Annotated in this window: 44 protein-coding genes (2 of these 44 running past the window's edge); 26 read left to right on the plus strand and 18 right to left on the minus strand. The window is 60.2% G+C overall.

Features of this window, described 5'->3' with window-relative positions:
- The 3 genes from HZ99_RS02860 to pgm form a co-directional block, all read left to right on the plus strand.
- Window positions 1-948: the 3' portion of a hypothetical protein gene (locus tag HZ99_RS02860; protein ID WP_051903010.1), read on the plus strand. It extends 462 nt beyond the left edge of the window; 948 of the gene's 1410 nt are visible here — the last part of the coding sequence; the start codon falls outside the window, past its left edge; it ends in the stop codon at window positions 946-948.
- Window positions 949-991: 43 nt separating this feature from the next.
- Window positions 992-2392 carry a PLP-dependent aminotransferase family protein gene (locus tag HZ99_RS02865; RefSeq protein WP_038441231.1) on the plus strand — a complete coding sequence of 467 codons (1401 nt, stop codon included), beginning with the start codon at window positions 992-994 and terminating at the stop codon, window positions 2390-2392.
- Between the two features lie 114 nt (window positions 2393-2506).
- On the plus strand, window positions 2507-4147 hold the full coding sequence (gene pgm / locus HZ99_RS02870) for a phosphoglucomutase (alpha-D-glucose-1,6-bisphosphate-dependent) (protein ID WP_038441232.1): 1641 nt from the start codon (window positions 2507-2509) through the stop codon (window positions 4145-4147).
- A gap of 51 nt (window positions 4148-4198) precedes the next feature.
- On the opposite strand, the gene HZ99_RS02875 is transcribed toward pgm, so the two are convergent.
- On the minus strand, window positions 4199-4894 hold the full coding sequence (locus tag HZ99_RS02875; RefSeq protein WP_038441234.1) for a pirin family protein: 696 nt from the start codon (window positions 4892-4894) through the stop codon (window positions 4199-4201).
- Window positions 4895-5120: 226 nt separating this feature from the next.
- Between HZ99_RS02875 and HZ99_RS02880 the strand changes: the two genes are divergently transcribed.
- Entirely contained in the window at window positions 5121-7586 is a 2466-nt protein-coding gene (locus HZ99_RS02880; RefSeq protein ID WP_038441235.1) for a UvrD-helicase domain-containing protein, read from the plus strand.
- A 105-nt stretch (window positions 7587-7691) separates the two neighbouring features.
- On the opposite strand, the gene HZ99_RS02885 is transcribed toward HZ99_RS02880, so the two are convergent.
- On the minus strand, window positions 7692-7964 hold the full coding sequence (locus tag HZ99_RS02885; RefSeq protein ID WP_038441236.1) for a DUF1652 domain-containing protein: 273 nt from the start codon (window positions 7962-7964) through the stop codon (window positions 7692-7694).
- Window positions 7965-8221: 257 nt separating this feature from the next.
- On the opposite strand from HZ99_RS02885, the gene HZ99_RS02890 reads away from it, so the two are divergent.
- The 4 genes from HZ99_RS02890 to HZ99_RS02905 are packed head-to-tail and all read left to right on the plus strand — an operon-like array spanning window position 8222 to window position 12011.
- A complete protein-coding gene (locus HZ99_RS02890) occupies window positions 8222-9046 on the plus strand; it encodes a helix-turn-helix transcriptional regulator (protein ID WP_038441237.1) in 825 nt (274 codons plus the stop codon).
- 49 nt (window positions 9047-9095) lie between these two features.
- Window positions 9096-10502, plus strand: coding sequence for an NAD(P)/FAD-dependent oxidoreductase (locus HZ99_RS02895; protein ID WP_038441238.1), 1407 nt, complete (start codon window positions 9096-9098; stop codon window positions 10500-10502).
- A gap of 27 nt (window positions 10503-10529) precedes the next feature.
- The gene (locus HZ99_RS02900) at window positions 10530-10871 is read left to right on the plus strand and encodes a cupin domain-containing protein (protein WP_038441239.1); all 342 of its coding nucleotides are present in this window, start codon (window positions 10530-10532) and stop codon (window positions 10869-10871) included.
- Window positions 10872-10931: 60 nt separating this feature from the next.
- Window positions 10932-12011 carry a polyamine ABC transporter substrate-binding protein gene (locus HZ99_RS02905; protein WP_038441240.1) on the plus strand — a complete coding sequence of 360 codons (1080 nt, stop codon included), beginning with the start codon at window positions 10932-10934 and terminating at the stop codon, window positions 12009-12011.
- A gap of 226 nt (window positions 12012-12237) precedes the next feature.
- Here HZ99_RS02905 and HZ99_RS02910 read toward each other — a convergent pair whose 3' ends face one another.
- Window positions 12238-13032 carry a helix-turn-helix transcriptional regulator gene (locus tag HZ99_RS02910; RefSeq protein ID WP_038441241.1) on the minus strand — a complete coding sequence of 265 codons (795 nt, stop codon included), beginning with the start codon at window positions 13030-13032 and terminating at the stop codon, window positions 12238-12240.
- A 200-nt stretch (window positions 13033-13232) separates the two neighbouring features.
- Between HZ99_RS02910 and HZ99_RS02915 the strand changes: the two genes are divergently transcribed.
- From HZ99_RS02915 to HZ99_RS02960, 10 genes are all read left to right on the plus strand, one after another.
- Window positions 13233-14597, plus strand: coding sequence for an APC family permease (locus HZ99_RS02915; RefSeq protein WP_038441243.1), 1365 nt, complete (start codon window positions 13233-13235; stop codon window positions 14595-14597).
- A 9-nt stretch (window positions 14598-14606) separates the two neighbouring features.
- The gene (locus HZ99_RS02920; RefSeq protein WP_038441245.1) at window positions 14607-15707 is read left to right on the plus strand and encodes a P1 family peptidase; all 1101 of its coding nucleotides are present in this window, start codon (window positions 14607-14609) and stop codon (window positions 15705-15707) included.
- A gap of 457 nt (window positions 15708-16164) precedes the next feature.
- Window positions 16165-17613, plus strand: a complete 1449-nt coding sequence (locus HZ99_RS02925) for a serralysin family metalloprotease (protein ID WP_038441247.1) — start codon at window positions 16165-16167, stop codon at window positions 17611-17613.
- Window positions 17614-17685: 72 nt separating this feature from the next.
- Window positions 17686-18051, plus strand: coding sequence for an AprI/Inh family metalloprotease inhibitor (locus HZ99_RS02930; RefSeq protein WP_080727768.1), 366 nt, complete (start codon window positions 17686-17688; stop codon window positions 18049-18051).
- 175 nt (window positions 18052-18226) lie between these two features.
- On the plus strand, window positions 18227-19972 hold the full coding sequence (locus HZ99_RS02935; RefSeq protein WP_051903012.1) for a type I secretion system permease/ATPase: 1746 nt from the start codon (window positions 18227-18229) through the stop codon (window positions 19970-19972).
- A gap of 71 nt (window positions 19973-20043) precedes the next feature.
- Window positions 20044-21351, plus strand: a complete 1308-nt coding sequence (locus HZ99_RS02940; protein WP_038441249.1) for an HlyD family type I secretion periplasmic adaptor subunit — start codon at window positions 20044-20046, stop codon at window positions 21349-21351.
- Window positions 21352-21353: 2 nt separating this feature from the next.
- Window positions 21354-22691: a TolC family outer membrane protein gene (locus HZ99_RS02945; RefSeq protein ID WP_038441251.1), complete on the plus strand. Its 1338-nt coding sequence runs from the start codon at window positions 21354-21356 to the stop codon at window positions 22689-22691.
- A 134-nt stretch (window positions 22692-22825) separates the two neighbouring features.
- Window positions 22826-25750, plus strand: coding sequence for an autotransporter serine protease (locus HZ99_RS02950; RefSeq protein WP_051903273.1), 2925 nt, complete (start codon window positions 22826-22828; stop codon window positions 25748-25750).
- 174 nt (window positions 25751-25924) lie between these two features.
- Window positions 25925-29002: an autotransporter outer membrane beta-barrel domain-containing protein gene (locus tag HZ99_RS02955; protein WP_404942448.1), complete on the plus strand. Its 3078-nt coding sequence runs from the start codon at window positions 25925-25927 to the stop codon at window positions 29000-29002.
- Between the two features lie 157 nt (window positions 29003-29159).
- Entirely contained in the window at window positions 29160-31007 is a 1848-nt protein-coding gene (locus tag HZ99_RS02960) for a polyurethanase (protein ID WP_038441257.1), read from the plus strand.
- 94 nt (window positions 31008-31101) lie between these two features.
- Here the strand turns inward: HZ99_RS02960 and HZ99_RS02965 are convergent, their stop codons facing one another.
- Complete coding sequence (locus HZ99_RS02965) at window positions 31102-31326, minus strand: YgdI/YgdR family lipoprotein (protein WP_038441259.1); 225 nt, start codon at window positions 31324-31326, stop codon at window positions 31102-31104.
- 188 nt (window positions 31327-31514) lie between these two features.
- Here HZ99_RS02965 and HZ99_RS02970 point away from each other — a divergent pair, with 188 nt between their 5' ends.
- The 3 genes from HZ99_RS02970 (at window position 31515) to HZ99_RS02980 (ending at window position 36428) form a co-directional block, all read left to right on the plus strand.
- On the plus strand, window positions 31515-33164 hold the full coding sequence (locus HZ99_RS02970; RefSeq protein ID WP_038441261.1) for a VRR-NUC domain-containing protein: 1650 nt from the start codon (window positions 31515-31517) through the stop codon (window positions 33162-33164).
- A complete protein-coding gene (locus tag HZ99_RS02975; RefSeq protein WP_038441264.1) occupies window positions 33161-35413 on the plus strand; it encodes an ATP-dependent DNA helicase in 2253 nt (750 codons plus the stop codon). Before HZ99_RS02970 ends, HZ99_RS02975 begins: the two co-directional genes overlap by 4 nt.
- A 79-nt stretch (window positions 35414-35492) precedes the next feature.
- Window positions 35493-36428, plus strand: a complete 936-nt coding sequence (locus HZ99_RS02980) for an alpha/beta fold hydrolase (RefSeq protein ID WP_038441266.1) — start codon at window positions 35493-35495, stop codon at window positions 36426-36428.
- A gap of 3 nt (window positions 36429-36431) precedes the next feature.
- Here HZ99_RS02980 and HZ99_RS02985 read toward each other — a convergent pair whose 3' ends face one another.
- The 3 genes from HZ99_RS02985 to HZ99_RS02995 all read right to left on the minus strand — a co-directional run bounded on the left by HZ99_RS02985 (window position 36432) and on the right by HZ99_RS02995 (window position 39372).
- Window positions 36432-36863 carry a nuclear transport factor 2 family protein gene (locus HZ99_RS02985; RefSeq protein WP_038441268.1) on the minus strand — a complete coding sequence of 144 codons (432 nt, stop codon included), beginning with the start codon at window positions 36861-36863 and terminating at the stop codon, window positions 36432-36434.
- Between the two features lie 146 nt (window positions 36864-37009).
- A complete protein-coding gene (locus HZ99_RS02990) occupies window positions 37010-37960 on the minus strand; it encodes an alpha-E domain-containing protein (protein WP_038441273.1) in 951 nt (316 codons plus the stop codon).
- 2 nt (window positions 37961-37962) lie between these two features.
- On the minus strand, window positions 37963-39372 hold the full coding sequence (locus tag HZ99_RS02995) for a circularly permuted type 2 ATP-grasp protein (protein ID WP_038441275.1): 1410 nt from the start codon (window positions 39370-39372) through the stop codon (window positions 37963-37965).
- A gap of 464 nt (window positions 39373-39836) precedes the next feature.
- Between HZ99_RS02995 and HZ99_RS27345 the strand changes: the two genes are divergently transcribed.
- Window positions 39837-41999: a dermonecrotic toxin domain-containing protein gene (locus HZ99_RS27345; protein WP_144243146.1), complete on the plus strand. Its 2163-nt coding sequence runs from the start codon at window positions 39837-39839 to the stop codon at window positions 41997-41999.
- An 84-nt stretch (window positions 42000-42083) separates the two neighbouring features.
- On the opposite strand, the gene HZ99_RS03005 is transcribed toward HZ99_RS27345, so the two are convergent.
- A complete protein-coding gene (locus HZ99_RS03005; RefSeq protein ID WP_038441276.1) occupies window positions 42084-42530 on the minus strand; it encodes an Lrp/AsnC family transcriptional regulator in 447 nt (148 codons plus the stop codon).
- Between the two features lie 131 nt (window positions 42531-42661).
- Here HZ99_RS03005 and HZ99_RS03010 point away from each other — a divergent pair, with 131 nt between their 5' ends.
- A complete protein-coding gene (locus HZ99_RS03010) occupies window positions 42662-43564 on the plus strand; it encodes a DMT family transporter (protein ID WP_038441277.1) in 903 nt (300 codons plus the stop codon).
- A 59-nt stretch (window positions 43565-43623) separates the two neighbouring features.
- Here the strand turns inward: HZ99_RS03010 and HZ99_RS03015 are convergent, their stop codons facing one another.
- The 10 genes from HZ99_RS03015 to HZ99_RS03060 all read right to left on the minus strand — a co-directional run bounded on the left by HZ99_RS03015 (window position 43624) and on the right by HZ99_RS03060 (window position 54721).
- A complete protein-coding gene (locus HZ99_RS03015; RefSeq protein ID WP_038441279.1) occupies window positions 43624-45627 on the minus strand; it encodes a peptidase U32 family protein in 2004 nt (667 codons plus the stop codon).
- A 72-nt stretch (window positions 45628-45699) separates the two neighbouring features.
- Window positions 45700-46080 (minus strand): RidA family protein, encoded by a 381-nt coding sequence (locus tag HZ99_RS03020; RefSeq protein ID WP_038441285.1) that lies wholly within the window; start codon window positions 46078-46080, stop codon window positions 45700-45702.
- 115 nt (window positions 46081-46195) lie between these two features.
- The gene (locus tag HZ99_RS03025; protein ID WP_038441287.1) at window positions 46196-47602 is read right to left on the minus strand and encodes an amino acid permease; all 1407 of its coding nucleotides are present in this window, start codon (window positions 47600-47602) and stop codon (window positions 46196-46198) included.
- Window positions 47603-47689: 87 nt separating this feature from the next.
- Window positions 47690-48448 (minus strand): Asp/Glu racemase, encoded by a 759-nt coding sequence (locus HZ99_RS03030; RefSeq protein WP_038441288.1) that lies wholly within the window; start codon window positions 48446-48448, stop codon window positions 47690-47692.
- A 5-nt stretch (window positions 48449-48453) separates the two neighbouring features.
- Window positions 48454-49470 carry a carbon-nitrogen hydrolase family protein gene (locus HZ99_RS03035; protein WP_038441289.1) on the minus strand — a complete coding sequence of 339 codons (1017 nt, stop codon included), beginning with the start codon at window positions 49468-49470 and terminating at the stop codon, window positions 48454-48456.
- Between the two features lie 40 nt (window positions 49471-49510).
- Window positions 49511-50452, minus strand: coding sequence for a fumarylacetoacetate hydrolase family protein (locus HZ99_RS03040; RefSeq protein ID WP_038441290.1), 942 nt, complete (start codon window positions 50450-50452; stop codon window positions 49511-49513).
- Window positions 50453-50481: 29 nt separating this feature from the next.
- Window positions 50482-51606, minus strand: a complete 1125-nt coding sequence (locus tag HZ99_RS03045; RefSeq protein WP_038441291.1) for a cupin domain-containing protein — start codon at window positions 51604-51606, stop codon at window positions 50482-50484.
- A gap of 120 nt (window positions 51607-51726) precedes the next feature.
- The gene (gene kynU, locus HZ99_RS03050) at window positions 51727-52920 is read right to left on the minus strand and encodes a kynureninase (protein ID WP_051903016.1); all 1194 of its coding nucleotides are present in this window, start codon (window positions 52918-52920) and stop codon (window positions 51727-51729) included.
- A 26-nt stretch (window positions 52921-52946) separates the two neighbouring features.
- A complete protein-coding gene (locus HZ99_RS03055; RefSeq protein ID WP_051903019.1) occupies window positions 52947-53888 on the minus strand; it encodes a tryptophan 2,3-dioxygenase in 942 nt (313 codons plus the stop codon).
- Between the two features lie 5 nt (window positions 53889-53893).
- A complete protein-coding gene (locus HZ99_RS03060; protein WP_051903020.1) occupies window positions 53894-54721 on the minus strand; it encodes an alpha/beta hydrolase in 828 nt (275 codons plus the stop codon).
- Between the two features lie 167 nt (window positions 54722-54888).
- Here HZ99_RS03060 and HZ99_RS03065 point away from each other — a divergent pair, with 167 nt between their 5' ends.
- The 3 genes from HZ99_RS03065 to HZ99_RS27350 form a co-directional block, all read left to right on the plus strand.
- Complete coding sequence (locus HZ99_RS03065; RefSeq protein WP_038441294.1) at window positions 54889-55362, plus strand: Lrp/AsnC family transcriptional regulator; 474 nt, start codon at window positions 54889-54891, stop codon at window positions 55360-55362.
- Between the two features lie 232 nt (window positions 55363-55594).
- Window positions 55595-57412, plus strand: coding sequence for a Mu transposase C-terminal domain-containing protein (locus HZ99_RS27540; RefSeq protein WP_024075432.1), 1818 nt, complete (start codon window positions 55595-55597; stop codon window positions 57410-57412).
- Window positions 57409-57671, plus strand: partial view of a TniB family NTP-binding protein gene (locus HZ99_RS27350; RefSeq protein WP_024075431.1) — the 5' end (the start) only. Its footprint extends 598 nt past the window's final position; only the first 263 of its 861 coding nucleotides appear in the window; it begins with the start codon at window positions 57409-57411; its stop codon lies beyond the right edge, outside the window. The genes HZ99_RS27540 and HZ99_RS27350 overlap by 4 nt, the downstream gene beginning before the upstream one ends.

Consider the following 57671-nt stretch of genomic DNA (forward strand, 5'->3'; position numbering starts at 1 on the left):
GTCGGGCACATGAGCTCGGGGGATATCCGCGCCAGTTTGTGCAACGACGGCTATTTGTCCCTGGGGGATTTCTATCGTCGTATCACGGCATGGGACGGCGGGGTGCACGCTCTGGTCAGCAGTGATTCGCCGCGCAAGCAGAATCAATATCTGGCGTGGCTGGCCAGGACCACGCGAACAGCGGGCATGAAAGGTCATTCCGGACGGCCATTGGCGCTCAACGCCTTGTTCGCCCGCATGGATGATTGCAGCACCGATTACTACCGCAAGGTTTATGGTGAGCATTACGCGGCACAGGATGCTTCCTCCAAGGAGGTGCATCGTCATCTGGCCTACATCGGTGTGGCCGACCTGTTTCGCGCAACGGGGCAGGACTGTACGGTATTGCTCAATGAATTCATGGGCTACAGGCAGGATGAGCTCGCCTTTCAGTTCAGCGCCCCGGCCTACGCCAACCCGCTATTGATGGCCCACTTGCATGGCTTGCATGCGCAGATGCTGCTGGGCCTGGATTATCAGCAGGGTGTCGCACAGTTCCTTGACCAGGCCATCGGCTTTATGCGCCGTAAAAATATCCCGGAATTGCTGATTGCCCAGGCCGGCACCAGGGACGGGCGCATGTTAGCGGCGACCTATGCCCGTGAGTTCTTTGGCCTGGAAGAAAACCAACTGGTCTGTCTGTTGTTTTCACCGTTTATTCGGCAAGGACAGCGCCTGGAGGCTTTCTTGCGCCGTTGCCACCCCGGCATGCTGGTGGCACTGCCCGAACTGCATAAGGCCCTTCAGGGCAAACCCTCGGCAGAACTGGTCCAGCATTGGATTGTCGACACCAGCGGTTTACCCCTGGTGCTTTTGCAGCATCTGTATGGCACCGACGTCGCAGCCAATGCCGCTTCTATCAACAGCGAGGAGCCGACCACCGAGCCGTACGGCGTGTCAGGACGCTGAGGATGGTTGCGCTACAGCAGCCACTGTCAGGGCAGGCAGCATCATGAAGGGGGACAAGCAGGCAGGCTTCGCCTATCAGGCCGTGTATCGCTACATGATCAACCTGATCAATGAAGTGGGCACCGAGGCCAGGGTCAAGCTGCCGTCCTTGCGACATCTGGCGGAGCGTTTGAATGTATCGATTTCCACGATTCAATACGCCTACTCGCTCTTGGAAAAGGAAGGCAGGGTGTACTCGGTGGCCAAGTCCGGTTACTACGCCTTGCCCATTGCCAGAAACACGCCGTGCTGCACCGCTGAGGATTTGCTGGAGCGCCTGTATGTCGGGGCACGCAGGCCGGGGATGTTGGTGCTCAGTGCCGATGAACCGGCGCAACTGCTTTCCCTCGACGGCCCATTGCTGCAACTGGAACGTGAACTGGTGCGCCAGCACCCACGCCAGTTGCAGCCCTATTCCCAGCCGTGTGGAATCTGGGAACTGCGGGCGGCGCTGGCGGCGCGCTACACCCGTTCACCCACGCGCTGCTGGCAGGCAGATGACGTCTATATCGGCGCTGACCTGCGGGGCGTCCTGGCCATCCTGATCGACGTGCTGGCGCTCAAGGACGCCGCGGTGCTGGTGGAGTCGCCGTGTGACTGGCTTGTCCTGCGGCTGCTGCAAGACGCCGGCGTGCGCGTAATCGAGTGGCCGTGCAATGAGCCGGGCAGGCTCGACCTGGCCTATCTGGAGCAGCAACTGCGTACCGAAGGTGTGCAGTTGGCATTGCTATCCTCGACCCCGGGCCTGGCCACGGGCAACGCCTTGACGCTGGTGGATCAGGCGCAGGTGGCAAGGTTGCTGGAGCAACACGGCTGTTGGTTGCTGGAGAACGACATCCATGGTGGGTTGGAATTCGAGGCGAGCACCAGCTACCTGCGCGACGTGGTGAACCCTGAGCGGCTCATGGTGTTTTCCACCCTCGAAAAAGTCATGGGCCCGGAAGCTCCCTACGGGTATTTGCTGTCGCGGCACTTGAGCACGCAATTGCAGCGCCAGTTCCTGTTGCGCACGTTTCGTTTGTCGTCCATTCGCCAGCGGGCGATTGCCCGGCTGTACCACAATGGACGCCTCGACCAGCACCTGCATGACTTGCGCGCATTGCTCAAGGAGCAGGCTGGAGCGATGCACAAACGTCTGGAGCTGCATCTGGGCGAGCGCGTGACATACCGGCTGCCCCAGGCAGGCGCTACCTACTGGTTACGCTCGACCGAGGCCGTGGACATGCGCCGGGTATTCCAGAACATGCTGGCGCGCCAGGTGGTGATTGCCCCGGGGGAATTGTTCAGCGTGAGCGGCCTGTACCAGCAGCACTTTCGCTTGAGCCATGGGGGCAGCACTCATCACAGCCTGGACCTGGTGCTGGAGGAGTTGGCATGGGCACTCAGGCAGGGGCAGAGCGGATGAACGGGGCACATAGGAAACATCCCTGATTACTGTGGGATAGATACCGTCGCGTGGCGGTCAAACACCCAGTAAACTGTCTTCCTTTTCCGAATCCTTCTTTTCAGAGGTTTTTGCATGACTCTCAGTCCTTTTGCGGGCAAACCGGCGCCAGCTCAATTGCTGGTGGACATCCCGCGACTGGTAACGGCCTATTACACCGGCCAACCTGATGCAGCGATCTCCACTCAACGCGTGGCTTTTGGTACCTCCGGGCACCGTGGCAGCTCTTTTGACTTGAGTTTCAATGAATGGCATGTGCTGGCGATCAGCCAAGCCATTTGCCTGTACCGTGAGGCGCAAGGTATCGATGGCCCATTGTTTGTCGGCCTTGACACCCATGCGCTGTCCACTCCGGCGGGCGCCAGTGCGCTGGAAGTGCTGGCGGCCAACGGCGTGCATGTGATGCTCGCCGAAGGCGACGAATACACACCGACCCCGGCGATTTCCCACGCCATCATCTGCTACAACCGTGGCCGCACCAGCGGGCTGGCCGATGGCATTGTCATCACCCCGTCCCACAACCCGCCCCAGAGTGGTGGCTATAAGTACAACCCGCCCAACGGCGGCCCGGCCGATACCCATGTCACCAAATGGATCGAGGCCAAGGCCAATGAACTGCTGGCCGCCAAGCTGGCCGGGGTCAAACGCATGACCCACGCACAAGCCTTGAAAGCCGACACCACCCATCGCCATGACTACCTCAATACCTATGTGGCCGATCTGATCAATGTGATTGACATGGACGCCATCCGCAGTGCCGGCCTGCGCCTGGGCGTGGACCCATTGGGCGGAGCAGGGGTGCGCTACTGGTCAGCCATTGCCGAGCATTACCGTTTGAACCTGGAGGTAGTGAACACCGAGGTCGACCCGACCTTCCGCTTCATGAGCGTGGACTGGGACGGCCAGATTCGCATGGACCCGTCCTCCAGCTACGCGATGCAAGGCCTGATCGGCCTCAAGGAACGCTTCGACGTGGCGTTTGCCTGCGACCCGGACCACGACCGCCACGGCATCGTTACCCCGTCCGGCGGGCTGTTGGCGCCGAACAACTACCTGGCAGTGTCCATCGACTACCTGTTCCAGAACCGCCCCCAGTGGCGCGCTGATGCGGCCGTGGGGAAAACCGTGGTCAGCAGTGGCTTGATCGACCGCGTCGCCGCACGCATTGGCCGGCGCCTGTATGAAGTGCCGGTGGGGTTCAAGTGGTTTGCCGACGGGCTGTTCGAAGGCTCATTGGGCTTTGGCGGCGAAGAAAGTGCGGGCGCTTCGTTCCTGCGCAAGGATGGCCGCGTCTGGAGTACCGACAAGGACGGCCTGATCCCGGCCTTGCTGGCCGCCGAAATGACCTCGCGCAAAGGCCAGGACCCCAGCCAGATCTACCGAGGCCTGACCGACGCCCTGGGTGAGCCATTCGCGATTCGTGTGGACGCCAAGGCCACCCCGGCGCAGAAGGCACTGCTGGGCAAGCTGGCGCCGGAGCAGGTCACGTCGAAACAATTGGCCGGGGAAAGTATCCAGCAGATCCTCAGCCATGCGCCGGGCAACGATCAGGCGATTGGCGGGCTGAAAGTCATGACCGAAAACGGCTGGTTTGCTGCGCGGCCGTCGGGCACCGAGGATATCTACAAGATCTACGCCGAGAGCTTTATTGGCGAAGATCACCTCAAACACCTGGTGGAAGAGGCGCAGGTGTTGGTGGACGGTGCCATTTCCTGACCAAATGTGGGAGCGGGCAACCCCGCTCCCACATTGAGCTTAGAGTCCGGCTCAGGCCAGATCCACCAGCACCACTTCGCTGTCTTCGATCGCCGTCACCCGCAGCACGCGCTCATCCTCTACCGCAACGCCGTCCCGCGCCTGCGCTCGCAAGCCGTTCACATCGATGACCCCGGTCGCCGGCACCAGGTAGGCCCGACGCCCTGCATCCAGGTGATACTCGGTACTTTCCCCGGCCTTCAGGTTGGCCGCCACCAGGCGTGCATCGGCGCGGATCCGCAGGCTCTCATTGTCGCCATGCTTGCCGCTGGCCAAGGTCACGAACCCTTCGCGCTCGCCCTTGGGAAAAGGCTTGGCGCCCCAGGACGGTGGCAGGCCTGCCTCGTTGGGGATGATCCAGATCTGGAAGATCTTGGTCGCCGTGGCTTCCAGGTTGTATTCGCTGTGGGCGATCCCGGTGCCGGCACTCATCACCTGCACGTCGCCCGCTTCAGTACGCCCCTTGTTACCGAGGTTGTCCGCATGGCTGATGGCGCCTTCACGCACATAGGTGATGATCTCCATGTCCCGGTGCGGATGCTGTGGGAAGCCTGTGCCTGGAGCGATGATGTCGTCGTTCCACACCCGCAGGTTGCCCCAGTGCATGCGCCGGGCATCATGGTACTCAGCGAACGAAAAGTGGTGATGGGCATCCAGCCAACCGTGATTGGCGCCGCCCAGGGAGGTAAAAGGTCGAAGTTCAAGCATGATCGTCTCCTGTTGATGGGCCTATCATCCGTCGGGTCATCATCGATAAAAAGCGTAAAAAATGCCTAATTCCAATCTAATTATTCGATTTATTTTTTGGTCCAAAAACTAGAGCCGGGCTTCAGTTCATCGCCTAACTGCATGAAGCCAAAGCAATTGGCTGGAACTGTCGAAGGTTTCCAGCGACCATAGGGCCTCTGTTTGCCCAAGCCCCGCAGGAGTCCGCGTGCCGCGACACACCCCCGATCTGCCCCCCGAACTGCGCCCGCTGGCGCAAATGCCACTGTTCAAGCGCCTGGCTGCCCGGCTGTTTGGCCATGGCCTGACGCGTTTGCGGGCCCAGCATCGTTTTTCCTGGTTGCATGGCCAGGCCGATGGCTTTCGCAGCGGGCATGAGGCGGGCGTGGAGTACGGCTACCAGGAGGGCAAGCGGGATGGCATTGAAGAAGGGCGCCAGGTCCTGCTGATTCGTGACTTTCGTAGCGATGAGCACCGTGCCCCGGGCGTCGACGACAGCCTGTTCGACGATTGGCGCGTGCCGCTGACCGCCGAGCTGAAAAAACGCATCAAGGCCGATGTGGCACGCCTGCTGCCGGCCCATGCGCAGCCCAGCACGGCCCAATGGAAGATGATCTTCAGCGATACTCCGTCGACCTCGGTGGTTGCTGGCGCCGGGGCGGGTAAATCCACGTCGTTGGTCCTGCGGATCCTGCTGTTGACCCATTACCTGGGCTTTGAGCTGAGCTCCATGACGGTGGTGACCTTCACCCGTGAGTCGCGCAAGGACTTCATCAGCAAGCTCATGGAAATTCTCAACCTGTGGGGCCAACCCCTTGGTTTCAAAGAAGCCCAGGCCGTGGTGCGCACCTTTCACTCACGCATCCTGCCCATGGTGCGCAGCCTGCCGGGTTTTGAGCGTTTGCAGGCCTTCGAGAACCTGCGCAGCGGTACCTACGATGAGGATGCCGATAGCAACCCCTTCGACCTGCGCATCAACGATGCCCAGCGCCAACAGCTCAATGCCTGTTATCACGGGCTCTATGCCCGGCATCCGCGCTTTCGCGAGCTAATTGCGCCGATGGTTCGCCACGCCTTGCAACTCAAGGAGCTGGAGCGCGACCACCCGGATGTGCAAAAGCGCGTGGCGGTCACCGAGTTGGCGGCCAAGCGTGACGAAGAACTGTGTGATGTGATCGAGGACCTGTGGCTGCGTGCCGGCGCGTGGCCGATCAAGGGGATCGAGCCCAATCGCCAAAGTGTTGAAATCAATGGTGCTGCCTTCCATTGCCATGGCTACAGTGCCGAGTTGGATGCCTGGGTGGTGCTGGGCTTCGACGCCAGGGAACACCCTCAGATCGCGCGTCCCGGCGCCAAGCTGTCAGTGCGGGCTGAATGGGCGGTAAAGCGCACCCTTTTTCAAGCTTTTTGCCGTAAACCATTGATTTGGATAGATAGTTATGAGTCATCCAAGCGTCTGTTGAGCAGCCTGGCCGGTGATACCACCTCAGGTCCGGGGTTTGATTACAAGGTCAAGGGTGAGCTGGCTTCGGCCCCCTTGCTGGATGGTTTCGTCACCGCCGCCGGGTTTATCGAGAACCTCGGCCTGGACGTGCCCACGGCGGTTGGCCAGATGAGTTTTGCCAAGGATGACCCGGATCGTGGTTTCTTCGAGGCATTGAGTATTTTCTGGAAGGCCCTGGAAGACCACCTGCTCGATCAGTCGCCGCCGATCATGACGTACAACCGCATGTTTTCGCTGTTTGGCGAGAACACGCCGGAAAACCTCAAGTTGCTCAGCGATGGGCTGTTGCGCCCGCTGTCGCACTTGATGATCGACGAGTTCCAGGATGTTTCGCCACAGATCGTGTCGTGGATCCGCGCCAGCCTGCGCGAGATACGCCGCCGCGGGCCGGCAATGCATGTGGGGCGTGGTGCGCAGCATTCTTCGCTGTTATGCGTCGGTGACGACTGGCAGTCGATCTACGGTTGGCGCGGCAGTTCGCCCAAGTACTTCATGGCGTTCAACCAAGAGTTCCCGTCACCGGCCACCACCCGGGTGATGCTCGGGGAGAATTTTCGCAGCCACCAGTACATCATCGACGCCGCCGAGCATATCGTTAAAGCCGCACCGGCGATCGCGGGCAAGAAGGCCAAGGCCAGCGGGGCAACCAGGGCGCTGGTCCCGGTACAGGTGCTGGATCGAGACGAGGCGGCCCTGGCGCAGCAGTTGCTCGCCCACTACCAACGGGGCGAATCAATATTAATGCTGTATCGAAAAAGTAGCGATAAGCTATTGATTCAAGATCATATTCAATCGGCAGTTAATCTTGATTCCAGCTTGCCGCCCGCCATGCGCCGCCTCAAACAACTGACCTATCACAGCGCCAAGGGGCTGCAGGCGGATGCGGTGTTTTTGCTGGGCGATTGCCAGCACCTGACCCGCTCGCCGTACAAGAACCAGGTGTATCGCATGGCTGGGCTTGGCAAGGACGGTGATACCGAGCCTTACGACAATGCGCAAAAAGACGAGGTGCTGCGCCTGGCCTATGTGGGGATTACCCGGGCGGTGAGCCATTGCTATTGGTATGTCGAAGGGCAGGATGGCCAGGGCGCGAATGCGCCGAGGGCGTCGGATCGAGTCATGGGGGGCAAAGTGTTCTTTGATGACCGGCGCAAAGCCAAGGTGTTGTAGGGGCGAGCTTGCCTGCGAAAGATCGTCAGCGATAACGCGGGTACCTGATGCCCTGCGGTGGCCTCGGTTTTTTCGCCGGCAAGCCGGCTCCTGCAAGGGTATCTGTCAGGCCTGCAGCAGCTGTGGCCGTACAAACGACTCCAACTCAGCCTCGATCGCCTCGATGATTCGCTCCACATCCGTGGCGTTCATTACCGTGGCACAGGGAATGCCGGCTATGGCAATCAGGGTTTCGCCGTTCACTCGATCAAACAATCGCGCGATCATGCTGCCGGGCGCGTCCATGCTGCCTTCAAAACCGAGCGGGTGAAAATGCCAGCGCATCAGTTGGCATGCATTGGGGAACGTCACTTTGTTCATACTGCCCACCTTGTTCATTGAGCACTTCCTTTAGCTCGCGGCAAGGGCGTCAGGCCCATCAATGGTCCTGACCGTGAAGCTTAAAAAATAGCACTCACTCGCAATTAGCGTCGGGGTTTTTTCTATCCGTTCGGCAGGTCCTTGCAAGAAGTTTGACGTGGGTCATGTCTTACAAATGCTTAGGCAAAAGGCCATTACTTAAAACTGTCACTTGGCCATTGAAGCACTCGGTAAAGTTGTGCAAGCTCCAGGCTTTAGCCGTTTTCGAGTGTTGTATGCCACAGACCGTCCTGGCCGATAGCCCACAACAGACGCAAGCGACTGCCGACGTGGTACTACGCCATCACCTGTGCTGGAAGCGTCGCGACCTGGACGGGGTCATGGCGCACTATCACCCGGATATCCAGTACCACGACTTCTTCCAGAACCGCGTGATGGGCTTCGATCAGTTGCGTGAGTATCTGCAAGCCAGCATGCCGCGGGACCCGGACGAGGCCATTGAGCACACGGATCGCATCCGCACCGATGGGGATACCGCATTTATCCAGTACCGCGTGACTTTGCGTGGTGGCCAGGGGCTGGTGTCGTTTCGTACCAGTGAGGCCATCACCGTGCGCGACGGGTTGATCTGGCGCGTCAACGAATACGCGTCCCTGGTGCACGAGCCCGCCACCAGCCGTTCCCAGTCCCAGGGCACGCGGCCGACTGTCAGCCGCCTGGGCCTGTCGCCCCAGCAACTGAGCTACCTGGCCAACGATTTGCTGCAGTATTTCCAACGCCAGCAACCCTATCTCGACCCCGAACTGGACCTGCAGCGGGTGGCCAAGGAATGTGGCTACAGCCGCAACCAGATTTCCTACCTGCTCAATCAGGTGCTGGGGCAGAGCTTCTACCGCTACGTCAACCAGGCCCGCCTGCAGCACTTGCTGGTGGCACTGGAGGGCGCCACGCCGCCGATCCGTATCGATGAACTGGCGTTTGCCGCCGGGTTCAATTCGCTGTCGGCGTTCTACAGCTGTTTCCGCCAGCACACAGGCATGTCGCCCAAGGCCTATGTCAAACACATTTCCCTGCGTGCACGCGCGCAAGACGACGGCTGAAGCCAGGCACTAGGATCACGCCATCGACGTTTGGTGGTGGAGTTTCGGCATGCCGGCATGGCGCAAGATCAGTTTATGGATGGACCAGTTGCAAGAGCCGCTGCAAGCGCGTGCGCCCCTCGGCCAGGACCTGGATGTCGATGTGGCCATTATTGGCGCCGGCTACACCGGGTTATGGACGGCCTATTACCTCAAGTGTCACGCGCCGCATCTCAACGTGGTGATCGTCGAGGCGCAGACTGCCGGTTTTGGGGCGTCCGGGCGCAACGGGGGCTGGTTGATGGGCAACCTGCTGGGCGAAGACCGCTTGCTCGCGGGGTTGCCTGCCGAGCAGCGCCGGGCCTCATTTGATCTGCTGCACGGCATCCCCGACGAGGTCGGGCAGGTCCTGCAGCGCGAGGGCATCGACTGCGACTACCGCAAGGGCGGGGCGCTGCACTGCGCCGCCCGTTACCCCGAGCAGGAAGCGAGCCTGCGCGAATACCTGGCCAAGCTCCACGACCAGGGCCTGACCGACGACGACTACCGCTGGCTCAACCCCGAGCAACTGGCCGGGCAGATCCGCATTGCTTCGGCCTATGGCGCGGTCTATACCCCCCACGTTGCGACGATTCACCCGGCCAAACTGGTGCGCGGCCTGGCGCGGGTGGTCGAGTCCATGGGGGTGGCGATCTACGAGAACAGCCCGGTCACCCACTGGCAATCCGGCAGTTTGCGCACCGACAAGGCCCAGGTCCGGGCGTCCTGGATCGTGCCAGCAGTAGAGGGCTATGCACCGACGCTCAAGCCCCTGGGCCGCTATCAACTGCCGGTGCAGAGCCTGATCGTGGCGACCGAACCGTTGCCGGCCAGTACCTGGGAGGAAATCGGCCTGAGCCAGGGCCAGGCCTTCGGCGAAAGCAGCCGCCAGGTCACCTATGGCCAGCGCACCGCCGATAACCGCCTGGTCTTCGGTGCCCGTGGCGGTTATCAGTTCGCCGGCAAGCTGCGCCATAACTTCGAGCTCACTGACAGCGAAGTGCAACTGCGCCGCTATCTGTTCTGCGAGCTGTTCCCGCAACTCAAGCATGTGCGTGTGACCCACTCCTGGGGCGGCAACCTCGGCATGTCCCGGCGGTTCAGGCCACACATGCTGTGCGATAAGCAGAGCGGCATTGCCCTGTCCGGTGGCTATGGCGGGGAGGGTGTCGGTGCCAGCAACCTCGGTGGTCGGACCCTGGCCGACCTGATCCTGGCGCGTGACACCCCCCTGGTCCAGCAACCTTGGGTGCTGCGTGAAGGCGGGCTCAATGCCCTCAAGGGGTGGGAGCCGGAACCATGCCGCTGGTTGGGCTACAACGCGATCATCCGCAGTTTTGTCCATGAGGACCAGACCCTGGCCAACCCGAATACCGCGCCCTGGCGGCGCAAGCTGGCCAGCACGATTGCCGGCTTCATGGAAGGTTTCATGCACTAAGTCGCTTCAATCACCACAGGTATGACTATGAGTATTACCCAGTTCAAAGACACCCTTAACCGCCATTTGCCGGACTCAAGCCCGGTGGCCGTGCCCCTGGGCGCCCCGGTTGCCGTGGCCTCCACCCTTAGCGTGGCACGCAACGACGGCGTCGAAACCGGCATCTGGGAATGCACCCCGGGCCGCTGGCGGCGCCAGATCGTTGCCCAGGAGTTCTGCCACTTTATCCAGGGCCGCTGCACCTTCACCCCCGATAGCGGCGAAACCCTGCATATCGAAGCCGGCGATGCACTGATGCTACCGGCCAACAGCACCGGCATCTGGGATATCCAGGAGACCGTGCGCAAGACCTATGTGTTGATCCTTTAATCTTTTGATCCTTGATCGCCTGCCATAAAAACAGCCCTATAATCGCCAGGAAATCGAACCATGAGACCCATTGCCCTGTTGCCCTTGATGTTGGTGGCGTCCCTGACGCAGGCCGCCGAAACGGTGAAAATCTACAACTGGTCGAGTTATATCGCGCCGGACACCACCAAGAATTTCCAGAAGGAAACCGGGATTGGTTTCAGTTACGACGTGTACGACAGCAACGAGACCCTGGACGGCAAGTTGATGACGGGTCATTCAGGCTACGACGTGGTTTTCCCGTCCAACCACTTCATGGCCCGGCAGATCCAGGGCGGGGCCCTGAAAAAACTCGACAAGCGTCAGTTGCCCAACTGGAAAAACCTCAATCCGGTGTTGCTCAAGGCCCTGGAAACCAACGACCCGGGCAATGCACACGGCTTCCCGTACCTGTGGGGCAGCACCGGCATCGGCTACAACATCGACAAGGTCAAGGCGGTGCTGGGCGACGATGCGCCGGTCGACTCCTGGGATTTGATTTTCAAGCCTGAGTACATGGAAAAACTCAGCAAATGCGGGGTGGCGATCCTCGATAACGGCCCGGAACTGCTGCCGATCGCCCTCAATTACCTGGGCCTGCCGCACCACAGCAAGAACCCCGAGGACTACAAGAAAGCTGAAGCGCTGCTGATCAAAGTGCGGCCCTACATCGCCTACTTCCACTCCTCGAAATACACCGGTGACCTGGCCAATGGCGATATCTGCGTGGCCGTGGGCTTCTCGGGTGACGTGCTGCAGGCCGAAACTCGCGCCAAGGAAGCCAAGAATGGCGTGAATATCGGCTACAACATCCCCAAGGAAGGCGCGGCGATCTGGTTCGACATGGTTGCCATGCCCGCCGACGCCCCGGATGAAAAGGCCGGCTACGCCTTCATGAACTACCTGCTGCGCCCGGAGGTGATGGCCGATATCACTAACTTCGTGCACTACGCCAACGGCAACAGCGCTGCCGACAGCCTGGTCGACCCGCTGATCAAGAGCGACACCAAGGTGTATCCGAGCGAGGAAATGATGGGCAAACTCTTCGCCCTCGAAGCCATGCCGATGAAGATCGACCGCATCCGCACACGGATCTGGAACACCATCCGTACCGGGCGCTAAGGCCTGCACCCAACAGAGATCCCCTGTGGGAGCCGGCTTGCCGGCGATGGCGATAGCCCAGTCACTGTTTCTGGCGGCTGATACACCGCCGCCAGCTCCCACATTTGAATTGCGACGTGGCACCAAATCCTGCACCCAACGCAGATCCCCTGTGGGAGCGGGCTTGCCCGCGATGGCGATAGTCCAGCCAGCCTCTTTGGTGGGGGGACACCGTCATCGCCGGCAATCAGGGGTTTTCCAGGTCATGCCCCAACGACTGGATAAACAACGAAAACAACTCCGGTTGCGACGAGATATCCAGCTTGGCGTACAGGTGCCGCCGATGCACCTTGACCGTGTCCGGCGAGATGCCCAGGCGTTCGGCCATGGCCTTGGACGAGAACCCACGCAGTACCAGGCGGGCGATTTCCAGTTCGCGTTCAGACAACACACCACTGCCAAAATGGCTCAATGCATCACGAATCTGGCTGGCCATGGCCGCACCGGCCGGTGCGCGCTGGGTGCTTTGTTGCCAGTGCTGCTGCATCAGCGGCAGCACCCACGCTGCCAGCAGCGTCAACAGCCCGGTTTGCGCCGCGCTAAACACACGCTGCATGCCCAACGACAACGACAAGGTGCCCACGCCCGGCAGTTGCAGGATGAATTGCACTTCATCCTCCAGCACATTGTCGTGGAAGTAATTGAGGAAGTACTCGCTCTGGCGGAAATGGTCCGGCGCCACCTCTTCCAGACGATAGACGCCACTGGCATAGCCTTCGCGGCACGCCTGGAAGAACGGGTCGAGCAAGTACAAGCCATTGAGGTACACCAGCATCGACGCCGGCTTGCTGGTGGGCTGTGCGTCGTACTCTTCCAAGGCCTGGGGTGGGCCCTCCAGCGGATAGAAGATCGCCAGGGCGTTATCGAAAGCCAGGTTCTGGTGCAGCAGCAACACCAGCTGTTTCCAGAAACGCTCGGTGCCAATTTGCGACACGGTGCGCCCCAGGCCCGCATGCATGCCGATTTCCCTGAACAGGCTCATGTGAAGGGCTCCACTAGCTGAAAGATCGCCAAGGGTTCGGTTTTTGCACGAACACGTCAAGGGGAGTACTCCAATAGGGGGATTGGCGGGTGCCGGCACAGCGCCTAGATTCCCTGGCATTCAACGGGAAACATATCCCGCATCGGCTTTTTCTTTTTTCGTTTCTGCCTCAAACCAAGAATAAACAAGAGGATAACGATATGAGCACAACCCCCGCGCCCGATGGCGTGCTGAAACCTACCTTGAGTGTGTTCGATGTGGTGGCCATTACCGTTTCGGCGGTGACTCCGGCCAGTTCCGTGTTTGTTATTGCCCCGTTTGCGATCCAGCAGGCTGGCAGCGGGGTGTTCCTGGCGTTTGTAATGGCCGGGTTGCTGGCGCTGATGTTTGCCTTTTGCTACGCCGAGCTGGGGCGCGCCCATAACAGCGCTGGCGGCGAGTATGTGTACGCCAAGCGTGTGTTTGGTGGCATGGCCGGTTACGCGACCTTCCTCACGGTACTGGTGATGCTGCTGTTTATCCCGCCGGTGCTGGCGACCGGCGCGGCGACTTACCTCAACAATGCCCTGGGCACCACATTCGACTCACAAACCGTGGCCCTGGTGATTGTGGTGTGCAGCTACGCCCTGGGCATTCTCAATATCAAACTCAATGCCTGGATCACCGGCACCTGTCTGCTGCTGGAAGTGGCAGCGTTGCTGGTGATTGTGTTTATCGGCTTTGGCAACCCGGTGCAGCCGGCCAGTGTGCTGTTCCAACCGCAGATCGTCGAGAACGGCGTGCTGCACCTGGCGCCCTGGGCGCTGGTGATCGGCGCGGTGGGCATCGGCCTGTTCTCGTTCAATGGCTACGGCCCTGCGGTGCTGCTGGCCGAGGACATGAAATGCGGCGGCAAGGGCGTACACAAGGCGGTGCTGTGGTCCCTGGGCCTGGTGGTGGTGATTGAACTGGTGCCGATCACCGCGCTGTTGATCGGCGCGCCGTCCCTGCAAGAGATGATCAGCAGCCCGGACCCCATCGGCTACCTCTTGACCAGCCACGGCAATGAAACCCTGTCACGCCTGGTCAGCGCCGGGATCTTCCTATCGGTGTTCAACGCCATCGTCGCCATCGTGATCCAGATTGGCCGGGTGGTGTTCAGCAGCGGCCGCGATGTCCTGTGGACGCCGACCGTCAACAAACTCTTCACCCGTATCCACCCGCGCTGGGATTCGCCATGGCTGGCCACGCTGTTCCTGGCGATTCCTTCGGCGCTGCTCAGTTTCAGCTCCAATCTGGCAGACCTGACGTCCTTCAGTGTGTTGTTGATCATGCTGGTGTACCTGATCGTCGCGTTGAGCGCGCTGCTGAGCCGGGTGCTGTTGCGCGATCGCTTGCACCCGTATCGCATGCCCCTGTGGCCGGCGCCGGCATTGCTGGCCGTGGCGGGCGCGGGGTATCTGTTGTTTACCTTGTTTATCGCGGCGTCCATGCGCGACATCATGGTTATCATCGGCCTGCTGGCGTTGTCGGTGATCCTGTATTGCATCAGCGGCCGGTCGAGTCCGGCGTTTCAGAAACTGTAAGGAGTGGTTATGCGCGCACGTCAATTGGGCATTACGTTGGGGCTGGGTATGCCCGGCAAATTGAATGCGATTACTGATGTCCCCGGCGTTCGGGTCGGTCACAGCACGCTCAAGGAGCAGATCAACGGCAAGCAGGTGCGCACCGGGGTCACGCTGATCCAGCCACGGGCCGGGGCTGCACGTCTGCAGCCGTGTTTTGCCGGGTATCACGTGCTCAATGGCAACGGCGACGCCACCGGCCTGGAATGGATCGGTGAAGCCGGGCTGTTGACCACCCCCCTGGCGATTACCAACACCCACAGTATCGGCATTGTGCGCGACACCCTGATTGCCCTGGAGCGCGACAGCCTGGCGGACCCCGCGGTGTACTGGTGCATGCCGGTGGTGATGGAGACCTATGACGGTCTGCTCAACGATATCTGGGGCCAGCATATCGGTGCGGAGCACGTGCTCCAGGCCATGGCCGCTGCGGAATCCGGCCCGGTGCAGGAGGGGGCCGTGGGCGGTGGCACCGGGATGATCTGCCATGAGTTCAAGGGTGGCATCGGCAGTGCCTCGCGCCAGTTGCCGGCGCAGCAGGGCGGCTGGACTGTGGGCGTGCTGGTGCAGGCCAACCATGGCAAGCGCCAGGAACTGCGGGTAGATGGCTATCCGGTGGGGCGGCACTTGATGGAAATTGCCTCGCCGTTTGCCGACCGCGGCACGCCGGGCATGGGCTCCATTGTGGTGATTATCGCCACCGATGCGCCGCTGCTGCCGCACCAGTGCCAACGCCTGGCACAACGCGCGTCCATTGGTATTGCCCGCACCGGCGGTGGCACCGAGGACTCCAGCGGCGATCTGTTCCTGGCGTTTGCCACCGGCAACCATGACCTGCCGGCGGCCGATTACGGGCGCAAGGACCTGCCTCTCAGCACGGCGTTGAGCATGGTCAATAACGATCATATTTCGCCCTTGTTCAGCGCAGCGGCGGAGGCAGTGGAGGAGGCCATCATCAACGCGATACTGGCCGGGGAAGACATGACCACCGCCGATGGCGTGCTGGTACCGGGGCTGGAGGGGCAGACGCTGCTTGAAGCGCTGCGTCAGGCGGGGTGGCGGCGGCCTTGAGAGGGCTATCGCTGGCAAGTCGGCTCCTACAGGGGCCGGCATAACCCTATGCCAACCACTGCGCCAATAACAACCTGTCAATAATAATAAAACAATAGCTACTTAATCATTCCTAATGACACGGTGGCACTTTTAAAGTGCACCCCATTCAATATATTGGATCCATTCAATATTGAAATGTGACCTGTCTGGCATTTAGCTGTTTAGCACTATTTAATATTTAAATAGTCCGCTCCCCGCCAATCCGCCTATAAAAAGAATATAAACACCGCTTTCCCAGTGTTTGCAGGCATTATTCGTTCGGTGTAATTTTTCCGCAAAAAAAATACTGGACGTGTGATTTCGAAGTGTGTCAGCTTTCTTTCGCCTTCATAAGAGGCGAGTGATAGGACGATCTCGCCAGAGCGCGTCGCTATCGGACAAAAACTGTTCCACTTGCAAACAAGGAAGTACGTTTATGTCGAAAGTAAAAGACAAAGCTATTGTATCGGCAGCTCAAACAAGTAGCGCCTATTCACAAATCGATAGCTTTAGCCATTTGTATGACCGTGGCGGTAACCTCACGGTCAATGGCAAACCATCGTTCTCTGTCGACCAGGCAGCCGACCATTTGCTACGCGAAAACGCGGCATACCGGGACGTTGACGGCAACGGCAGGATCGATCTGACCTACACCTTCCTGACGTCGGCCTCCTCGTCGACCATGAACAAGCATGGCATCTCCGGGTTCAGCCAGTTCAGCAACCTGCAAAAAGGCCAAGCGGTACTGGCCATGCAATCCTGGGCCGATGTGGCCAATGTCACCTTCACCGAGAAAGCCTCGGGCGGCGACTTCCACATGACCTTCGGCAACTACAGCGCGGGCCAGGATGGCGCCGCTGCCTTTGCCTATCTGCCGGGCACCAATGAGAAGTACCACACGAGCGGCACGGATGGCACCTCCTGGTACCTGATCAATAACAGCTACACCGCCAACATCAACCCTGGCCTGAACAACTACGGACGCCAGACCCTGACCCACGAGATCGGCCATACCCTGGGCCTGGATCACCCTGGCGACTACAACGCCGGGACCGGTAACCCGTCTTACCGAGACGCGGACTACGGCCAGGACACGCGTGGCTACAGCGTCATGAGTTACTGGGGCGAGAACAACACCAACCAGAACTTCACCAAAGGCGGCGTGGAGGCCTACGCGTCCGGCCCGTTGATCGACGATATCGCAGCGATCCAGAAGCTCTATGGTGCCAACTACGACACCCGTGCCGGCGATACCACCTACGGCTTCAACTCCAACACCGGGCGCGATCACCTCAGTGCCACTTCCAATGCCGACAAGCTGGTGTTCTCGGTATGGGACGGCGGCGGCAACGACACCCTGGACTTCTCCGGCTTTACCCAGAACCAGAAAATCAACCTCAACGAGACTTCGTTCTCTGATGTGGGCGGACTGGTGGGTAACGTATCGATCGCCCAGGGCGTGACAGTGGAAAACGCCTTTGGCGGCTCGGGCAATGACCTGCTGATCGGCAATGCCGTGGCCAACACCCTCAAGGGTGGTGCCGGCAATGACCTGATCTACGGCGGTGGCGGGGCCGACAAACTGTGGGGCGGCGCGGGTTCGGACACCTTTGTGTTCGGTGCCAGCTCCGACTCCAAGCCGGGTGCTGCCGATCAGATCCTCGACTTCACCTCGGGTTCGGACAAGATCGACCTGACCGGTATCACCAACGGCAGCGGCCTGCATTTCGTCAGCGCGTTCACTGGCGCTGCCGGCGATGCGGTGCTCACGTACGCCTCGGGTACCAACCTGGGCACGTTGGCGGTGGACTTCTCCGGGCACGGCGTGGCGGATTTCCTCGTCACCACCGTAGGCCAGGCGGCCTACAGCGACATCGTGGCCTGATCAAGGGGTAAGGAGGGCGGCGCTGCAGCGCTGCCCTCTGCCTTGCAACAGGCCTGTAAACGGGTAATGGTGATGAACATTTATCGCAACGCAATCGCCTGTTGTATCCAGGCATTGCTGGTGTTGGCAGGAGCCCACGCAATGGCAAGCAGTCTCATTTTACCCAGCGCCGCGCAGTTGGCTGGCCATTGGCAATTACGCCAGCAAGAGCAGGTGTGCGAACTGGACCTGATCGCCGACAACGGCTTGCGCGGTGATGTGCTGTGCGCGCAACAGTGGCTGGGGGAACAACCCCGGACATGGCTGCCCACGCCAGACGGAATATGGTTGATGAACGCCGAGGGTACGGGGATTACCCATCTGAATCGGCAGAAAGAGGGCGAATATACCGCGACCTCCAAGTCCGGATTAGCCCTGATATTGCAACGCACGCAGTAACTGAGCAAAACGGTTATATCCTTATAACCACTGACCGTAGAGTCATTTATTGAAATTGGCAGTCATCTATCTGTCACTTTCGATGAACTAAGCACATGTTAAATAGTTGCCTGCTTCCTTATGGAGTACCGGACAGACTATTGTGCGTATTTTAGCCCTGGGAAGATCAATCAAGATGGCGAAGACCACTCGCGCTGCACCGTTGTTTAAGGCCCTTGGCGACTATAAAAGTATCTTGATCAGTGTGGGTTGCTTCACCGCATTGATCAATTTGCTGATGCTGGTGCCGTCCATTTATATGCTGCAAGTCTATGACCGGGTTCTGTCATCGCAGAACGAAACCACCCTGGTGATGTTGACCCTGATGGTGGTGGGTTTCTTTGCCTTTATCGGCGCCCTGGAAGTGGTGCGCAGCTTTATTGTGATCCGTATCGGCAGCCAGTTGGAGCGCCGGTTCAACCTGCAGGTGTACAAGGCCGCTTTCGAGCGCAACCTGCAACGAGGCGAAGGCCACGCCGGGCAATCTTTGGGAGACTTGACCCATATCCGCCAGTTCCTCACGGGGCCGGCGTTGTTTGCATTCTTCGATGCGCCGTGGTTTCCGATCTACCTGCTGGTGATTTACCTGTTCAATGTCTGGCTGGGGGTACTGGCCACGGTGGGCACGGTGCTGTTGATCGCCCTGGCATGCCTCAATGAATACCTGACCAAAAAACCGTTGCGCGAAGCCAGCGGCTACTCCCAACAGTCCACCCAGTTGGCAACCAGCCACTTGCACAATGCCGAGACGATCCAGGCCATGGGCATGCTGGGAGCGTTGCGCAGCCGCTGGTTCCAGGTGCATTCACAGTTTCTCGGCTTGCAGAACCAGGCCAGCGATACCGGCTCGGTGATCAGCTCCCTGAGCAAATCCCTGCGCCTGCTCCTGCAATCGTTGGTGTTGGGGCTAGGCGCCTTGCTGGTGATCAAGGGGCAGATGACGGCCGGGATGATGATTGCCGGCACCATCCTGATGGGGCGGGTGTTGAGCCCCATCGACCAGTTGATCGCGGTGTGGAAGCAATGGAGCTCGGCCAAGCTGGCCTATCAACGCCTCGATGAGCTGTTGCAGGAATTCCCGCCGGGGGCAGGGGCCATGGCCTTGCCGGCACCCCAGGGCCAGGTGAGTTTCGAACAGGTCAGCGCCGGGCCGCCGGGGCGGCGGGCGGCGACCTTGCATCAGGTCAGCTTCAAGCTGGCGGCCGGTGAAGTGCTGGGGGTGTTGGGTGCCTCTGGCTCCGGCAAGTCGACCCTGGCGCGAGTGCTGGTGGGCGTGTGGCCGACCCTGGCTGGCACGGTGCGCCTGGACGGAGCCGATATCCATCGCTGGGACCGCGACGACCTTGGCCCCCATATCGGCTACCTGCCCCAGGACATCGAACTGTTCAGCGGCAGCATCGCTGACAACATCGCACGTTTTCGCCAGGCAGATCCCGAGCGGGTGGTGCAGGCCGCCCAGCAAGCCGGGGTGCATGACCTGATCCTGCGCTTGCCCCAGGGTTACGACACTGTTCTGGGCGACGACGGCAGCGGCCTGTCCGGCGGGCAGAAACAACGGGTGGCCCTGGCCCGTGCGTTGTATGGCGGGCCACGCCTGATCGTGCTCGACGAACCCAACTCCAACCTCGACACCGTGGGTGAGGCGGCGTTGGCCAGCGCCATCATGCAGATGAAAGCCCAGGGCAGCAGCGTGATCCTGGTCACCCACCGCTCCTCGGCCCTGGCCCAGGCCGACAAGTTGCTGGTGCTCAACGAAGGCCGCCTGCAAGCGTTCGGCCCAAGCCAGGAAGTGCTGCGGGCGCTGTCCGGGCAAGCGCCCCGGGAAAATCCCGAGGCACCAGGTAGGAGCCGGCTTGCCGGCGATGGTCGTGAGCGACCGTAAGGGAGAGCCGGTTTGACGCGGCGTTCTCAAGTTTTTCGCGAGCGAGCTCGCTCCTACAGGAATCGTGGTTTATGAACGTTGATACGCAAGTGTTTCCCGAGCGCGATGCGCGCTTTTTCGCCCGCCTGGGCTGGCTGATGACCATACTCGGCGCCGGCGGTTTCTTTCTCTGGGCCAGCCTGGCACCGTTGGACCAGGGCATTGCGGTACAGGGCACAGTGGTGGTGTCCGGCAAGCGCAAGGCCGTGCAAACCCTCAGCCCCGGCGTGGTCAGCCGGATCCTGGTGCGCGAAGGCGAGGTGGTCAAACAAGGCCAGCCGCTGTTTCTCCTCGACCAGACCCAAAGCCAGGCCGACGTACAATCCCTGCAAGCCCAGTACCGCATGGCCTGGGCCAGCGTCGCCCGCTGGCAGAGCGAGCGCGACAGCTTGCCGGCGGTGATCTTTCCCGCCGCCCTGAGTACCGACCCCGATCCTGCCCTGGCGTTGGTCCTGGAAGGCCAGCGCCAGCTGTTCAGCAGCCGGCGCGATGCCTTTGCCCGTGAACAATCCGGGATCCGCGCCAACATCGAAGGCGCCAGCGCCCAACTCAACGGCATGCGCCGTGCCCGCACGGACCTGAACGCCCAGGCGCAATCGCTGCGTGATCAACTGGCTAACCTGCAACCCCTGGCCGACAACGGCTATATCCCGCGCAATCGCCTGCTGGAGTACCAGCGCCAGTTGTCCCAGGTGCAACAGGACCTGGCACAGAACAGCGGCGAAAGCGGGCGCCTGGAGCAGGGCATCCTCGAATCGCGCCTCAAGTTGCAACAACACAGCGAGGAATACCAGAAAGAAGTCCGCAGCCAATTGGCCGATGCGCAACTGCGCAGCCTGACCCTGGAGCAGCAGCTGGCGTCCGCCGGCTTCGACCTGCAACACAGTGAAATCAACGCGCCGGCCGATGGCATTGCGGTCAACCTGGGCGTGCACACCATCGGTGCGGTGGTGCGGGCCGGGGAAACCCTGCTGGAAATCGTGCCCCAGGACACGCGCCTGGAAGTGGAAGGGCGCCTGCCGGTGAACCTGGTGGACAAGGTCGGCAGCCATCTGCCGGTCGATATCCTGTTCACCGCCTTCAACCAGAGCCGTACACCACGGGTGCCGGGGGAAGTGAGCCTGATCTCTGCCGACCAGTTGCTCGACGAAAAGACCGGCGCACCGTACTACGTGCTGCGCACCACGGTCAGCGATGCCTCCCTGGAGAAACTCCAGGGCCTGGTGATCAAGCCCGGCATGCCCGCCGAGATGTTTGTGCGTACCGGCGAGCGCTCGTTGCTCAACTACCTGTTCAAGCCGTTGCTCGACCGTGCCGGCTCGGCGTTGACCGAGGAATGAGCATGAAACCTGTGTTCATCGCCTTGCTCCTCGCGTGCAGCAGTGCCCAGGCCGCCATGGGCCCGTTCGATGTGTATGAACAGGCCCTGCGTAACGATCCGACGTTCCTCGGCGCGATCAAGGAACGTGATGCCGGCCTGGAAAATCGCACCATCGGCCGCGCCGGCCTGTTGCCCCGGCTGTCCTACAACTACAACAAGGGGCGCAACAACTCCGAGGCCACAGTGCCCAATAGCCGGGGCGGTAAGTCCAGCGAAGATCGTAACTACAGCAGCTACGGCTCGACCTTCACCCTGCAGCAACCGCTGTTCGACTACGAAGCCTACGCCAACTACCGCAAGGGCGTGGCCCAGGCGCTGTTTGCCGACGAGAGTTTTCGCGACAAGAGCCAGGCGCTGCTGGTGCGGGTACTGACTTATTACACCCAGGCCCTGTTCGCCCAAGACCAGATCGATATCGCCCGGGCGAAGAAGAAGGCATACGAGCAACAGTTCCAGCAGAACCAGCACCTGTTCCAGCAAGGCGAGGGCACCCGTACCGACATTCTGGAGGCCGAATCCCGTTATGAGCTGGCCATCGCCGAAGAGATCCAGGCCCTCGACGAACAGGACGCCTCGCTGCGCGAACTGGGGGCGCTGCTCGGCGTACAGAGCGTCAATATTGCTGACCTGGCGCCGCTGAACCCTGACTTTACCGCCTTCACCCTGGCACCGGCCAACTACGACAGCTGGCACGAACTGGCGTTGACCAACAACCCGAGCCTGGCCTCCCAGCGCCAGGCCGTGGAAGTGGCGCGCTATGAGGTGGAACGCAACCGCGCCGGGCACTTGCCACGCATCACCGCGTATGCCAGTTCGCGCCGGCAGGAGTCCGACAGCAGCAACACCTACAACCAGCGCTACGACACCAACACCATCGGCATTGAACTGAGCATGCCGCTGTATGCCGGCGGCGGCGTATCGGCGTCCACCCGCCAGGCCAGTCGCTCCATGGAGCAGGCCGAATACGAGCTGGAGGGCAAGACCCGCGAAACCTTGATTGAGCTGCGTCGCCAGTTCAGCGCCTGCCTGTCCGGCGCCAGCAAGCTGCGGGCTTACCAAAAGGCCCTGGCCTCCGCCGAAGCGCTGGTGGTGTCGACCAAGCAAAGCATCCTCGGCGGCGAGCGCGTCAACCTCGATGCCCTCAACGCCGAGCAGCAGCTGTACAGCACCCGTCGCGACCTGGCCCAGGCCCGTTACGACTACCTGATGGCCTGGACCAAATTGCATTACTACGCGGGCAACCTGCGCGACACCGACCTGGCCAAGGTCGATGAAGCCTTCGGCCCCACCCAACGCTGACCTGTGGGAGCCGGCTTGCCGGCGATGGCGCGCTCAAGCTCACCGCCGCCGGCAAGCCGGCTCCCACAGGGGGAACACATACAATAAAAAGGACGCTCACTGTGAACGCGAAACAACAAGGCTATCGCTGCATCATGCTGTGTGGGCTGGCCAGCCTGGGGACCGCCCAGGCCGCAGCCTACGTGGAAACGGGCAAGCCGGGCGATCCTGGCAGTTGGCGCTCGGCGGAGTATCAGCGGGACTGGGGCCTGGGACGCATGCAGGCCGATCAAGCCTATGCCATGGGGATCAGTGGTGCCGGGGTCAAGATCGGCGCCCTGGACTCGGGCTTCGATGCCAGCCATCCAGAAGCCTCCCCTGAGCGCTTTCACCCGGTGAGCGCCAACGGCACTTATGTGGATGGCCGCCCGTTCTCCACCACCGGCGCGCTGAACCCCAACAACGACTCCCACGGCACCCATGTCACCGGCACGATGGGCGCGGCCCGTGATGGCAGCGGCATGCATGGCGTGGCCTACAACGCGCAGATTTATGTGGGCAACACCAACGCCAGCGACAGCTTCCTGTTTGGCCCGACGCCCGACCCCAAATACTTCAAGGCGGTGTACAGCGCCATGGTCGATTCCGGGGTGCGTGCGATCAACAACAGTTGGGGCAGCCAGCCCAAGGATGTCAGCTACCAGACCCTGGGTGATCTGCACGCGGCCTACGCCCAGCACTTCAACCAGGGCACCTGGCTGGACGCCGCCGCCGATGTGGCCCGGGCCGGGGTGATCAATGTGTTCAGCGTCGGCAACAGCGGCTATGCCAACGCCAGCGTGCGCTCGGCGTTGCCGTACTTTGAACCGGCACTGGAAGGCCACTGGCTGGCGGTGTCGGGCCTGGACAAGGCCAATAACCAGAAATACAACCAGTGCGGCATCGCCAAGTACTGGTGCATTTCCACCCCAGGGGCGTTGATCGACAGCACCATTCCCGGCGGTGGCTATGGGATCAAGTCCGGCACCTCGATGTCGGCGCCCCATGCCACCGGCGCCTTGGCACTGGTGATGGAGCGCTACCCGTATCTGAACAATGAACAGGCCCTGCAAGTGCTGTTGACCACGGCCACGCAACTGGACGGTTCACTGACCGAGGGGCCAACCGCCAAGGTCGGCTGGGGCGTGCCGGACCTGGCCCGGGCGATGCATGGGCCGGGGCAGTTGCTGGGCGCCATGGAGGTCAATCTGGCGGCCGGGCAGGGGGATGTGTGGAGCAATGGCATCTCCGACAAGGCGCTGTTGCAACGCCAGGGCGAGGACAGCACCGAGCACCTGGCATGGCAACAGACCTTGAAGGACAAGGGCTGGGAAAATGGACTGGGCGCCGGCGCCAGCCAGCAGGAGCAGACTGACTACGCCGTGGGCATGGCCCGGGATGCGGCGGCGACCCAGCGCATTTACCAAGGCAGCCTGATCAAGTCCGGCGCCGGTAGCCTGGTACTCAGCGGCGACAGCACTTATCGCGGCCCGACCACGGTCAATGGTGGTGTGTTGAAGGTCGATGGCTCGCTGGCCTCGGCAGTGACGATCAACAATGGCGGCACCCTGGGTGGTTCCGGGCGTGTCGGGGCGTTGCTCGCCAACAGCGGGGCCAGCGTGGCGCCGGGCAATTCCATCGGCACCTTGAACGTGGCAGGGGATGTCAGTTTCGAGGCCGGCTCGACCTATGCAGTGGAACTGTCGGACAGCAGCAGTGACCGCATTGTCGCGGGCGGCAAGGCCACCCTCAATGGCGGTACCGTGACCCTGGCCCTGGAAAACAGCCCGACCCTGCTCAGTCAGCCCCAGGCGCAAAGCCTGATCGGCCGCCAGTACAACATCTTGCAGGCGGCGGGCGGGGTTACCGGCAGTTTTGGTGCGGTATTGCCCAACTACCTGTTCCTGGGAGGCAACCTCGATTACGCCACCAACGGTGTGCAGTTGGCTATCGCGCGCAATGACGCGAGCTTTGCCAGTGTCGCCGCGACCCGCAACCAGCGCGCCGTGGCCGCCGCTGCCGAGCAGTTGGGGGCCGGTAACCCGGTGTATGAAAGCGTGCTGAGTGCCGACTCCGTCGGGGTTGCCCGCCAGGCGTTCCAGCAGTTGTCTGGGGAGATCTACCCGGCGGTTGGCGCGATGCTGATCAATGACAGTCGCCAGGTACGCGATGCCGTTGGCGAGCGCCTGCGCCACGTGCCTGCCACGGGCGAAAGCAACCTCTGGATCAAGGCCCTCGGTGCCTGGGGCAAGGCCGACAGCCGCAGCGAATATGCCGGTTACACCCGTTCTATCGGCGGGATGCTGCTGGGGGTTGACGGCCAATGGGACGAACAGACTCGCGTTGGCGTGATGGCGGGCTACAGCGACAGCTCGCTGAACATGGGCGATGGCACGCATTCGTCGGCCGATGTCGACAGCTACCACCTGGGCACCTATGCCGGACGCGAACTGGGCAACTGGCGGGTCAGCGTGGGTGGTGCGTACAGCTGGCATCGCGGCGATGTGCAGCGCGACCTGCAATACGGTGACGTCAGCGCCAAGCAAAAGGCCAAGCTGGATGCGCGCAGCTTGCAGGTATTCACCGAGGCGGCCTACCGCCTGGACCTGCACACGCTGGCCCTGGAGCCATTCGCCAACCTGGCCTATGTGCATCTGGACAGCGAACGTTTGCGTGAAAAAGGCGATAGCGCAGCCCTGCAACGCGGCAGCGATCGCCGTGACGCCACCCTCGGCACCCTGGGCCTGCGCGCCCTCAAGACGCTGCCCCTCAATGACCGGCAGCAACTGGAACTCTCCGGCTCCCTGGGCTGGCAACACAGCCTGTCACCCGTGGAGTCCGAGGAGCACCTGGCCTTTGTCGCGGGCGGTCCGTCGTTTGCCGTGCGCAGCACACCGTTGCAACGCGACGCCGCGCTGGTGGGCTTGAAGGCCAGCCTGGCGCTGAGTGACAGCACCCGGATCAACCTCGATTACAGCGGCCAATTGGCTTCAAGGGAGAAGAACCAAGGCGTAGGCCTGAGCCTGGACTGGCAATTCTAAACACCCCTGGCAGGAGCCGGCTTGCCGGCGATGAGGCCCTTGAATCATGCGTGGGCTTCAAGGCCGCCATCGCCGGCAAGCCGGCTCTTACCGGGTGTGTGAACAAGAACAACAAACGCAACAAAACTAAGGAAGGTCACCGTGAACGCAAAACAACGAGGGTTTCACTCCGCCATCCCAACAGGCCCGGGCTACCCGCTCAAGGCCCTGAGTCGCGTGCCATACGGCGCGCTGCTGTGTTGCCTGGCCAGCCTGGGTACCGCCCAGGCCGCACCCTACGTGGAAGCCGGCAAGTTGGGGGATGTCGCCAGTTGGCGCAGCAATGAGTTCAAGGCCGATTGGGGCCTGGGCGCGGTCAATGCCGATGTGGCGTATGCCGCAGGTTACAGCGGCAAGGGCGTGAAGCTGGGGATTTTCGACCAGCCGGTATATGCCCAGCACCCCGAGTTCTCCAGCCCGGGCAAGGTGCAGACCCTGGTGACGCAAGGGATCCGCCAATACACCGACCCGTACATCCCGGTGAAGGCTGGCGAGGCGTTCCGCTATGACGGCACGCCGTCCCTGGGCTCCAACGGCAAGCTGGGCGATCACGGTACCCATGTCGGTGGCATTGCCGCCGGCGACCGGAACGGCGGGCCGATGCACGGCGTGGCGTACAACGCCCAGATCCTCAGTGCCGAGAACGGCGACCCGGGCCCCGAAGACGGCATCATCCTGGGCAACGACGGTGCGGTGTACGAGGCCGGCTGGGACAGCCTGGTGGCCCACGGTGCGCGCATCATCAACAACAGTTGGGGGATCGGCATCGGCGATCAGTTTGCCAAGGGCGGCAAGGACCCCGCGTTCCCCCATTTCAGTCTCAGCGATGCACAGGCCCAGTTCGACCAGATCAAACCGTTGCTGGGGACTGCGCCAGGGGGGGCCTACACCGGGGCGATCAATGCGGCGCGCAGCGGCGTGCTGACGATCTTTGCCGCGGGTAACGACTACAACCTGAACAACCCCGATGCGATTTCCGGTCTGGCGTATTTCGTACCTGAGATCGCACCTAACTGGCTGTCGGTGGCCGCCTTACAGCGCAACCCGGACGCTAACAGTCCCAACCCTTATGTGATCAGCACCTTCTCGTCCCGTTGCGGCTATGCCGCCAGCTTCTGTGTGTCGGCACCGGGCACCGCGATTTACAGCTCGGTGATGGTGGGCACCACGGTCGATAACATGACCCTGGGCTGGAACAATAAAAACGGCACCTCCATGGCCGCCCCCCATGTGGCAGGCGCCGCCGCGGTGTTGATGGAGCGTTTCCCGTATATGAGCGGCGAGCAGATTTCCACGCTGCTCAAGAGCACGGCCACCGACCTTGGCGCGCCGGGCATCGACTCGCTGTACGGCTGGGGCATGATCAACCTGGGCAAGGCGGTCAGCGGGCCGGGGATGTTTATCACCGCCGAGGACATTCCCACCGAGTTTCGCATCGATGGCGGCTACGGCAGCGGCCAGTTTGTCGCTGACTTGCCGGGGGTTGGGGCTGTGGTCGACGCCGGCAAGCCCACCCAGCGCCTGTGTGACGATGTGCACTGCGGGCGGGACGTGTGGAGCAATGACATTTCCGGTCACGGCGGCCTGACCAAACAGGGCATCGGCACGCTGGTGCTGACCGGCAACAACACCTATAGCGGGCCGACCCTGGTCAATCAAGGCCTGCTGGCGGTCAATGGCTCGCTGACGTCGGCGGTCACGGTCAGCAACAGCGGGGTACTGGGCGGTTCCGGCGCCATCGGCGCGCTGCACGCGAAAAGCGGCGGTACGGTGGCGCCGGGCAACTCCATCGGCACCTTGAATGTGGCCGGGGATGTCAACTTCGACGCCGGTTCCACCTACGCGGTGGAACTGTCCAACAGCAGCAGTGACCGTATCGTTGCCGGCGGCAAGGCGACCCTCAACGGCGGCACCGTGACCCTGGCCCTGGAAAACAGCCCGACCTTGCTCAGCCAGCCCGAGGCGCAAAGCCTGATCGGTCGCCAGTACAACATCCTCCAGGCGGCCGGGGGGATCAGCGGCAGCTTTGCTTCGGTACTGCCCAACTACCTGTTTGTCGGCGGCACCCTGAACTATGGTGCCAACGGCGTGCAACTGGATGTCGCGCGTACGGCCAACAGCTTCGCCAGTGTGGCGGCGACCGACAATCAGCGCGCGGTGGCGGCCGCTGCCGAGCAACTGGGCGCCGGCAATGGCGTCTATGAAAGCCTGTTGCTGGCGCCGAGTGTGGCGTCGGCGCAAGGGGCGTTCCAGCAGTTGTCCGGGGAAATCTACCCGGCCCTGGAGACTGCGCTGGTCAACGACAATCGCTACCTGCGTGAAGCGGTGGGCGAGCGCCTGCAGCAGGGCGAAATGGGCGCCTCGCCACACACCCTCGACACCCGCGGCAACGTCTGGGTCAAGGCCCTCGGCGCCTGGGGTAAAACCGATAGCCACAGCGATACGGCGGGCTACACCACCTCCATCGGCGGGCTGCTGGCGGGTGTGGACGGTGCGCTGGATGACGACACGCGCCTGGGGCTGGTCGCCGGTTACAGCGATACCTCGCTGAACATGGGCGATGGCACTCACTCGCGGGCCTCGGTGGACAGCTACCACTTTGGCGCCTATGCCGGGCGTGAAATCGGCGCCTGGCGCCTGAGCGGCGGGGCGACCTACAGCTGGCATCGCGCCGATGTAAAGCGTGAGTTGCAGTACGGCGAGGTTGCCGGCAAGCAGAAAGCCAAGGTCGATGCCCGCAGCACCCAGGTCTTCACCGAAGCGGCTTACCGCCTGAACCTGCAACCGCTGGCGCTGGAACCCTTCGCCAACCTGGCTTATGTGCACCTGGACAGCGATGGCTTCAACGAGAAAGGCGACGCCGCCGCGCTCAAGGGCGGCGATGACACCCGCGACCTGGTGCTCAGCACCCTGGGCGTGCGGGCCTTGAAGACCTTCAACCTCACTGACCATCAGGCCCTGGACGTTTCCGGCACTCTGGGCTGGCAGCACAACCTCAGCTCTACCGATTCCGAGCGCCACCTGGCGTTCGCTTCGGGTGGCCCCTCGTTTGCAGTGGAAAGTTCGCCGATGGTGCGCGATGCCGCCTTGGTGGGCGTGCGGGCCAGCCTGGCACTGACCAAGGATGCGCGGGTGAACTTTGACTACAACGGCCTGCTGGCCAGCAAGGAGAAAACCCACGGCGTGGGCCTGAGCCTGGACTGGGCCTTCTGATTTGCACTCCACAGGAACCGGCTTGCCGGCGATAAGGCCCTCAAGGCTTGCGATGAGCTTGAGTACGCCATCGGCAAGCCGGTTCCTACAAGGGAGGGTGGGTGATATCCCGAATTTTTGACTTTCTCGACAATTCCAACAAAAGAGAGGCAATACCATGGGTGTCTATGACTACAAAAACCTCACCACTGAGGACTCCAAAGCACTGTTCGCCGACGCCATGGCGATCACGTTGTATTCCTACCACAACCTGGATAACGGCTTTGCCGAGGGCTACCAGCAAAATGGCTTCGGCCTGGGCCTGCCGGCCACGCTGGTGCAGGCATTGATTGGCAGCAGCAACTCCCAAGGCGTGATTCCCGGCATCCCGTGGAACCCCGACTCGGAAAAGGCGGCCCTGGATGCCGTGCAGAAGGCCGGTTGGACGCCCATCAGTGCGAGCACCCTCGACTATGGCGGCAAGGTCGATGCCCGGGGCACTTTCTTTGGCGAAAAGGCCGGCTATACCAGCGCCCAGGTCGAGGTCCTGGGTAAATACGACGATGCTGGCAAACTGCTGGAAATTGGCATCGCCTTCCGTGGCACTTCGGGCCCTCGGGAAAACTTGATCCTTGATTCCATTGGCGATGTGATCAACGACCTGCTGGCCGCTTTCGGCCCTGCGGACTATGCAAAAAACTACGCTGGCCAAGCGTTTGGCGACTTGCTTGGCAAAGTCGCCGCGTATGCCACTGCCCAGGGGCTGAGCGGCCAGGATGTACTGGTCAGCGGCCATAGCTTGGGCGGCCTGGCGGTCAACAGCATGGCGGACTTGAGCAACGACACCTGGTCGGGGTTCTACAAGGACGCCAACTACGTGGCCTATGCCTCGCCGACCCAGGCCAGCGGCGACAAAGTGTTGAACATCGGCTATGAAAACGATCCGGTGTATCGAGCCCTCGACGGCTCGTCGTTCAACCTGTCGTCCGTTGGGGTGCACGACCAACCCCACGCCTCCAGCGCCGATAACATTGTCAGCTTCAACGACCATTACGCCTCGACACTGTGGAACATCCTGCCGTTTTCCATCCTCAACCTGCCGACCTGGGTCTCCCATTTGCCCACCGGTTATGGCGATGGCATGAGCCGTATCCTGGAGTCTAAGTTCTATGACCTGACCAGCCGCGACTCCACCATCATCGTTGCCAACCTGTCCGACCCGGCGCGCGCCAATACCTGGGTGCAGGACCTTAATCGCAACGCCGAAGCCCACAAGGGCAGCACGTTCATTATCGGCAGCGACGGCAATGACCTGATCCAGGGCGGCCGGGGCAATGACTACCTGGAAGGGCGTGCCGGCAACGACACCTTCCGCGATGGCGGTGGCTACAACATCCTGCTGGGCGGCAAGGGTTTCAATACCCTGGACCTGCAACAATCGCTGAAAAACGTCGAGGTGGCCAACGATGGCGCGGGCACCCTGTATATCCGCGACGGGCAAAGCGGTATCAGCATGACCCGTGATATGGGCGCGATAGTCAGCAAGGAGAGCTATCTGTTGCTGTTCAGCAAGGACGTGACCCACAGCGTGACCGACAAGGGCCTGCTGGCGGGCAAGGACCTGACAGCCTACGCGTCGTCACTCAAGGGCGATACCGGTGCCAATGTGCTCAAGGCGGGCGATGCCGGGCAGTGGCTGTTTGGCCTGGATGGCAGTGACCACCTGATTGGCGGCAAGGGTAATGATGTGCTGGTGGGCGGAGCCGGCAATGACCTGCTGGAAGCGGGCGGCGGGCGCAATACCTTCCTGTTTGAAGGCGACTTTGGCCAGGACCGGATCCTGGGCTACCAGTCCACGGACAAGCTGGTGTTCATGGGCGTGGAGGGTGTGGACGGGCAGTACAACTATCTCGACCATGCCAAGGCGGTGGGCAGCGATACGCTGCTGACGTTCGGCGATAACTCGGTGACGTTGGTGGGAGTAGGGCTGGGCAGCCTGTCGGCGGAGGCGTTCGTTATCACCTGAAACAAACTGTAGGAGCCGGCTTGCCGGCAATGAGGCCCTTGAATCACATGTGGGTTTCAAGGCCGCCATCGCCGGCAACCCGGCTCCTGCACGGTCAGTCTTCCTTGCGCACGGTGGCGACATCCGCCGCCTTGACCCGCACGCGCTTGCCGGCGATATCGGTGAACTCGTAAAAACCATCAGGTGTGTTGGCATTCGGCGTGTCTGTGGTCAGGTACTGAGTACCGTTCTGCAAGGTCACGACGGTCGGCGTCGAGCACCCGGCCAATGCCAGAAATGCCAGTGCAGCCAGCGGCAGGCCCCAGTTCTTCATGTTCATAACCTTTACTCTCATCCTTCAAAAAACCCATGCTCAACGGCTGCGGGCAACAAATGTTACGCGGATCCACTCCCATCTGATCACTTTTATGCAAAAAGTTGCGTGCGCCACTGATCTATTAGCGATTGCAACACAAGCCTGACGGCGGCAATCTGTATGCATAACCAGTATTTTTCCAAGTGCCTGTCATGTCCAACCCCCTCGAAGACCCGCTTTACTACCTGCATAACTTCCAGCAAGTGCTCGATTGGCTGGGGCAGCGCTATGCCGATGTGCTGGATGACGAAGAACAGCGGTTTATGGCGCAGTTCGCCCAGTTGCCACAACCGGCCCAGGCCTTGTTGGTGCGGATGGTGATGCGCAAGGGCGTGCATTTTCGCGCGAGCAAGCTCAACTACGGCGAGATCGGCCCGATCGACGTGGCCGTGCAGCCGTTGCTGGCCCACGGCTGGGTCAGCGAGCAGGGCCTGCTGTCGATTGATGAACTGTGGGGCCAGTTGCAAAAAGGCGAGGTGCTGCAGGCGTTCAAGCCGTGGATCGAGCAGCCCAGGGGCAAGAAGTCCGACTGGCTGCCGGATTTATCCAGTCATTTCAACGAACCCCGTACGTTTGCGCAGTGGTGTCCTGCACTGGACGAGCGGCTTTACAGCCTCACGGTGATGGGCCTGTGTGACCGCCTGCGCCTGATGTTCTTCGGCAACCTGTACCAGGACTGGTCGGAGTTTGTACTGGCGGACCTGGGGATCTACACCTACGAGAAGGTCGAGTTCTGCGCTGAATCCCGGGGGCTGCGCCATCGTGACGATGTGGATGGCCTGCTGTTCCTGCACCAGTGCCAACAGGCCTTCGAGGCGGGCCAGGCGCTGGAGGAGGTGCTGGCGCAGATTGCCACGTTGAGCACCGACAACCCCTGGCTGGAAAAGCGACGGGCCAAGCTGCTGTTCCAGATCGGCCAGCATTGCGAACGGCTCGCCGAACTGACGCTGGCCGAAGTGATCTATCGCGGCTGTCCCTATCCCGGCGCGCGCGCACGCCTGATCCGGGTACTGGAACGCCAGGAGGATTTCGCCCAGGCGATGGCCCTGGCCCTGGAGGCCCAGGCCGCCCCACAGAGCGCGGCCGAGCAGCAACACCTGCTGCGGGTGCTGCCGCGGTTGCGGCGCAAGCTGGGTGAGCCGGCGCAGCCCAGGCCCAAGCCCCAGGTGATCCAGCGCCTGGACCTGGAACTGCCATTCCCGCAACCGCTGGCAGCGGTGGAGTTGTGTGTGCAGGCGCACCTGGGGGATCAAGAGGGGCCGGTGCACTACGTGGAAAACACCCTGGTCAACTCGCTGTTCGGCCTGCTGTGCTGGCCGGCGATCTTCGCGCCGTTGCCCGGCTCGTTCTTTCACCCGTTCCAGCGCGGGCCGGTGGATTTGCACAGTGAGGACTTCCAGCCGCGCCGCGCCGAGTTGTTTGCCGCCTGCCTGGAGCAACTGCACGACCAGCGCTACAAAAGCACGATCCGCCAGCGCTACGCCGAAAAATGGGGGATCCAGTCGCCGTTTGTGTTCTGGAATGTGTTGAGCGAAGAACTGCTCGAACAGGCCCTCGCTTGCTTGCCCGCCGAACATCTGCGGCACTGGTTCGAGCGCCTGTTGCTGGACATCCGCGCCAACCGCGCCGGGATGCCGGACCTGATCCAGTTCTGGCCGGCGCAAAAAACCTACCGCATGATCGAAGTCAAAGGCCCGGGCGATCGCCTGCAGGACAACCAACTGCGCTGGCTGGAGTTCTGTGGCGAGCACCAGATGCCGGTTACCGTGTGTTATGTGCGCTGGGCGGAGCAGGGCGCTTGAGCTATACCGTCGCCGTGCGGGCATTGTGCGAGTTCACGGCCAAGGCGGGTGACCTCGATTTGCGGTTTACCCCGTCGCCCAGTGCCCAGGAAGGCATGGTTGGGCATCGCATGGTGGCATCGCGCCGCAGCGCGCACTACCAGAGCGAAGTGGCTCTGGAGGGGCTCTACCAACAGTTGACCGTGCGTGGCCGTGCCGATGGCTATGATCCGGATCGCAATGTGCTGGAAGAGGTCAAGACCTACCGTGGCGACCTGGCTGCCCAGCCGGCCAACCACCGGCAACTGCACTGGGCCCAGGCCAAGGTCTACGGCTGGCTGATGTGCAGCACGCTGGGGTTGCCCGAGATTGGCTTGGCGCTGGTGTATTTCGATATCGTCAGCGAGCGCGAAACGGTGATCAGCCAGGTTTGCACGGTTGATGAACTGCAAGCGTTCTTCAATCGCCAGTGCGCGTTGTTTCTCGGCTGGGCCGAGCAGCAGGCCCGCCAGCGCCAGGCCCGGGACGCCGCGACCAAGGCCCTGGCCTTTCCCCACGCAGGCTTTCGCCTGGGCCAGCGCACCCTTGCCGAGTCGGTGTACAAGGCCGTCAGTACCGGGCGCTGCCTGATGGCGCAGGCCCCCACGGGGATCGGCAAGACCATGGGGACGGTGTTCCCGATGCTCAAGGCGATGGCGCCGCAGCAGTTGGACAAGCTGTTCTTCCTCACGGCCAAGACCCCGGGCCGCAAACTGGCGCTGGACGCGGTGCAGGTGCTGCACGCCAGTACCGACCTGCCATTGCGCGTGCTGGAGCTGGTGGCGCGAGACAAGGCCTGCGAGCACCTGGACAAAGCCTGCCACGGCGATTCCTGCCCGCTGGCCAAGGGCTTTTATGATCGCCTGCCAGCCGCGCGCGAAGCTGCCGCCGAGGTGCGGCTGCTGGATCAGCGTCATTTGCGCGAGGTGGCGCTGGCCCACGGGGTGTGCCCCTATTACCTGAGCCAGGAAATGGCGCGCTGGTGCGACATGGTGGTCGCCGACTACAACTATTACTTTGATTTTGGCGCCATGCTGTTTGGCCTGGCCCAGCTCAACCAATGGCGGGTCGCTGTGCTGGTGGACGAAGCCCATAACCTGGTGGAGCGGGGCCGCTCGATGTACAGCGCCGACCTTGATCAGTTTGCCCTGAAGAGCTTGCGCGATACCGCCCCCGAACCGTTGAAAAAACCGTTGCAGCGGCTCAACCGAGAATGGAATGCACTGCACAAGGAGCAGGTCGCGGCGTACCAGGCTTATGCCAGCAAACCGGACAAGCTGTTGCAGGCCCTGGCCCTGTGCACCAGCGCCATGGGCGAGTATTTCAACGACCATCCGCAGGCACTCACGGGCCAACTGCAAGGCTTTTACTTCGAGGCCTTGCAGTTCGCCAAGGTGGCGGAGCTGTTCAACGAGCAGTTTGTTTTTGACATCAGCCAGCGCGACCCGCTGGCCAGGCGCCGCTTCTCACGCTTGAGCCTGCGCAATGTGGTCCCGGCTGAGTTTCTCCGCCCACGCTTGACGGCGGCCCGCAGCAGCGTGCTGTTTTCCGCAACCCTGAGCCCCCGGCATTACTATGCCAACCTGCTGGGTCTGCCGGCGGATACCCCATGGATCGACGTGGAATCGCCCTTCGAGGCTGCGCAACTGCAAGTGCACATCATCGACCGCATCTCCACCCGTTTTGTGCATCGCCAGGCCTCCCTGGCGCCCATCGTCGCGCTGATCGCCGAGCAGTTTGAACGTGCGCCCGGCAACTACCTGGCATTTTTCAGCAGCTTTGATTACCAGCAGCAGGTGGCGCAGTTGCTGGCCGAACGGTATCCGTCGATCCCCACCTGGCATCAGTCGCGGGGCATGGCCGAGGCCGAGCGCCAGGCCTTCCTCGACCAGTTCACCGCGCACAGCCAGGGCGTGGGGTTTGCAGTGCTGGGCGGAGCGTTCGGCGAAGGGATCGACCTGCCTGGCGCACGCCTGATCGGGGCCTTTATCGCCACCCTGGGCCTGGCGCAACTCAACCCGGTCAACGAACAGATAAAGCTGCGCATGGGCGCGCTCTTCGGTGAGGGGTATGACTACACCTACCTGTATCCCGGGATCCAGAAGGTGGTGCAGGCGGCGGGGCGGGTGATTCGCACCCAGCAGGACCAGGGGGTGGTGATGCTGATCGATGACCGTTTTGCCGAGCCCAAGGTGCGGTCGCTGTTGCCGCGTTGGTGGTCGCTGACCTGAGGTATTTGCCCGATCAATGATGCTGGCGCAGGCCATGCCGGTGGGGCAGTCTGCAGCAGTCCCCTCATGGAGCTGCGCGATGAGTGCTATCGAACAACAGACGATCCCGGTCAACGGTATTCAATTGAGCCTGTATATCGCCGGCCCCGAGAGCGGAACGCCGGTGTGGTTGCTCCATGGTTTCCCCGAGTGTTGGCACTCCTGGCGCCAACAGATACCCGCGCTGACCGCCGCCGGGTATCGGGTGTTCGTGCCGCAGATGCGCGGCTATGGACGCAGCAGTGCCCCCGCAGACATTGTCGACTACGACGTGCTGACCCTGTGCGCCGATATCCAGGGCGCCATGGACCTGTTCGGGCACCGTCGGGTGGCGATGGTTGGCCATGACTGGGGCGCAGTGGTGGCCTGGCACCTGGCCTTGCTGGAGCCGCAGCGCATCAGCGCTCTGGTCACGATGTCGGTGCCCTTTGCCGGTCGCGCCCGCAGGCCGGTGATCGAGATCATGCGCGAGCTGTATGCCGGGCGTTTCAACTACATCCTGTACTTCCAGCAGCCCGGCGTGGCGGAGCAGGAACTGGAGGCGGATATCGAGCGCACTCTGCGCCTGTTTATGCAGGACCAGGATGTGTTCCTGCAGCAAAAGCCGGCCACCGCCCGCTTGCTGGAAGGCGTCACGCCACCCGGCGCCTTGCCGGCCTGGTGCAGCCAGCACGACCTGGATATCTATGTGCAGACCTTCGCCAAGGGGTTTCGCGGGCCGTTGAACTGGTATCGCAACTTCGAGCGCAACTGGCAACGCACCGAGTTCCTGGCGGGCCGCCAGGTGTTGCAACCGACGCTGTTCCTGATCGGTGACCGCGACCCGGTGGGGGTGTTTGAGGCCCACACGCTCAAGCGCATGCCGCAGGTGGTGCCGCAGTTGGAACAGCATGTCCTGGCCAACTGCGGGCACTGGATCCAGGTGGAGCAGGGCGCGCAGGTCAACGCCCTGTTGCTGGCGTTTCTCGGGCGCTGAGTGTCAGCCCTTGGCCTTGGCCAGGAACGGCGCCAGGCGCCGGCCCATTTCGTCGCCAAGGGCTTGCAGCCCGCTCAAGGGGCGGACCATCACTTCAAACTCGATGATCTGCCCCTGCTCGTTGAAGCGGATCAGGTCGATGCCCTTGAGCTGCTTGTCGCCCACCCGCGCGCTGAACTCCAACATCACGTTGTGGCCGTCGGCGCTGGCCAGTTCGCGGTGGTACTGGAAGTCTTCAAAGACGGTAGACACTGTGTTGAGGATCATTGATACCACCGGCGCGCCGGGGTAGGGCGTATGCGCCATCGGCGAGCGAAACACCGCCTGTGGGGCCAGCAGCTCGGGCAGGGCCGTCAAGTCTGCGGCGGCGAGCATGGCGTGCCAGCGTTGCAGGGTGTGGGCGGCCCCGGGGGCCAATTGCAGGGCTTCGGACATGGTCTGTACCTGTTCTTATGGATGTCGAGCAACCATAAGAGCAGCCGCGAGGTGGGATCAATGATCCAAACTGACAGTTATATGTCTGGAGCAAACACCAGACCTGTAGGAGCGGGCAAGCCCGCTCCTACAGGGACGTGCGGTATTTACACGACTTCCAGGTAGGAACTGTGGATTGCCCGCGCCAGTTCGCGCACGGTGTCGATAAACTCGGTCAGCCGGCTGTGCAGGCCTGCTTCGAGGATCTCGTCGATGCCGGTGTAGCGCAACCTTGCTTCGAATTCGGCAGCCAGGCGCTGGGCAGTGCGACCGTAGCTGCCTGGCAGGTCGGCGAGGATATGGCTCAGTTCCTCGATACAGGCATGTAGCGAACGCGGCACGTCGCTGCGCAACAGCAGCAGTTGCGACACCGAACGTGCATTCAGCGCGTTGGGGTACAGCTCGGTGTAGGCCTCGAACGACGACAGGGCACGCAGCAGGGCACTCCATTGGTAGTAGCCGCGTGCGGACAGGTCGCTGACTTCTTCGGACTCTTCGCCAAACATCTCGTAGCGCGCGTCCAGCAGGCGCAAGGTGTTGTCGGCACGTTCGACAAAGGTGCCCAGGCGGATAAAACGATAGGCATCGTTGCGCATGATCGTACCGGACGTGGCACCACGGAACAGGTGCGAGCGCTGCTTGACCCAGTCACAGAAGTGGCTGATGCCATGGCGCGCCAGGCCGCCGGCCGCCATGCTGCGCATCTCCAGCCAGGTAGCGTTGAGGTTTTCCCACATGTCGGCGGTGATCCGACCGCGCACCGCATGGGCATTGCCTCGGGCGGCGCGCAGGCAGTTGTAGATACTGGCCGGGTTTTCCTCGTCGAGGGCAAAGAAGTGCAGCATGCGCTCGGCGTCCAGTTGCCGGTGGCGCTCCAGGTAGCTGTCCAGGGTGCCACTGCTGAGCAGCGACATCGCCAGTTCGTCCAGGCCATCACTGCGTCCGGCCTGGGGCATCAGCGACAGCGAATAGCTGACCTCCAGCATGCGCGCCAGGTTTTCCGCGCGTTCCAGGTAGCGCGACATCCAATACAGATCTGCGGCGGTTCTACTCAGCATACTCAGCCCTCCACCACCCAGGTGTCCTTGGTTCCGCCGCCTTGCGACGAGTTGACGATCAATGAGCCTTCACGCAGTGCCACCCGGGTCAGGCCACCCGGTACCAGGCGCGTCTCCTGGCCCGACAGTACAAACGGGCGCAGGTCGATATGCCGTGGGGCGATACCGTTTTCGACAAAGGTCGGGCAGGTGGACAGGCTCAGGGTGGGCTGCGCGATATAGGCATGGGGCCGCGCCTTGATACGCTGGCGGAAGTCCTCGATCTCGGCGACCGAGGCGGCCGGGCCCACCAGCATGCCGTAGCCGCCGGAGCCCTGGGTTTCCTTGACCACCAGCTCAGGCAAGTGCGCCAGGACGTGGGACAGCTCCTCGGGCTTGCGGCACTGGAACGTCGGCACGTTTTGCAACACCGGCTCTTCATCCAGGTAGAAGCGGATCATCTGCGGCACATAGGGGTAGATGGATTTGTCGTCCGCCACACCCGTGCCGATGGCATTGGCCAGCACCACGTTGCCGGCACAGTAGGCGGCCACCAGGCCGGGCACGCCGAGCATGGACTCGGGGTTGAAGGCCTGGGGGTCGAGGAAGGCGTCGTCGATGCGCCGGTAGATCACATCCACGGCCTTCGGGCCATCGGTGGTGCGCATGAATACCTTGAGCTCATGCACGAACAGGTCGGCGCCTTCCACCAGCTCCACCCCCATTTCCCGGGCCAGGAACGCGTGCTCGAAGAACGCGCTGTTAAAACGGCCAGGGGTCAACACCACTACATTGGGGTTCTCCAGGCGGCTTGCGCTTTTCAGGGTCTTGAGCAGCAGGTTGGGGTAGTGGTCCACCGGCGCGATGCGCTGTTTGGCAAACACTTCCGGAAACAGGCGCATCATCATCTTGCGATCTTCGAGCATGTAGCTGACGCCGCTGGGCGTGCGCAGGTTGTCTTCGAGGACGTAGTAGGTGCCGTCGCCATCGCGCACCAGGTCGACACCGGAAATGTGGGAATAGAGGTTGCGATGCAGGTCCAGGCCAACCATCGTCTTTTGATAGCCCTCATTGCCTAGCACCTGCTCGGCGGGAATGATCCCGGCCTTGATAATGCGCTGGTCGTGGTAGATATCAGCGAGGAACATGTTCAGCGCATTGACCCGCTGGATGCAGCCGCGCTCGATCAGGCTCCACTCACGGGCGGGGATACTGCGCGGGATGATATCGAAGGGGATCAGGCGCTCGGTGTCTTGCTCGTCACCGTAGAGGGTGAAGGTGATTCCGGCGCGATGGAACAGCAGGTCGGCCTCACGGCGGCGCTGGGCCAACAGTTCCGGCGGCGTGTTGGCCAGCCAGCGTGAGAATTCCTGGTAGTGCGCACGGCAGACGCCATTTGCGTCATTCATTTCATCAAAGAAAGATCGAGCCATTCCAATTACCTTGTCAGTGCCGGGTGAAAGGGGGCAGGCACTGCCGCTTAAAAAACGCATTGTTATAAGCCCGTGGCTATTGGCACCAACGGACCGGGTCCTTACTTTCTCTTGGGGGCGGCTCTGAGTCGGGGGGTAACAGTTGCTCCTGTGTTCACCCTGGCAGGCAGGGGGTACAGGAGTAAAGCAATGGCTGTGCCGCAAGCGTGTTTATAGGGATTACGCGGTGTATCAGCCCCTTAATGTACAGGCCTGCGCAAGAGTGGTGCGTGTCACGGCCGCCAAACGCCCCGGGACGGTGCGCGCAATGAGCGTCGCGTAGATCTTGCAATAGCTTGTCATGCCACGTTATGGAGCATATGGAACAAATTTCCGGCCGGGGCCACATAAGGATTACAAGTAACGGGTAATAAATACCGCGTTGCTTGGGGATAGCTCCGTCAATAATTCCCGGATTTTTTATTATGACGACCATGACCATCAGTGCTTCGCCGCCGCCCATCACGTCTATATCTACAACTGAGGGGATACCCCAGCGTAATCCCCGAAGTGTGTCCGCCGAAGGCTCTGCATCCGCCATGCAGGACAAGTACAACGATCTGAGGGTAAAAGAGCTGAACGATGGAACCCTTGATAGTGAAGCTGAAAAGCTGGTCGATACAGTACTGGCACCTGGCAAGGAGGGAGCAGCAAAAGTTCAAGTCAAGACTTTTGCCATAGATGGTATTCAGGCGAGGGACATTATTTACATAGCGCGTGTGCCCGCAGAATCAGGTCGGACCAATATCGTGTTATTCATTCCCGATAAGGACGGCAAATCCTTCCAGTCATTTAATAGCAAAGAGGATATGAACACCTGGCTCAAAGGCGTCACCAACGACGTGTTCGAACTGCATAAATTTTATTCGCACTTTGCTGAAGACGGCGATACGGCATGTAACCAGCGGATCAACGATACGCTGATTGGATTTAAAAACGACGACCGCAATGCTGTCATTGGACCGTATGCGACTGAACAAGGCGATATTTTCGCGCGACTCGATAAACCCATAGATGCCCCACCAGCATCGGTCAACGGATTGAGCAACGTTAAAAAAGCGCCGGGGTCCACCACAGGTCGCGCAGCCTACTTGGGCTACCGCCCAGATGGCGAAAAAGTGTTGTTTGAGTACGATGCCTATGGAAATTTATTGGGCATAGGTAATAAAGGCAATTATTACTTTGTCAAAAATGGGATTGATAGAACTAGTCCCTTGAAGGCCATTACCGCAGAAGAGTTCAAAAGGGTGGTGCACCATGAAGTGCTGAACAACTTGGATGGCAACTCCATCAGAGGATTTTATGACGAACTTTTGACCCAGCTCGAACATCCCTTTAATGGCATAGGGGATTTCTTGCAGTTGTTGGGCGTTGATAAAACGACAGCAGATACCGTAGAGCGGTACATAGATAATCCCGTCAGCGCACTGTTGCTTGACCTGAATAAAAACAATCAGCTCGGCAAGGTATTTGGTGTTGATAAGAAAACCATGGACGAGGATTTAAAGTATATAGGTGATTTCGCCCAAGGCTTCGTACCTGCTTATGGTCAAGCCCGCAGCCTGGGCAAGCTCATCTCCATGGCCATAAAAAATGAACCCATCAGCGAACAGGATACCCGCGACTTCGCGGATGCCCTCAGTTTGAAACCTGGCAGCCCGGCGAGAAAGAACATCAAACCGCTGCCCAAGGAGCTGCCACCCAAGGCAAGTGGACCTGTGGAGCAAGCACATAGCAGGGGCCCTGTGGACCAAGCACTCGGCAGGGGCCAAGAAACCGTGGTGGCAGATGCGGTGCCACCCACTGCGCAGGGCGTGGCGCTTAAGGAAATTGAATTTGAAGGGCGCAAATACTTCATAGCCGACAAGCCAGATGCAGGGGACGGCGTGCATTACCTGCTGCGTATCTCCGACCCGAGAGACCCGACCCGAACGGTCAGCAGTAGCATTGTCGCCAAACCCAACGACAACGGGATCTGGAAGCGAAGGGGGGTTGAAGGCGGCGGGCCGGGCCGTTCAAAAATGCCATCGGGAGAAACCCCGCCGGCTCTGAGTCCCTCTGAGACTTTTATGGAAAATCTGCTTCAACAGCGTAACAACCAGCCTGGCGCCAAAATGAGTGTCAGGTCCGTGGCTCAGATAAAGGCGGCAGACTTCAACATCCCAGCACAGATTTATCGCGCCCATACTGCCCTTGGAGATAACGCTACCACCGGCCTCAGGCGCGCAGCAGGCACTAACACCTCAGGTGATGACTATCTGGCGGCCATTATCAAACACACTGCCCGACAAGGCGGGAGTGGCGGTGAAGTCATGTCTTTCAGTGCGCGCAGGTCAAAGGCAGAGAGTTTCTCCAGAGAGTATTCAACCAATCACAATACCGTTCCGGTGTTTACCGTCGACACGACCAAAGAACCGGGGGCTTTCCGTACGGTCGCCGACATTATTCTCAAAGACGGTCAAAGATTGGTCGAAGATCGCAAAGTTACCCGGGCCACGCTTTTACAAGCGGCTGAACAACTCAATAACCAGGAGTTCGAGGTTTTTTATGTTAAGGGGGATATACCACCGCAATACATCGTGCCTTGACCGCCGCGCCTCCATCCACCTGAACGTAGCTATCCGCCAGTACGCCCTGGGCCACGCCCCAGTCCTTGAGCGCACAGTGCCCGGCTAACTGCCATCCGCCAACGGCGGCAGCCGGCGTTTGACCGGGGTTTTCTTGACGATGGCGGTGTTGGTTTCGGCGTAAGCATTGAGACGGTCGAGCAAGGTATCCAACTGATCCATGGTGCGTACATGCAGCCGCGCGATAAAGCAGTCGTCACCGGTGACCTTGTCGCATTCGGTAAATTGCGGGATTGCCTGGATCTGCCGCTCCACCTCCTGCAATTGCCCGGGCAGAGGGCGGATGCGCACGATGGCTTGCAGCAGGTAGCCAAAGTGTTTCGGCTCGATATCCACGGTATAGCCCTTCAGGACGCCGCGCTCTTCCAAGCGTCGCAAGCGTTCGCCAACACTGGGCGAGGACAGGCCGGTAATCCCCGCCAGGGTCTTGAGCGAGCAGCGCGAGTCGTCCATCAGGGCGGCGATCAGTTGTTGGTCGATAACATCAATCATCCTGGGCTCCTTAAGTAAACCTGCTGTTTTGCCTAATAAGAATAGGCAGTGACCACCTTTGACCTTATTCAGGCGCTGGAGCCTGATTGGCGCAGATTGCCATAATTTAGCCTCAATCGAGGAACTTAATCATGGACTCATCCATACGTCGCGGTTCGTGGGAAATGGTTGGCGCCATGCTGATCTCCGGCACCATCGGCTGGTTTGTGCTGGTGTCTGGCATGCCGATCATCGAAGTGGTGTTCTGGCGCTGTGTCATCGGCGGCCTGACCCTGTTGCTGGTGTGTTGGTGGCTGGGGTATTTGCGTGGCGGATGGTTGAGTTACCCGATACTCGGCTGGGCGATGTTGAGCGGCGTGGCCATCGTCGGTAACTGGTTGTTGCTGTTTGCCTCCTATGCCAAGGCCTCCATTGCGATCAGCACGGCGGTCTACAACGTTCAGCCATTCATGCTGGTGATGCTGGCGGCGCTGTTTCTTGGCGAAAAAATTACCTTGCAGAAGCTGGCATGGTTGAGCGTGGCTTTCGTGGGCATGCTGGCCATTGTCAGTGCCAAAGCCGAGCAGCAGGGCAGTGGCGAGCAATACCTGTGGGGGATCGCGCAGGCCTCAGGCGCGGCGTTTCTGTATGCCGTCGCTGCGCTGATCATCAAGCGCCTGAAGGCCGTACCACCCCATCTGCTGGCGCTGATTCAAGTGGGTACCGGTGCGCTGCTGCTGGTGCCGCTGGTCTCGTGGCACAGCCTATCGGCACCCGTCGATGCCTGGGTGATGCTGCTGACCCTGGGCGTGGTGCATACCGGCCTGATGTATGTGTTGCTCTATGGGGCGATCCAAAAGTTGCCGACGGCATTGACCGGGGCGCTGTCGTTCATCTACCCGATTGCGGCGATCCTGGTGGATTGGATGGCCTACGGGCATCGTTTGGGTTGGGCACAATGGCTGGGCGTTGCGGCGATTCTACTGGCGGCGGCGGGGCTGCAGCGGGGATGGTGGTGGCGCGTGACGCCATCACCCGCCAAACGCCTTTTGTAGGAGCCGGCTTGCCGGCGATAGCGCCCGTAAGATCGCAATCGCCGGCAAGCAGGCATCACTCAGTGCGGCGCGCGCGGGATGGTCTTGAGCAGGTCGGCCGGGCTGATATGCCCCACGACTTGCTGTTGCACACCGCTGCCCGGCAACGGCAGATCCAGGATATGCCCCTTGATCTTGCCGACCACGTGCATTTCGCAAGGCTTGCAGTCGAACTTCAAGGTCAGCACTTCATCGCCATGGATCAACTGCATCGGCGCTACCTTGGTGCGTACGCCGGTCACGCCCTTGGCCTGCTTGGGGCACAGGTTGAAGGAGAAACGCAGGCAGTGCTTGGTGATCATCACCGGCACTTCACCGGTTTCTTCGTGGGCCTCGTAGGCCGCGTCGATCAGCTTGACGCCATGGCGGTGGTAGAAGTCGCGGGCTTTCTGGTTGTAGACGTTGGCCAGGAACGATAGGTGCGACTCGGGGTACACCGGCGGTGGCGTGGTTTCGGCTTTGCGGCCACCCCGGGGATGAGCCTCGACACGGGCCACGGTCAGCGCTTCGATCACGTCGCGACGCAGGGCCTTGAGTTGCGAGTTGGGAATGAAGTAGGCCTGCGGTGCATCCAGCTCGATTGCCGTGGCGTGATACTGGGTGGTGCCCAGTTGGCCGAGCAGGTCGCGCAAGGTATCCAGCGCCTGTTCCGGCTTGTTGGCCTCACCGAACGGGCCGGGCAGGGTGGCGTTGGCGCTTACGCCTTCTTCGCTGGTGGCGGTCAATTGCAACTGGCTTGCGCGCAGGTTGGCCTGCCAGGACACGCCGATCCGGCGCTCGGCAGACGTCTTGAGCAACGCTTGCTGCCAGTTATGGTCCAGGTTGCGATTGAGCGGGTGATTCGGCCGCAACTGGTGCAAGCCCACTGGCATTTCATTGGGCTCGACGCGGTAGCGGTAGCGCTTTTCGCCGTCTTCCTCGAATTGCCCCTTGGGCTCGGCGATATTGGCACGAAAGCCTACGACTTCGCGTTTGATCAGCACATTGAGGCCATCACCGTTGGACAGCGGCTCATGGGTGATCACCTGCAAGTCGCGCTTGCCGGCTTTTTCCACCACGCCGACTGGCAAACCCGTAAAGGTCGGCGTGTCGAAGGCGCCGATATCGATCTTGCGGTCACTGACGAAATAGTCGGTGCTGCCACGGTGGAAGGTCTTCTCCGGGTCCGGCAGGAAGAAATGCGCGGTGCGACCGCTGGACGCGCGAGCCAGGTCCGGGCGGTCTTCGAGGATCTCGTCCAGGCGCTGGCGGTAATAGGCGGTGATGTTCTTCACATAGCCCATGTCCTTGTAGCGGCCTTCGATCTTGAACGAACGCACGCCGGCATCCACCAGGGCGCGCAGGTTGGCGCTCTGGTTGTTGTCTTTCATCGACAGCAGGTGTTTTTCAAAGGCGACAACACGACCCTGGTCATCCTTGAGGGTGTAGGGCAGGCGGCAGGCCTGGGAGCAATCGCCACGGTTGGCACTGCGACCGTTCTGCGCGTGGGAAATGTTGCACTGGCCGGAAAACGCCACGCACAACGCGCCATGGATGAAGAACTCGATGGCAGCATCGGTTTCATCGGCAATCGCGCGGATTTCCTGGAGGTTCAGCTCGCGGGCCAGTACCAGTTGGGAAAACCCGGCCTGGTCGAGGAACCTGGCCCGGGCCAGGGTGCGGATATCCGTCTGGGTGCTGGCATGCAGCTCGATGGGCGGGATATCCAGCTCCATCACGCCCAGGTCCTGGACGATCAACGCATCAACCCCGGCCTCGTACAACTGGTGGATCAGCTTGCGGGCTGGCTCCAGTTCGTCGTCATGCAAGATGGTGTTGATGGTCGTGAACACGCGGGCGTGGTAACGACGGGCGAACTCCACCAACTGAGCGATCTCGCTCACGTCGTTGCACGCGTTGTGGCGCGCACCGAAGCTTGGGCCGCCGATGTACACAGCGTCGGCGCCGTGCAGGATCGCCTCGCGCGCGATGGCGACATCGCGGGCAGGGCTGAGCAATTCCAGGTGATGCTTGGGCAAGGACATAGTTGTTTTATTCAGGCTTGTCACGGTTGAGGTGCGCATTGTAGCCGCGATTTGCATGGAAATGCGCCGCGCTTATCCCTTGGCCGCCATTGCCGTGACTTCCACCCGCATGCCTTCGACCGCCAACGAGGCCACGCCAACCGCCGCGCGTACCGGCCAGGGTTTGGCGAAGAAGCGCTTGTATACCTCGTTGAATGCTGCGCGCTCGGCCATATCGGTAAGGTAGATGGTCAAGTGCATGACCCGGTCCATGGAGCTGCCGGCACGTTCAAGGGCCACCTTGAGGGCTTGCAGGGTGCATTCGCTTTGCACCGTGATATCGCCCAGTTCCAGGCTGCCGTCGGCACGCACCGGGATCTGCGTGGAGACCAGGATGCCGTTGAAGCCGATGACGTCGGAGGAAATCGAGTCGGGGTCGAGGTCAGGGGTGAAGTCAAGATCGTGGTTGGCCATGGGTATTCTCAGGTTCTGGAACGGGGGGGCAGTTTAGCCGGGCGTTGGAGTGACTCCTATCTGATTTTGCCGCCAGGGTAGCCTTGTGCCTGCACACAAGGCCGCAACGCTGCTCTCAAGGGGTCTGCGCCTGCGCATCCTTGTGCCGGCGCTGGCCGGGAATTTTCCGGTAGGCCAGGTAAAGGCCGAGCAGCCAGACGGGCAAGATCATCACCGAAATTTGTACGGCGGGTATGAACGCCATGGTCAGCAAGATCCCCAGCACCGAGGCGATACACAAATAGTTGCTCAACGGTGAAAACGGCGCAGGGAAGCCCTGGGGTTGTGCCGCACGCCGGGCTTGCTTGAATTTCAAGTGAGTGAGGCTGGTAAGCACCCAGTTGATCACCGTGATGGCAACGGCGAGGGCCATCAGCAACTCAAGGGTCCCATTGGGATAGAGAAAGTTAAGCCCGACGGCCACGACGGTGATGATGGCCGTGACGAACTGGGCGTTCACCGGAATCCCATGTTTGTTGAGTTTCAGCAGCTTGGTCGGGGCGCTGCCCTGTTGTGCCAGGCTGTGCAACTGGCGCGTGCTGCAATAGACCACACCGTTGTAAACCGAGAGCGCTGCGGTGAGTACCACGAAGTTCAGAATATCTGCCGCGTGGGTACTGCCGATCAGGCTGAGGATTTTTACAAACGGGCTGGCACTGTAGGCATCGCCGCCGGAGTTCAGCGCGTCAACGAGGCTGTTCCAGGGAATCAGGGACAGCATCACCAGTAGTACACCGATGTAGAAAACAGCAATCCTGAACAGCACCTGGTTGACGGCGCGGGGGATGGTTTGCCTCGGGTTTTCGGTTTCTCCGGCCGCAAACCCGACCATTTCCAACCCACCAAAGGCAAACATGATAAATGGCAAGGCCAGCACGATCCCGGAAATGCCATAGGGCATGAACCCGCCGTGTGCCCAGAGGTTGTTCACGCTGGCACCGGGCACCGAGTCGGTAGTGAGCAAATACACACCAAAGCCGATCATCAACACAATGGCCACCACCTTGACCAGGGAAAAGGCGAACTCCACCTCACCAAAGACCCTGACATTGAGCGTATTGAGGATATTGATCAGCAGGAAGAATCCGGTTGCGCTCATCCAGAGCGGGATGTCCGGGAACCAGTAATGGACGTATTTACCCAGTGCCGTAAGCTCGGCCATGCCGACCAACAGGTACATCGCCGCATAGTTCCAACCGGCGAGAAAGCCAAAGAAGCGCCCACAGTACTTGCCTGAAAAGTGGCTCAGGGAACCGGACACCGGTTCGTCAACGAGCATTTCACCCAATTGCCGCATCATCAGGAAGGCGATCAGGCCGGCGAATGCATAACCCAATATCGCGGCAGGCCCCGCCGCCTTGATCACTCCGGCGCTGCCAAGAAATAGCCCGGTACCGATTGCACCACCGAGGCCGATCATCTGGATGTGACGCCCGGAGAGGTTGCGGCGAAGCTGTTGTGCTGGCTGTTGTGATCCGCTCATGTTTCCTCACTGTATTTGTTATATCGCGAACGCAGGTCGGCCCGGCGCCGCAGAGATTGAGGGCAGCGTAAAAATTCGTGGGTGTGTTCAGTAAGCGCCGGACAACAGGGTGCCAAAGCCGTCAATACGGGTGGGTAACCCCAGTTTTTTCAACATTTGGTAGGTGGTGGCAATCGAGGACGACAGCACCGGTATGTTTTCCCTGTCTTCAATGATCTGCACGGATTGCAGCGAGGGCATCTGTACACAAGCCGAGGCAATGATTGCGTCGACGTTGTGGGTGATCAGTTGCTTGGTGATCTCCACCGGCGCCAGGGGCGAGCGGTTGGCAACCTCCAGGTTGTCGGCAATCTCCAGGGAGATGCTGTCGACGACCTCGATCCCTTCGTTTTCGAGGTAGTCGATGACCAGCCGGGTCAACGGCTTCATGTAAGGCGTGAGCAGGGAAACTTTCTTCGCTCCCAGGGCCTTGATGCCCTCGACCAGGGCGCCGGCGCTGGTGACCACAGGGGCGGCAGCGTTGTTTTCGAGGGTGCGCGTGTGCAGGCGCTGCTCGGAGACCCGGTGATAGCCCAAGCCCATGCTCATGATTGCGACGAGGCAGGCGTAGCCAAGCACATCGACGCGGGCATCCGAGAGCTCCAGGGCGCAGCGATCACTGTCGCTGTCCATGCGCTGGAGTTCTTGTGCGGTCACCTGTTTCATCCGCATGCGACTTGAGTGAAAGGTGAAGCGCTCTGGGTAGAGGCCTTCCCGAGCACGCAGTATCTGCGGGATTTCGGTCTCCATGGTGGTGTTGGAGCTGGGGACAATCTGGCCTATACGGATAATCTTGTTGGCTTGCACGAACCTTACTCCTCTGCTGAAAGCGATGCCTCGCCCCCTCCAGCGCCGGGCTGGGGGAAGTCGTCGACGAACTGCACAGGGCTCAATACGCGGCGGTTGACCGTGAGCCCGAATATGTCAAAGCGGTTGTAGTGCCCGGTGATGTCATGCATTTGCCGAGGCTGGATACACCGGGACAGATCAATGTCGGCGTAGGCGATACCCTCCCGGTCGATCAGCGGCTCGCCCAGCACTCGCCCATCAGGGCCAAGAAAACCACTGAAGGCGCTGTTGGGGCGGCTCAGCAGTTGGCGGGCGTCGGGGTTGAGCGTTTCCATGTGCTCGATGATCTCTTCGGAAATCGTCGAGCAAGAAACAACGGTGAAGACTTTGCCTTCAAAGGAGTGAGCAGCCGCTCGAAGTTGGATGGCCTGCGCCATGTCGTAGTCAGGTGGGGCGACCGGCAAGGCGATGTAGCTGGCGACATGCACCATTTCACCCTGGGCTAGCAGGGCAAAGCGTGCAAGCGTGTTGGTGTTCTCGCCGCAGGCCAGCGACCCCAGTGCACCGACACTGGTGTGGTGAACCTGCAACGCAGAAGCGTCGCCGGCCGCCCAGGTGAGTTTTTCCGCCCAGGTAGGTACCAGTTTGCGGTGCGCGCCCAGCACCACGCCCTGATCGGAAATGGTCACCAGGGTGTTATAGAGCGTACCGACACTGTGCGCCGCGCGCTCATTCACGCCGATGACCACGTTGATCTTGTAACGGGCGGCGGCGTTGGCCAGTTTGCTGATTTGCGGCCCGGGGATCTGGATCGCGGTCTTTACCAGGCGTTCAAACCAGGGACTCCCTTGCAGCGGGTTGGCAATCCAGTTCCAGTAGGGGTAAGCGGCCACGAACACTTCAGGGAAGGCAATCAGTTTCGCACCGTTGCCCGCGGCTTCTTTCATCAGCCCGATAGCTTTATCCAGGGTCGCCTGTACATCCAGAAAGACCGGCGATGCCTGCACCGTTGCGGCGCGAAACTCATGAAAATCGAACATGGCAACCTCCGTCAAAAAGTGGGCCTTGGGGCCCGTTCGGTCAGCAATCACGGCCTGCCCGCGGGTCGTTGCCCACGGCAACCACCGGGTTGCGCAGGTAGCCAATCTGCTCGATTTGCGCCTCGATAACGTCACCGGGCCACACCCACTCCTGGGGCGTACGGCCGGCACCGACACCTTCAGGCGTGCCCGTGGCGATGATGTCGCCAGGTTCGAGAGTGATGCCTTGGGAGATATCGGCAACCAGCGTCGCGACGTCAAACAGCATGTGCCGGGTGTTGGAACTCTGTTTGGTGACGCCATTGACCTTGAGGCTCAAGTCGAGCACCTGGGGGTTTTCGATCTCATCTGCCGTCACGATCACCGGCCCGAATGGCGCGTAGGTATCCTGGCCTTTGGAATAGATCCATTGGCCGGCGCGGCGGCAATCCCGGGCGCTCATATCGATCATCAGGCTGTAGCCGAAGACGTGTTGCAGCGCCTGCTCAACGCCCACGCCTTTAGCCGTCGTGCCAATGATCACCGCCAGTTCCACTTCCCAGTCCAATTGACGGGTGATCGCCGCGTTATGCTCGATCGCATCGCCTGGACCAATGACCGTGGTGGGCGGCTTGGAGAAGATCACCGGCGCCTTGGGCAGCTCGTTGGCGGTGTCCAGTGATTTGCTCGACTCTGTGACATGCTCCACGTAGTTCAGGCCGATGCCGAAGATGTTCTTTCGTGGCCGGGGAATCGGCGCCAACAGTTTGACCGTCGACAAGCTATGGCTGACGCCGGCGGGCAGCCCCTGTTCATAACGGGCCAACACCCGGTAGGCCGCCTCAAGGCCGGGCCGCCCCAGGTCGATAAAGGCCAGCATCGAGTCAGGCAGTGACTCGCCGGCGTGAGCGGCGAGGGCACACAGGTCGATGACCCGCTCGTCAACAAGAACGCCCAGAACGGCGGGCGCGCAGATATCAGTTCTGTAGGTAACCAGTCGCATTTCTAACCTCTGACGGCAATTGGCAAAAATCAAACCAAGGGTTGTTGACCGTGGTTGTCGAGAAGACCTTCCTCCCGATACAGCCCCAGGGCCGTGATGACAGGCAGGTCGTTGAAACAGAACAGGCAGGCGTCATCGCTTGCACTCAGGTTGACGTGCTCATGCCAGGCCCAGGAGGGGACACAGAAAATGTCACGGGCTTGCCAGTCGAAACGCTGGCCGTTGATGACCGAGTAGCCGTTGCCCTTGGCTACCTGATACAGGAAGCTGCCGGTGTGCCGGTGGGCTTTGCCAACGAAGCCAGGCCGCAGCAACTGCATGCTCGCACCGATTGTGGGCATGACCGGGCCGCCGGTGACCGGGTTGGTGTAGTGCATCAGGGCATCGTCATAGACACTGCCTGGCGTACTTTGCGAAAAGCGCTTCAGCGCGTCATAGGTGGCCTGCCACTCGTACTTGAACAGCGGGGAGTAGGGCTTGTTCCAGCCGACGTTGTCCGGCCTCAGGCTGTTGGCCCCCCAAATCGCCGAGGAATCGTTGAGTGCATAGCCGACAGTTTGTGCCAACTGCGGATGAACCTCATAGAACCCGGCCTCCAGCGCATTGACCAGCGGGATATCCAGCCCGTCCTGCCAGATACAGATCTCGCCATCGGCCTCGACACCGTGTTCATGCCATGTGCCATTGGGCGTGAGCACGAAGTCATTTGCGCCCAAAGTGATCTTGTGCCCGTCAACGATGGTGTAAGCACCCCGGCCCTCCATGATGAAGCGCAGGGCCGATGCCGAATGCCGGTGTGCCGAGGCGGCTTCGCCGGGGTGCATGACTTGCAGGCCGGCGTACAGCCAGCCGACGGCGGCAGACACCTGCTGGCGCCCGGGATTGTTCAGGTAGATGACCCGTCGCCCGGCTTTCTCGGGCGTGACCAGCTCCACGGAACGCAACACATGCGGGCGCAGTTGTTGATAACGCCAGAGCACGGGAACGGACTCAGAGCACGGTTGCCAGGGCTCGATCTTGTTTGCCACCGTCCATAAGGCGCCGGCCTTCAACGCCTCCAGTTCCTGGTAATAGGCCACCAGCTCAGGCGTTACTTCGACATCAGCGCGGCCGGCAACCGCTTCGCGATGCTGTCCGTAATCAATGTTTTCCATAGCTTTCTCCATTCGCTTGCCCCCTCATGCAGCCGTTGGCAGGAAACCTTGGGCAGCACAAACCCATCGCCTCGTAATGTGTGACGAGGCGTCGAGTGAAGGGCGGGGCGTTTCTAGAACCTAGGTAAAGTCGCGGCGCTGCTGATAGGCCGGTTTATCCCAGGCGCGGGTGTCCATGATCAGTTTGATTTCGCTGAGCAGTTCGCACACATCCTGTTCATTGTTGTACAAGGGGGCGAAACCAAAGCGCATGTAGTCGGGTGTGCGGAAGTCACCGATGTAACCGCGCAAGGCCAATTCCTGCATGATCCCGTAGCCCTGTTGGTGTCGCAGCGAAACATGGCTGCCGCGCTTTGCGGCCTCGCGGGGCGAGGCGAGGTGAAAACCAAGCCCGACGAGCTCGGTGTCGACACCGTCGATGAATTGCCCGGTCAGGACCACGCTACGCGCGCGGATCTCCTGCATATCAACACCATCGAACTCATCGAGCGCCCTGGAAAGGACCGACAGCCCGATGACCGGGTTGGTACCGCAGAGGAACCGCGACACACCTTCAGCCGGCGTGTAGTCCTGGCTGAAATCGAACGGGCGTGCGTGCCCGAACCAGCCGGCAAGGGGTTGCTCGCACTTGTCCAGATGCCTGGCTGCAGCGTAAAGATAGGCGGGGGCGCCCGGGCCGCCATTGAGGTACTTGTAGCCACATCCCACTGCGAAGTCGACATTGTCCGCCTCCAGGTTGCAGGGAACACCGCCGGCGGTATGGGACAGATCCCAGACAATCAGCGCACCGACCCCGTGGGCCTGCCGGGTGTATTGGCCCATGTCATAGATCTCGGCGCTGCGGTAATCGACATGGGTCAAGACTACGGTTGCCACCTGTTCATCCAGATGCGACGCAATCTGCGCCGCCGGGACAGCAACCACCTTGAGGTCAAACAGCCTGGCCACCTGGTAGACGATGTACAGGTCGGTGGGGAACGCGTCGGCGTCGGTGACAATCGTGTTGCGACCAGGGCGCAGCCGCACGGCACTGACCAGCACTTTAAACAGGTTGGCCGAAGTCGAGTCGCACGCCACGACGTGGGCGGGCTGGGCACCGATCAGGCGCGCGACCTTTTGCCCGACCGTCTGTGGCAACACGCGCCATTGGGCCTCGTGCCACGACCGAATCAGCCCCTGGGCCCACTGTTTTGTCACCACTTCGTTGACGTGGGATGCCACCGCGCCAGGCATCAAACCCAGGGAGTTGCCGTCAAAGTAACGCACGCCTTCGGGCACATGAAAGCGTGCGCGTGTTTGTTCGAATTTGTTCATACCTATTCCCTAATAGACCGGCGTAATCAGGCGCCCAGAACCGTTCTGATCGTCCACAGTTCCGCAAAGAAGCGGTGTTCTACGACGTGCTTCAACCAACCGACACCCGCCGAGCCACCGGTACCCGGCTTGAAGCCCAGAATGCGTTCGACTGAAGTGAAATGCCTCCAACGGTATTGGGCAAAAAGATCGGAAATCTCGATCAGGCATTCGCCGAGTGCGTAAAGCCGGTTTTCAGGGCAAGGGGTCTTGTACACCTCTAGCCAGGCCTGCTCCACGCCTTCGTTGAGGGTGTAGGTTTCACTCCAGTCCCGCTCCAGTGCCGACTGCGGAACGGCAATCCCTTGGCGGTGGAGCAGGGCCAGAACGTCGTCATACAGGCTCGGCTCGTTCAACGCCTTGAACAGCTGCGGATAGACATCCGGGTTGTTCTCGTGCGCCTTGGCCAGGGTGACCGACTTATTGCCAAGGATGAACTCGACGTGGCGGTACATGTACGACTGCTGTCCGGAGGAGACACCCAGGCAATTGCGAAACTCATTGAAACCTTCGGTCGTGATGGTCGACAGCACATCCCAGGATTTGATCAGGTACTCAAATAGCTTTTTGATTCGAGGAGCCAGCTCCAGAGCACCTTCAATATCGTCATTTTTGATCCGCTGTTGCAGGTTGTAGGCTTCATAGTGAATCGCCTTGAAAATGAGTTCCTTGGTTTGCGTCATGATGATGAACACCATCTCATCATGCCCCTCGCTGCGCATGTTCTGCATGCTGAGCAATAGATCGTTGCGGTGGTAGTCGATGTACGGGTTGCTCTTGCCATCGAACGCAATCAGCGGCTCTCCATCAGTGGTTTTCACCGTTTCATTGCGGGACGCATTGGTTGAGATACTGATGTTGCGCACCAGGCTGAGCTCCAGTTCGGGTGCACGGACGTTGGGGATGACTCGTTTGCGTTGAATGCTCATGTCAATCACAGGCTCGCTAAAGTGACACTCAGTAAGTGGCTGTCTGGTTTGTCAAACTCAAACAGGATGTCGAAATGATCGACGTCGTTTATTTGATAACAACCGGCACGTACGCCTTGCTCCAGCAGGAACTCGCAATAGGTTTGACTTTGCTGTTTGAACGCCCAGGTTTCGTACTCGCCGTAGCAGAGCGTCACGGGGAAGGGCGTCCTGGCCCGCTGTAGCCCCGGGCTGAGTCCGGTTGCCGAGTGCAGATCCAGGTGCAGTGGGGCGTTGATATAGGTCTCTACCAAGGGGCGCAGGTCGTAGATGCCGGAGATCAGCAAGCCCGCGCGAATGGGGCAGGGCACGCAGCCGAGGCTGTGCCAATCGACATGCATCATCATGGCGCACAGGTGGGCACCGGCCGAACTGCCGGCTACCACGATGGGCAAGCCGGGGTGCTGTCGGCGGATGGCCACAATTGCCGTTGCGCATTGCTGCACCATGTCGCCAATCGTGGCGTGCGGGGCCAGCCTATAGTTGAGCGCGGCGTAGGCCCAATCGTGCTGCAGGAATGGCCCGGCCATGAAGCACGTGTCAAACGCTGACAATGCCTGCCAGTAGCCGCCATGTATGAAGACCAGGACAGCTTTCGTCCTGCCTGAGGCGGGCTCAAACAGCAGGGCATATTCATCCTCCGCCAGGCCGTAGGCGATCTGTCGGTTCGGATAGTGCGACAGTGCCTGATCGCTTTTAGAGGCATACAGCTGGACTGTCTGCTCGTAGCACCTCGCGGCGGTGCTGGGCGAATAGGCTTGTTCAAGCTCACTGGGTTTTTTATTAGTGTTCATGACACCTCCCTTGTTATGCCCAGTTTATGCCTGGCATGCAGAACGTTTTTTTCTATTTCTGCCTGATCGGGAGGCCCACCAGAAATGATTTTGCTGATCCGGGGCTTCTGACGTAAATTCGTCTCTTTGCGACCCAGCGCAGTCGACATCGTCCTTCGAGGCCCGTTATGAGCGAGACGCTAACCACCTTTGACCTGAGCATCCTGGCGCACCTGCAGACAGACCCAAGGATGTCGATGACCAGCCTGGCCGAGCGGATGAACAGCTCGGTATCGCCTTGCTGGCGACGGGTCAAGCGTATGGAGGAGCAAGGGGTTATTTGCGGATACGACCTAAGGTTGGACAGGAAGGCACTGGGCCTGGGAATCGAGGCGTTTGTCTTCGTCAACATCACCTCACACCTTGAAAAGGATGCCGCCGAGTTTGAGGCATCGCTGCAATCGATCGATCAGATCCTGGAGTGTTACATCCTCTCGGGTAACGAGGACTATCTGCTGAAGATCGTCGCGGCAGACCTGGATGCGTTCGCGAGTTTCAGCCGCAGGGTCCTCGCGGCGCTTCCACATGTCGAAGAAGTGCGCAGCGCGTTCGTCATGCACAAGATCAAGCAGAGCAGCAGATTGCCGATACCGCGCGGCTAGACTGATGTGATGCCCGATCAAAAAAAAGAATATCATTTATCTCTAATAATCAATCACATACCTTGATTAACTTTTAAAAAATAGACTGACGCGGCAGAAAAGCTAGCAATAGTCTATTTTTTGAACGTGACGTCGTATCGTGTTCGGCAGCCAATTTCGATCGTTGATAGAGACTGATGTAAGTCGCCGCTCGGCAGACTTCGCCTAGATTAGCGTTGTGGAGAGTACATCCATGGCAAATCAGCTAACCCCTGGGGAACTCATTGTCGCCAAGGGAAAAGTTGCGAAAGTCAAACAGGTATTTAGTGACAAAACGATAAGGGTAACAATTGTCGACTCTGGTGAAGTAATACTGGTGTCGGCGCGCGACATTCAGCGAATCCCTAGTGTTACGGCAATTAATGGTAGTGATCATGGGGAGGGTTTGAATGTCAATGATTACACCGTTGATCAACTTTCATTGGCAGCTGAGCGTTTTGAAATTATCAGAAAGTGGAAGGTTGAGGGAGGGGTAGTCACTAAGTACTGTTCTTTACTGGGTGTATCAAAGAGTTACTTCTATCGTTTGGCTAAAATTTTTGACGCTGACGTAGGCCCACTATCTTTAATTGCGCAGACACGGGGTGTCAAGAAAGGCGTTACGAGACTGGATGAGTCGGTTGAGGTCATAATTTTCAAGGCTGCTAAAAAATTCAAGTCGAAAGGAGCCAGCTACAGCAAAGTGTGGAGCGAGGTGGATGTTGCATGTAAGGAGCAAGGTTTTTCATGCCCTTCCAAAGATACGGTATTGAGGCGTGTACGCTTAATCCTCTCAGAAAAAACAAGAATGAGAATTAAAGAAGGTCCTGATGCCGCGACGCAAGAATTTTCAGCTCGCCCGGGTAAAAAAAATCTTGAAAGGCCGCTGCAATGGGTACAGATGGATCACACCCTCGTCGATATAATTCTGTTGGCTGATGATCGCATAAATATTATTGGACGCCCGTGGCTGACAATTGTAATTGATGTCTATACCAGGGTTATTCTTGGTTACTATCTTAGCCTTTACGTCCCGTCTACTGTTTCAGTGGCTTGCGCTCTTAGTCATTCTGTCCTTCCTAAAGTAAACTTTTCGGCAAGTGTTGGCTTGGATCCAGAAGACTACCCCTACTATGGAAAGCCTGAAGTCCTTCATATGGACAATGCCGCAGAGTTCACCAGCCCAAAATTTAAAGTAGGGTGTGAATCTTTTGGGATTTCCCCCGAATACCGACCTGTAGGAAGAAAACATTTTGGCGGTCATGTTGAACGGCTGATAGGCACGTTCATGACTACTAAGGTGCATTTCTTGCCGGGGACTACAATGTCAAATTCTGTTGCGCGCAGAGGACTTAACAGCGAAAGAAATGCAACCATGACCTTCTCTGATTTTTTTCGCTGGTTCTCTCGCGAAGTAGTTGTCTATCACTCAACAGTTCATAGCGCATTAAAGTGTAGCCCGCGACAAGCGTGGACAAACTATTTCGCGCCCAACGGAGGGCTTCCTTACCCCCCGGCAGGCTTGAATTCCGAGCAATTAAAGATTTGGTTCATGCCTCAAGAAGACCGAAAAATTAATCCTGGTGGCATTAATTTGCATGGCCAAGTTTATTGGGATCCTATATTGGGGTCTCATGTGGGGACTAGAAATGTCATAGTCAAATATGACCCGTACGATATGAATGTTGTATGGGTGAAATTGGATGGCCAATTTTGCCCAATACACCTGTCTGACGTAACCGTTGAGGCTCCTACCTATGAGGAATATCGTGCCGGCAAGCTCTATCGTCACCCAGTCCGCATCGGAGCCATAGATAGTGATGGCGGGTTAAAAGCCTACAGAGGGAAGCAAAAAATTGAAGAGGAAAGTAAAAAGTTAACGCAGAAGGAAAGACGCCGAGAGGCCGCTGAAAAAGTCTATACTGAGGCAAATCCAAATCCTAGAAGTAGTAGCTTTAACGCTGACAGGGAACATATCAAGCCAAATTATTCAGCCTCTCCAAAAAAATTTCGACCTGGGGATGAGTCATGAGTGATGAGCACGTCCGGTCGGACATCAGAAAATATTTGTCTTCTAATATTGATACGCGAATAGCCTTAATTCATCAAGAAATATGGGTGAACAATAACTCTAGTGCAGCTGTTTTTCGCATGATGAATAATATCGCGGATGTACCAGATCGTATGAGTGCGCCTGCTTTGCTTGTGGTTGGCCCAGGTGGCTCTGGAAAGACGGCTATAATATCTAAGATTCCAAACCATGTAAAAAGGAGTGCAGGGTTGATTTTTGT

The sequence above is a fragment of the Pseudomonas fluorescens genome (genome assembly GCF_000730425.1).
Classification (GTDB): Bacteria; Pseudomonadota; Gammaproteobacteria; order Pseudomonadales; family Pseudomonadaceae; genus Aquipseudomonas; species Aquipseudomonas fluorescens_X.

Bases quoted from the DNA above. Each gene is read 5' to 3' on its own strand.
- HZ99_RS02915 (WP_038441243.1), top strand. From the start codon at position 13,233: ATGAGCACAACCCCCGCGCCCGATGGCGTGCTGAAACCTACCTTGAGT.
- HZ99_RS02995 (WP_038441275.1), bottom strand. From the start codon at position 39,372: ATGGCTCGATCTTTCTTTGATGAAATGAATGACGCAAATGGCGTCTGC.
- HZ99_RS02960 (WP_038441257.1), top strand. From the start codon at position 29,160: ATGGGTGTCTATGACTACAAAAACCTCACCACTGAGGACTCCAAAGCA.
- HZ99_RS02925 (WP_038441247.1), top strand. From the start codon at position 16,165: ATGTCGAAAGTAAAAGACAAAGCTATTGTATCGGCAGCTCAAACAAGT.
- HZ99_RS03025 (WP_038441287.1), bottom strand. From the start codon at position 47,602: ATGAGCGGATCACAACAGCCAGCACAACAGCTTCGCCGCAACCTCTCC.
- HZ99_RS02930 (WP_080727768.1), top strand. From the start codon at position 17,686: ATGAACATTTATCGCAACGCAATCGCCTGTTGTATCCAGGCATTGCTG.
- HZ99_RS02920 (WP_038441245.1), top strand. From the start codon at position 14,607: ATGCGCGCACGTCAATTGGGCATTACGTTGGGGCTGGGTATGCCCGGC.
- HZ99_RS02865 (WP_038441231.1), top strand. From the start codon at position 992: ATGAAGGGGGACAAGCAGGCAGGCTTCGCCTATCAGGCCGTGTATCGC.
- HZ99_RS02965 (WP_038441259.1), bottom strand. From the start codon at position 31,326: ATGAACATGAAGAACTGGGGCCTGCCGCTGGCTGCACTGGCATTTCTG.
- HZ99_RS02875 (WP_038441234.1), bottom strand. From the start codon at position 4,894: ATGCTTGAACTTCGACCTTTTACCTCCCTGGGCGGCGCCAATCACGGT.
- HZ99_RS02910 (WP_038441241.1), bottom strand. From the start codon at position 13,032: ATGAGCCTGTTCAGGGAAATCGGCATGCATGCGGGCCTGGGGCGCACC.
- HZ99_RS03035 (WP_038441289.1), bottom strand. From the start codon at position 49,470: ATGTTCGATTTTCATGAGTTTCGCGCCGCAACGGTGCAGGCATCGCCG.
- HZ99_RS03045 (WP_038441291.1), bottom strand. From the start codon at position 51,606: ATGGAAAACATTGATTACGGACAGCATCGCGAAGCGGTTGCCGGCCGC.
- HZ99_RS02900 (WP_038441239.1), top strand. From the start codon at position 10,530: ATGAGTATTACCCAGTTCAAAGACACCCTTAACCGCCATTTGCCGGAC.
- HZ99_RS03010 (WP_038441277.1), top strand. From the start codon at position 42,662: ATGGACTCATCCATACGTCGCGGTTCGTGGGAAATGGTTGGCGCCATG.
- HZ99_RS02950 (WP_051903273.1), top strand. From the start codon at position 22,826: ATGCTGTGTGGGCTGGCCAGCCTGGGGACCGCCCAGGCCGCAGCCTAC.
- kynU (WP_051903016.1), bottom strand. From the start codon at position 52,920: ATGAACAAATTCGAACAAACACGCGCACGCTTTCATGTGCCCGAAGGC.
- HZ99_RS02945 (WP_038441251.1), top strand. From the start codon at position 21,354: ATGAAACCTGTGTTCATCGCCTTGCTCCTCGCGTGCAGCAGTGCCCAG.
- HZ99_RS02985 (WP_038441268.1), bottom strand. From the start codon at position 36,863: ATGTCCGAAGCCCTGCAATTGGCCCCCGGGGCCGCCCACACCCTGCAA.
- HZ99_RS03065 (WP_038441294.1), top strand. From the start codon at position 54,889: ATGAGCGAGACGCTAACCACCTTTGACCTGAGCATCCTGGCGCACCTG.
- HZ99_RS02885 (WP_038441236.1), bottom strand. From the start codon at position 7,964: ATGAACAAGGTGGGCAGTATGAACAAAGTGACGTTCCCCAATGCATGC.
- HZ99_RS27345 (WP_144243146.1), top strand. From the start codon at position 39,837: ATGACGACCATGACCATCAGTGCTTCGCCGCCGCCCATCACGTCTATA.
- HZ99_RS03005 (WP_038441276.1), bottom strand. From the start codon at position 42,530: ATGATTGATGTTATCGACCAACAACTGATCGCCGCCCTGATGGACGAC.
- HZ99_RS03020 (WP_038441285.1), bottom strand. From the start codon at position 46,080: ATGGCCAACCACGATCTTGACTTCACCCCTGACCTCGACCCCGACTCG.
- HZ99_RS02940 (WP_038441249.1), top strand. From the start codon at position 20,044: ATGAACGTTGATACGCAAGTGTTTCCCGAGCGCGATGCGCGCTTTTTC.
- HZ99_RS02970 (WP_038441261.1), top strand. From the start codon at position 31,515: ATGTCCAACCCCCTCGAAGACCCGCTTTACTACCTGCATAACTTCCAG.
- HZ99_RS03055 (WP_051903019.1), bottom strand. From the start codon at position 53,888: ATGAGCATTCAACGCAAACGAGTCATCCCCAACGTCCGTGCACCCGAA.
- HZ99_RS03060 (WP_051903020.1), bottom strand. From the start codon at position 54,721: ATGAACACTAATAAAAAACCCAGTGAGCTTGAACAAGCCTATTCGCCC.
- HZ99_RS02895 (WP_038441238.1), top strand. From the start codon at position 9,096: ATGCCGGCATGGCGCAAGATCAGTTTATGGATGGACCAGTTGCAAGAG.
- HZ99_RS02905 (WP_038441240.1), top strand. From the start codon at position 10,932: ATGAGACCCATTGCCCTGTTGCCCTTGATGTTGGTGGCGTCCCTGACG.
- HZ99_RS02935 (WP_051903012.1), top strand. From the start codon at position 18,227: ATGGCGAAGACCACTCGCGCTGCACCGTTGTTTAAGGCCCTTGGCGAC.
- HZ99_RS02890 (WP_038441237.1), top strand. From the start codon at position 8,222: ATGCCACAGACCGTCCTGGCCGATAGCCCACAACAGACGCAAGCGACT.
- HZ99_RS02980 (WP_038441266.1), top strand. From the start codon at position 35,493: ATGAGTGCTATCGAACAACAGACGATCCCGGTCAACGGTATTCAATTG.
- HZ99_RS27540 (WP_024075432.1), top strand. From the start codon at position 55,595: ATGGCAAATCAGCTAACCCCTGGGGAACTCATTGTCGCCAAGGGAAAA.
- HZ99_RS02990 (WP_038441273.1), bottom strand. From the start codon at position 37,960: ATGCTGAGTAGAACCGCCGCAGATCTGTATTGGATGTCGCGCTACCTG.
- HZ99_RS03015 (WP_038441279.1), bottom strand. From the start codon at position 45,627: ATGTCCTTGCCCAAGCATCACCTGGAATTGCTCAGCCCTGCCCGCGAT.
- pgm (WP_038441232.1), top strand. From the start codon at position 2,507: ATGACTCTCAGTCCTTTTGCGGGCAAACCGGCGCCAGCTCAATTGCTG.
- HZ99_RS03040 (WP_038441290.1), bottom strand. From the start codon at position 50,452: ATGCGACTGGTTACCTACAGAACTGATATCTGCGCGCCCGCCGTTCTG.